The sequence below is a fragment of the Salarchaeum sp. III genome (assembly GCF_036418315.1).
In the GTDB taxonomy this organism is placed as follows: Archaea; Halobacteriota; Halobacteria; order Halobacteriales; family Halobacteriaceae; genus Salarchaeum.
This window is the reverse complement of record NZ_JAZHPG010000027.1, coordinates 55,612-110,495: the sequence shown is the minus strand read 5'-3', so window position 1 is coordinate 110,495 and position 54,884 is coordinate 55,612. Positions and strand designations below refer to the sequence as shown.

Here is a 54,884-nt window from a genome sequence, read left to right as displayed (position 1 = left end):
ACGTGACGCTCGCGCGGATGCAGCACGCCGGCGGGAAAGACCTCGTGCGGGAGCTCGTGCAGGAGTGGTCGCCGACAGTCGGGACGGCGCGCGTCTCGGAGGTCAGGCTGACGGAGAGCACGCTCACGCACGAGGGACCGGAGTACGAGACGGTCGCGGCGGTCTCGCTCTAGTCGCGGCGGTCTTCGAGCACGGATTCGAGCGCGCTCGCGGCCTCGTCGAACTGCGTGACAGTGAGGCCGTCCGTGGTGACGAAGACGCCGTCGCGTTCCGTGGCGACGCGGAGGAGGAAGCCGTTCTCGAACGACCGAACCGTGTACTGGTACTCTCCGAGTTCGGAGCCCTTGTACGTGTCCTGGGTGAGCTGGAACGCCTGCCACTCGTGGCCGATGAAGGAGGAGAGGTCGGCGTCCTGTTCGAGGTCGTCCCGGAGGTAGAGCTGCTCGTAGTCCGTACGGGTGAAGAACGTCAGGGAGCGCAGGCTATCGCCGAGAGCCGTGCGCGCGACGGTGACGAAGCGGTTCGCTGCGTCGTCCGACAGGGGAGCGGTCATACCCCTGTCTCCTCACCCGGGCGGTATAGAACTACTCCCGAGCGGGGCGTTCACGGCGACGCGTTTTCCTTCGCGGGCGGGCGCGTCGCCGGGGTTTCGCGCTCCCGTCCCGCGCGTCTCTCAACGCACGCCACCCGCTGGCTCCGCCATCCTACTTCAACCTACGCCGATAGCGCGGACGCGGACGCGGGGCGGTTAGCGGAAGCAGAGGCGGTTGGCGGGACGCGTTCGCGCGAACGAGCGGTTCGAAGAACCCGGAAGTGAGCGGGATTGACCGGTCGCCGAAGGCGACCGGCATTTTTCGTGCAGGGTTTTGCAGTGAGTGGGTCGCGAAGCGACCCCGAACTGGAAAACGGTGCGTCTAGCAGACCGGTTTGGGGTTGACGCCGAGGGATTCGAGTTGGGCGGTGTATTCGTCGTAGGCGGCTTGAACGATGTCGGTGGCGGTGTCGATGGCTTGCTGGTAGTCTTCGGCGGTGTCGCAGGCGGCGTCGAGGAGGTCGCGGGCGCGGACGTTCTGGTCGTCGAGGTCGCCCTTGAGGTCGCGGAATAACTGTGCTGTCTGGGGGTCTGCTTGGCCGACGAAGAACCCGACGTACTGTTCCTTGGAGGCGCGGGTGGCGAGGAGTCGGCCGATGTAGCCGCCGGCGCGTTCGATGGGGTCGTCGAGCGCGCGGAGGCGGTCGTGCATCGCGGACGCGTCCTCGCTCGGGGCGTGGTCGTCGAGTTTGGCGGTGACGCGGTCGTAGTGGCTGGCTTCCTCGTCCGCGGTCTCCTGATAGAGCGCGCTGGCGGGGGCGTCGCTCGTGTCCGCCCACGCCTGGAAGGTCTCGTAGGCGGCGTGTTCGGCGTCCGCGGCGGCGCGCAACACGTCCTCGGTCTCCATCTCGCCGCCGGTCGCGGCGTACAGCGACTTCGAGGAACCCAGTCGGGAGAGCGCGGTGTCGTTCTCCTCGCGAACCCGCTCGTACACGTCGTCGGGAGTCATACCTAGAGCGTGGACTGCGGGGGCCTTCTAGGCATCGTCCGCGGAAAGAATGAATTCGGGTTATTCGCCCTGTTCGATGGGGGCGTCGACGAGGTTCCCCCATTCGGTCCACGAGCCGTCGTAGTTGGTGACGTCGTCGTAGCCGAGGAGTTCGCTGAGCGCGAACCACGCGATGGACGAGCGTTCGCCGATGCGGCAGTACGCGACGACCTCCTGGTCGTTCGTCACGCCGGCGTCCTCGTAGAGGTCGGCGAGTTCGTCTTTCGTCTTGAAGGTGCCGTCCTCGTTGACGGTCGCGGCCCACGAGACGTTCTGCGCGCCGGGGATGTGGCCGCCGCGTTGCGCGGTCTCCTGGAGTCCCGGGGGTGCGAGAATCTCGCCACTGTACTCCTCGGGCGAGCGCACGTCGACGAGCGGGATGCCGCGGTCGATGGCGGTCTCCACGTCGTCCCGGTACGCGCGGATGCCGTCGAACGGCCCGCGCGCGTCGTAGTTCTGTTCAGGGAACTCGGGGACTTCGTCCGTGGTCGGGTAGTCGTTCGCGACCCAGTAGTCGCGGCCGCCGTCGAGGAGTTTCACGTTCTCGTGGCCGTAGTACTTGAACTGCCAGTAGGCGTAGGCGGCGAACCAGTTCGAGTTGTCGCCGTACAGCACGACGGTGCTGTCCTCGGTGATGCCGTGGGAGCCGAGGAGGTCCGCGAAGTCCTCCTTTTCGAGGATGTCGCGCTGCACCTGGTCCTGGAGTTGGGTCTCCCAGTTGAACCCGATCGCGCCGGGCGCGTGGGAGTCGTCGTAGGATTCGGTGTCCACGTCGACCTCGACGAGGCGGTAGTCGGGGTCGTCGGATTCGAACTCGGCGAGGTGCTCCTCGACCCAGTCCGCGCTCACGAGCACGTCGTTCGCGTAGTCGTCTTGTGCCATGCTATCCGAGTATTGTTCGGCCACCCACATAACCTCACTCACCGTCGGCAGGAACCCCCTCTCGAACGCAGTACAGGAAAGTATTACTATCTTCTTCGGGTTGAGTCGCAGAATACGTCGAGTACGCGCCAATTACCGGTAGTTGTTGCCGGTACGTCGGTGGCGTGTCGCGTCCCGCGAGGCTAAGGACGGGGCGTTCATAGTTCGGGTATGAGCGAGACGGACGCCCTCGTGGTGCCGACGTCGTGGGTCGCCGAACGCCTGGACGACCCGGACGTGCGCGTGGTGGACGTGCGGGACGCGTGGGAGTACGACGGCATCGGCCACGTTCCGGGCGCGGTGAACGTCCCCTTCGATTCGTTCCGCACGGCCGACGGCGAGTCCGGGATGATGCCGCCCCGCGAGCACTGGACCGACCTGCTCGCCGAGGCGGGCGTCACGCCGGAGACGCACCTCGTGGCGTACGACGACACGCACGGCGTGTTCGCGGCGCGCTTCCTCGTCACCGCGCTCTACCACGGCCATCCCATCGAGCGCCTCCACCTCCTGAACGGCGACTTCAGTTCGTGGACGCGCGACCACGCGTCCGCCACGGAGTCGGTGTCGGTCGAACCGACGATGTACGACCCCGAGCCGCCCGCGGAGACGCCGTTCGTCGGCGCGGACGCGGTGGCGGCGGCGAGCGAGGGCGACGCGGTGGTCGTCGACACCAGGCGGCCCGAGGAGTACGCGGAGGGACACATCCCGGGCGCGGTGAACCTGGACTGGAAGGACCTCGTGGACGAGGACACCCGGGGCATCAAGCACCCGGACGAACTGGAGGTCGTGCTCGGCGAGAAGTGCATCGTGCCGGGCGAGCGCGTCGTCCTCTACTGTAACACGGCCCGGCGCATCAGCCACACGTTCGTCGTGCTGCGGTGGCTGGGGTTCGCGGACGTGCAGTTCTACGAGGGCAGCCTGACGGAGTGGCGCGAACTCGGTCGGGAGGTCGTCAGCTAACGCGCTCCCGGTTCTGTTCTGCGGCGAGGAGGCGGACGCCCTCGGCGAGGAGCGCGGCGACGAGCGGGCCGGCGATGATTCCGACGGGGCCGAGCGTGAGCAGTCCGCCGGTGAACCCGACGAAGTAGAGGCTGCCGGGGAGGTTCGCGGTTTCGCGGGCGAGCCGCGGGCGAATGAGCACGTCGGGGAGCCACGCGACGAGCGTGCCGGCGACGACGAGGACGAGGACGGCGCTGGTCACGTCGCCGGTGGTGAGGTGGTAGCCGGCGAGCGCGAGCACGACGACGCTGGGGCCGACGACGGGGAGGAACTGGAGGACGCCGGCGGCGAGCGCGAGCGTCGGGAACGGCCCGTAGCCGAGCGCGAAGAAGACGGGGAGCGCGATGAGGAACGTCCCGAACCCGGTGGCGGCCTGGAGGACGTAGATGGCGTAGAGGGTGGCGCGGGCGCGGTCGGCGAGCGCGCTCGTCACGTCGTGGTAGGTGTGGGGGATTGCGGCGAGGACGGCGCGCTCCACGTCCTGATGGTGGATGAGGAGCGCGAAGACGAGGAAGGCGAACACGGTGAGTTTGAGGGCGAGCGTGGGGAGGGCGGCCGCGGCGTCGACGGCGAGCGCGCTCACGGCGTCGCGGGCGGCGGCGAGGAGCGTGCTGACGTCGACGACGATAGGCGTGTCGAGGACGACGAGTGTGAACGAGGAGGGGATTTCGCGAATGAGTCGCATGAGGTCGTCAGCGCGCCGGGCAAGTAGGAGCGTGATGGAGGCGAGTGCGAGCAGGAGGCCGGTGGTGACGACGACGGTGGTGGCGGCGGCGGCCGGCCACGGCGGGAGGCGGTCGTTGAGCCGCCGGTAGAGCGGCGCGAGGAGGTACGTGACGGTGAGCGCGAAGAAGACTGTTCCCAGCACGTCGAACAGTACGGTCGCGGCGAGACTCGCGAGCGCGGCGACGAGGACAGTGAGGGCGACGCGTCGGGACGGCACGCCCAAGGGTTCTCCGGCACCGGAGTTAACGCTTCGGTACGGAAGCGCCCGATTTATGTACCACCTAGTGAAACAACCGAGTAATGAAGCGGCGAACGTACCTCAAGACCGGCGGCGCGGCGGCCATCGCGGGCCTCGCCGGCTGCCTTAACGTTACCGAATCGGAGGACAGCACGACCACCGACGGCACCACGGGGGGCACGACCGAGGGGACGACAACCGGGACGACGAGCGAGCCGGACGAACCCCTGACTATCGCGACCTACGACTCCTTCTTCGGGGACGAAGGCACCGCCGGGAACTGGCTGAAGCAGGCGTGGGAAGCCGAACACGACACGAAAGTCGAGTTCACCGCGCCCTCGAACGGCATCAACGAGTTCATCAGCCGGAAGAAGCAGAGCGCGGGCATCGACGCCGACCTCTTCGTCGGCCTGAACACGGGCGAACTCGTCCGCGTGGACGAACAACTCCCCGACGCACGACTGTTCGACACGCCCGACGGCCTCCAGCACGCGAGCCGCATCAAGGACAGCCTCCAGATAGACCCGGAGCGGCGCGCGCTCCCGTACGACACGGGCTACATCAGCCTCGTCTACAACAGCACGGAAATCGAGGAACCGCAGACGTTCGACGACCTCACCAGTCCCGCCTACGAGGGCGCGCTCCTCGCGGAGAACGCGCAGACGAGCGACCCCGGCCGCGCGTTCCTCCTCTGGACCATCCACGAGATGGGCGAGGAGAACTATCTCGACTACTGGCAGGACCTCGTGGAGAACGACGTGCGCATCCTCGACGACTGGCAGCCCGCGTACAACGCGTTCATGAACCGCGAGCGCCCCGTCGTCGTCTCGTACTCCACGGACCAAGTGTACTACAACAGCGAGGAAGAACTCCCCCGCCACCAGATCGGGTTCCTGAACGACCAGGGGTACGCGAACCCCGAGGCGATGGCGCGCTTCGCGGACACGAACCAGCCCGAGACCGCCGCGGCGTTCATGGACTTCGTGCTGACTGACGAGGCGCAGGCGAACATCGCGGTGAACAACGTCCAGTTCCCGGCGACGACGACCGCCGACCTCCCCGACGAGTACGACCAGTACGCGCACGAGCCGCCGGAGCCGGTGACGTTTACGTACGATGAGCTCGCAGGAAACCTCGACGGATGGATAAACGAGTGGGCGCGCCAGATAGCGAGCAGCTAGCGCCGACACCGGCGCGAACGCTCCTGCTCGCGACCGGGCTGGCGACCCTGCTCGTCCTGCTCGTCGTCTTCTACTATCCCGTCTGGACGGTGTTCGAGAACGCCGTCCTCAGAGAGGGGTACGGCGTCTTCGACGCGCTCGCGAACCCGCTCGCGGCCGTGACCCCCGACGTGTTGCTGGGCGTCCTCTCGGACCCGTTCTTCCTCGGCGCGGCGCACACGCTGTTCGAGGCACCGCTGCGCGTGCCGGGCGACGTGGCCGCGTGGACGGTTGAACTCCTCACGACCGCACGGCCCGCACTCGCCTCGCGGCCGCCGTTCGTCGTCCTCGTACACGACGCGGGGAACGTCGACTTCGGCCTGTTCGGCTTCACCGCCTACCAGGCCGTCCTCTCCACCCTCCTGAGCGTCCTGCTCGGGCTGCCGGGCGCGTGGGTTCTCGCGCGCTTCGAGTTCCCGGGCCGACAGACCCTGAAGTCGCTCACCATCCTCCCGTTCGTCCTGCCGTCCATCATGGTGGTCGCGGGGTTCGCCGCGACGTTCGGGACGTTCGGCACCGTGAACAACGTCCTCGCCGCGCTCGGACTGGAACGCGTGCAGATGCTGTACACGCTCGAAATCGTCCTCGTCGCGCACGCGTTCTACAACGCGCCGCTGGTGACGCGGATGGTCGGGACGGCGTGGGAGAACGTGAACGCGAACGCCGTCGAGACCGCCCGCAGTTTGGGCGCTGGCCGCGTCCGGTCGTTCACGGACGTGGTGCTCCCCCAGCTCGTGCCCGCGCTCGCCGCGAGCGCGCTCCTGACGTTCGTCTTCACGTTCATGACGTTCCCCATCGTCCTCGGGCTGGGCGGCCTCCGCCTCGCCACGGTGGAGGTGTGGCTGTACGCGAGCGTGAACCAGCTCGACTACGAGACCGCGGCCGCGCTCGGCACCCTCGAAACCGCGTTCTCGCTGTTCTTCATGTACGTCTACCTCCGGTACGAGGCGCGGCGCGCGAGCAGCGGCACGGGGAAACCGCTCCCGCGCGAGCGGCTGTTCGACGCCGGGACGCTCCGCGACTGGCTGGTTCGCGCTGGCGTCGCCACCTACGGCTTCGTCGTTCTCGTTGTGTTCGTCCTGCCGCTCGCGAGCATGGTCCTCGCGAGTGTCGGCGGCGTCTCAGACCCGACGCTGGAGTGGTGGCGGCTGCTCGTCGAGCGGCAGGGCGGGAGTCGAACGCAGCCGTCGGTCGCGGTGTGGAACTCCCTGCTGTTCGGGCTGGGCGCGCTCGCGGTCGCGCTCCCAATGGGCGTCGTCGTCGCGGCGTTCAGCACGCGCGGCGGCCGCCTCCGCAAACTCGGCGACACCGTCCTGATGGCCCCCCTCGCCGTGTCGGGCGTCGTCGTCGGGTTCGGCCTGCTCCAGGGACTCGTGTTCGGCGTCGACCTCGGGCCGTACCGGGTGAGCGTCGTCGGCCCCGCGGTGGTCGTGATGGCGCACGCCGTCGCGGGCTACCCGTTCGTCGTGCGGAACGTCGCGCCGATGCTCGGAAGCATCGACAGCAGGGTCGTGGAGGCCGCGCGCAGCCTGGGCGCCGACCGCGCCCGCGCGCTCTGGGACGTCGAACTCCCCCTCGTCTGGCCGGGCGTCGTCGCGGGCGCGGCGTTCGCGTTCGCCATCAGCATCGGCGAGTTCGACTCCACCGTCATCCTCGCGGGCGAGAACGCGTACACGATGCCCGTCGCGCTGAAGCGTTTCCTCGTGGATAGGACGGCCGGCCCGAGTATCGGTCCCGCGGCCGCGATGGGGACCGTCCTGCTCGTCGTGACCGCGCTGAGTTTCGTCGTCATCGACTACGTCGGCGGGCGCTATCGGCCCTAACTCCACGCGAAACGGGAAGGTAGCGGACGAAGGAGCGAACGCGTCGCGGGCCGCGGAAGGGGGTGTGGGACGGGAGTGTATGGCACATCCCACCCAGCCACTCCCACACATACCTCTGTTTCGAGTGGAGCGGGTGGGCGGTCAGGGCGCGACGCCGACGGTGAGGAGCGTGCCGAGGTTCCGGTAGCGTTCGACCATCTCCTCGCGCGTGTCGAACTCCGCGCTCGGAAACGCCGATTCGTCCGGGATCTCGGTTTCGCGGTCCGCGACGTTGTCCTGCTCCGCCACGAACAGGCCCGCCTCGCGGAACGCCTGCCTGTATTCGTCGCGGCTCCACCGCGTCATCTCGACGCTGATGGAGTCCTGCCAGGCGTGCGAGTACGTGTTCTCCTCGTAGTAGTTCACCGCGCAGTAGAACGTTCCGCCCGGCCGCAGCACGCGCCGCACCTCCGAAAGCGTCTCCAAGGGGTCTGCGGAGTAGTAGAACGCCTCCATCGAGAACACGTGGTCGACGCTATCGGTCTCGAACGGCAGACTCCCGAAGTCACCGACCACGTACCCGACGCGGTCGTCGTCCGTGTAGTCGCGGGCGTTCCGCGCCATCTCCGGCGCGCCATCGAGCCCGTACGCCCGCCCGACATCCCGCTGGCGGAGCGCGCGGAGCGCGTACCCGCTCCCCGTCCCGAGGTCGAGCACCGTGTCGCCCGCCTCGACCGGCATCCGTGCGAGCACGTGCTTCGCGGTGTGCCAGTGTCGGTCCTCCATGCCTTTGTCGCGGCCAGACGCCGCCCACTCGTCGAACTCCTCGCGAACGCTCATACCCCACGAAGGAGGAGTGGGCAGGTATCGGTTGTGGTGTGGGCGAGTCCGAAGACACGAGGACTCGCCGAACGAGCGAGCGGGGAGGAACGACCCGCGAGCAGAACACGCGCGAACGACGTGAGAGTCCGCCGAATAAGCGAGCGGAAGAGCGGTCGTCGAAAGCGCCTTGGGGGTGGTGGTTCTGTTGCTGGTATGGTCGGGCGAGGGAGACGGTACGCGTTGGCGGACACCGCCCAGCAGGTGGTCGGGGGGTTCCTGTTGGCGGGACCGTTCGTGGTGACCGAGGAGGTGTGGGTGCTCGCGTCGGGGATGGGGTGGCAGCACGTCGTCGTGACGGTGCTCATCGTCTCGGGTATCGGGTACGGCGCGCTCTACAAGGCGGACGACGACCGCGACCCGGACCGGGAGGCGGAGGTCGGTGGGGTTCCGGTGCGCTTCCTGAGCCTCCTGCTCGTCGCGTTCGGGTCGGTGCTGGTGCTCGCGTTCGCGTTCGGCGCGCCGTCGACGTTCGCCAGCGCGGCCGACGTTCCGGCGGACCCGGTGCCGCTCGCCGCGCTCACGCTGAAGGCGACCTGCGTCGGCGCGATTTTCTCGGTCGTCGGCGCCGCCACCGCCGACTCCGTCTTTTAAACTCCCCTGATTTATCTAGTCGTCTCTACGGAAACTCGCTCACCCAGTATGTCCTGATATCGGCGGCCACAACCTTCAAGAGTGTAAAATCGGCGGGAAGGCATTTCCGTGTCTGTCGGATTCTAGGAGCAAATGGACCACGCAGACCGGGCAGTCGCGCTCACCCTCGTCGCGATGCTCGTCGTCGCCCCCGTCGCGACGAGTATCGCCGCGCAGAGCGCGACCGCCACGACCGGCGACACGGACCCGGTCGTGAAGGTCGCGTACGTCAGCGATGGCACGGGGAACCTCACGCTCGCGACAGCGTCCGGCGACACCATCGACATGGGCGTCAGCGCTGAAGTCGTCGGCCGCGCCGCGGATATGGACGACGACTACCGCGCCGAAGTCCCGTACGTGCAGAGCAACGGTGCGCTCTACGTGATTGACCGAACGGGCGAGAAGAAGAAGCTCGCGTCGAACGCGAAAACCGAACCGACTGGCTCGTCAGGATCGGTCGCGAAAATCGCAGTTGGCGACCGGAATGGCGACAGGACACGCGCCGTCTTCTTCGCGAGCGACAGCGGAAGTCTACAGAAAGTAACGTACAACGGAACCCCGGAGACGGTGGGCACCGGGTATAGCGCGCAGTCCGTTAGTGGCGTCGCGGACGTCACCGGCGACGGGACCGCTGAAGTCGTGTTCGTCCAGAACGAGGCGTTCCACTACTACAATACCTCTGGAGTCATCGAGAAGAGCTTCGGACCGAACCAGCCCGGCGAGATTGCCGCGCCACGCGACTTTAATCACAACGGCATCGCCCGCGTCCTGTACGTGAGCGGTAACAACGACCTCCAACTCGCGTACATGAACGGAACGAGGACCACGCTCACAGGCGGCGCTCAGAAGGCCCCCGTCGCGGCGGTGAACTGGACCGGAGACGAGACGCTCGAAGCGCTCTACTTCGGCAGTAGCTCGGAGAACACGGTCAAATACGCCACGCTCAGCGGGTCGACCGGTACGGTTCGAACTGACGTGGCGGAGAAACCGGGCATCGCATGGGTCCAGAACATCGACGAACCCCTGGGTTTCTCGAACTTCTCCGTCTCGAACGAGTCGGACTCACTCCGGGTGTCGTTCGACGCGACGGAGGACCTCGAATCGGTGTCGGTGAACGTCTTGGGTCCGGACGCCACCGACCTGACCCTCTCGGACTTCGACGAGGAGTCGAGCGGCGGCGATTACACGTACGTCGCGAACTACACGCCGACCGCGGACGGGACGTACGAGGGGACGCTCGACTCCGGCGAGGCCGTGGACGGCGACACGGCGAGTCCGGGCTACGAGGACAGCGCGACCATCGACCGGACGTTCGACGTGATGGACCTGAACGCGACCGCCGCGCCCGGCCAAGACCTGAACGTCTCGTTCGAGGCGACGGACGCCCTCGAATCGCTGACGCTCACCGTGGGTGGCGCGGAGAACGCGACGCTCGGCCTCGACGACTTCTCCACGAGCGATTCGAGCGCGCCCTACGTCTACAACGGCACGTACGACGGGAGTAGTGACGGGAGCTACACCGTGACGTTCGACTCCGCGTCCGCGCCCGAGGGGACGGACGACGAGAACCTCACCGAGAACGTGACCGTCGACCAAACAGGGGTGGCCGTGGAGAACGCGACGCTCGCGGACGCGACGAACGCGGACGGTCTCGTGAACGCCTCCGGGTCGGTGACCATCACCGCGAACGTCACGGGCGACGTGGGGAGCGTGACGGCTGACGCGTCCGCGTTCGGCGCCGGGACGGTCGCGCTCGACCACGCGGGCGGTGACACGTATCGCGCGACGGTCGCCGTGGACGCGGACGACACCAGCGGGAACGAGAGCGTTACCGTCACCGCGCGCGACGGGCAGGACGCCGTCGACACCGACACCTCCGACGACCTCCTGCTCGACGCCGCCGACCCCACCGTCGTCCTCGGCGAGAACCGCACCGTCGAGGTGGGTGAGTCCGTGACGTTCGCGCCCGAGACCGCGCGCGACGACGCGTCCGGCGTCGCCGACTACACGTGGAACCTCGGTCCCGCCGTCTCCGACAACCGCACGACGACGTACGCCTACGAGGACGCCGGAACGTACACGGCCCGCCTCGCGGTCACCGACGACGCCGGGAACACCGAGACTGCGACCCTCACCGTGAACGTCACCGCGGACACGGCGACGACCACGACGACCGAACCCGACTCGCCAGCGACGAACCCGACCGACCCGACCACGGACACGACCACCACCCCCGACGGGACGACTACATCCGACACGACCACCACATCGACACCGACGACGACAACCCTCACCACGACGACCACGAACACCACGACGACCAACAGTACGACCCCGACGACGACGGCGGCGTCCACGACCGAACCCGACCCGCCGGCGACGAGCACCGAATCGGCGGCAAGCGTGCCCGGGTTCGGCGTCGTCGTTTCCGTCATCGCGCTGCTCGCGGTCGCCCTCCTCGCGCGCCGCGACGAGTAACGGGCGTCAGCCTTCGGCCTTCCCGCGGGCGCGGTCCTTACGTTCCACCTTTTACGCGCTCGCTTCGCTCGCCCGTAAAACCTGGAGGGAAAAACTACGCTGCAGCGTTCCAACGAGCGCGGTCCTTACGTTTCTTCGTCCCCATGAACACGTAATGAGTGATTCCGAGGGTGCGTTACAGCCGGACCGGCCGGAGGCGGAGCAGCCGTTCCGCGTGGACGCGCCGTTCGACCCCGCGGGCGACCAGCCCGAAGCCATCGAAGCGCTCGCTGAGGGGTTCGAGAGCGGAGTGGACAAGCAGACTCTTCTGGGCGTGACGGGGTCGGGGAAGACGAACACCGTCTCGTGGACCATCGAGGAGATTCAGAAGCCGACGCTGGTCATCGCGCACAACAAGACGCTCGCCGCGCAGTTGTACGAGGAGTTCAAGAACCTCTTCCCGGACAACGCGGTCGAGTACTTCGTCTCCTACTACGACTACTACCAGCCGGAGGCGTACGTCGAACAGACCGATACCTACATCGACAAGGACGCGTCCGTGAACGAGGAAATCGACCGCTTGCGGCACTCCGCGACCCGGTCGCTCCTCACGCGCGACGACGTCATCGTGGTGGCGTCGGTGTCCGCCATCTACGGCCTCGGCGACCCGTCGAACTACGTCGACATGAGCCTCGAACTCTCCCGCGGCCAAGAGATAGACCGGGACGAACTCCTGGGTCGGCTCGTCGACCTGAACTACGAGCGCAACGACGTGGACTTCACGCAGGGCACGTTCCGCGTGCGTGGCGACACGGTCGAAATCTTCCCGATGTACGGCCGGTACGCCGTCCGCGTGGAGTTCTGGGGCGACGAAATCGACACGCTCCGCAAAATCGACCCGCTTGAGGGCGAGGTGAAGTCCGAGGAACCCGCGGTACTCGTGCACCCGGCGGAACACTACTCGATTCCCGAGCCGCGACTGGAGAACGCCATCGAACGCATCGAGAACGACATGGAGGAGCGCGTCGAGTACTTCGAGCGACAGGGCGACCTCCTCGCCGCCCAGCGCATCGAGGAGCGCACGACGTTCGACCTCGAAATGCTTCGGGAGGCCGGCTACTGCTCGGGTATCGAGAACTACACGCTCTACTTCTCCGACCGCGAGCAGGGCGACGCGCCCTACACCTTACTGGACTACTTCCCCGACGACTTCCTCACCGTCATCGACGAGTCCCACCGGACCGTCCCCCAAATCAAGGGACAGCTCGCCGGCGACAAATCCCGGAAGGAGAGCCTCGTCGAGAACGGCTTCCGCCTCCCGACCGCGTACGAGAACCGCCCGCTGAGTTTCGAGGAGTTCGAGGAGAAGACGGACCAGACGCTCTACGTCTCCGCGACGCCGAGCGACTACGAGCGCGACGTGTCGGGGAACGTCGTCGAGCAGATCGTTCGCCCGACCTACCTCGTGGACCCCCAGATCGAGGTGTCGCCGGCGGACGGCCAGATAGAGGACTTAATGGACCGCATTCAGGACCGGACGGAGCGCGACGAGCGCGTGCTCGTCACGACGCTCACGAAGCGCATGGCCGAAGACCTCACCGAGTACCTCGAAGAGGCGGGCGTGGCGGTCGAGTACATGCACGACGAGACCGACACGCTGGAGCGCCACGAACTCGTCCGCGGCCTCCGACTGGGCGAGTTCGACGTACTCGTGGGCATCAACCTCCTCCGCGAGGGGCTGGACATCCCGGAGGTGTCGCTGGTGGGGATTCTGGACGCCGACCAGCAGGGGTTCCTGCGGTCGCGCACCAGCCTGATTCAGACGATGGGGCGCGCCGCCCGGAACGTGAACGGCGAAGTCGTCCTGTACGCCGACGAGACCACCGACGCGATGGCGGACGCCATCGACGAGACGCAGCGCCGCCGCCGCATCCAGAAGGAGTTCAACGAGGAGCACGGCACGACGCCGAAGACGATAGAAAAGGCGGTGTCGGAGACGAACCTCCCCGGCGCGAAGACCGACACATCCGGCGTCTCCGGGGACGGCCCCGAAACCGAGGCGGAAGCCCGGGAACGCATCGAGGTGCTCGAAGAGCGGATGCGGGAGGCCGCGGACAACCTCGAGTTCGAACTCGCCGCGGACATCCGGGACCGCCTGCGCGACCTCCGCGAGGAGTGGGACTTCGAGACGAAGGACGCCGGCGTCGAGCCCGAGGCGGACTGGTAGTCCGGTGGATTGATAGGCCGACTCGCCAATCCCCGGATGTGTCAGCCCTCCAGACCACATCGTTGACGAAGCGATTCGGCGAGTTCGTCGCCGTCGACGACCTCGACCTCGAAGTCGAGGCGGGCGAAGTGTACGGCTTCCTCGGGCCGAACGGCGCCGGGAAGTCCACGACGATCGACATGCTCCTCGGGTTTCTGGACCCGAGCGAGGGGAGCGCAACCGTGCTCGGCCACGACGCCACCCGGGAGTCACAGGCGGTCCGCCAGCGCACGGGGCTCCTGCCGGACGGCCTCGAACTCTACGAGAACCTCACCGGCCGCGAGCACGTCGCGTCCGCCATCGAAACGAAGGGCGCGAACGACGACCCGGACGAGCTCATCGAACGCGTTGGCCTCGCACCGGAGGCGGCGCGCCGCCGCACCGGCGGGTACTCGAAGGGGATGAAACAGCGCCTCGGCCTCGCCATCGCGCTCGTCGGCGACCCCGACCTCCTCGTGCTCGACGAACCGTCGTCCGGCCTCGACCCGGAGGGAATCAAGCGCCTCCGCCGCATCGTCGAGGCGGAGGCCGACCGCGGCGCGACCGTCTTCTTCTCCAGTCACATCCTCGAACAGGTCGAGAAGGTCTGCGACCGGGTCGGAATCATGAGCGCCGGCGAACTCGTCGCCGTCGACACCATCGACAACCTCCGCGCCGAGCTGAGCGCCGAATCCGTCATCGAGGCGGACGTGGACGGCGCGCCGAACCTCGCGCCCGTCGAAGCCGTGGACGGCGTCACCGCGGTGCGGGAACGCGACAGTACCGTCAAAATCACGGCCGGCCGGCCCGCGGCGAAGATGCCCGCGCTCCGCGCGCTCGACGACACCGCCGCCGTCGTCGACGTGACCATCGACGACGCCTCCCTCGAAACCCTCTTCGAGCGGTACACGAACGGCGACGAGACGCCCGCGACCGCGAGCGAGGGAGCGGCCGCGACAGGCGAGGACGGGACCGCGGACGCGGGAGGTGAGTCCGCGTGAGCGTTCGCACGGTCGCGCGGGACGACCTGAAGAACGCCGCACGGTCGTACGTCGTGCTCGGCGTCATCGGCGTGTTCGCCGCGCTCGTCGCGCTCGTGTTCGTCTCGGAGCGCAACATCTACCCCGACCCCTATCGGACGCTGTTCGACGTTTCCTTCCTCACGTTCCTCATGTTCCCGCTGTTCGTCGCGCCGCTCTCCTACCTCGCCGTCGCGGGCGACCGAGAGTCCGGCGTCGTCAAGTACGTGCTCGGCCTCCCGAACTCGCGCGCCGGCTACGTCCTCGGGAAGTTCCTCTCACGGGTGAGCGTCACCATTGGGGCGGTTGTCGTCGCGCTCCTCGTCGGGTTCGTCGTCGCGTTCGCGACGTTCGAGAACGCGCCGAGCCTCGGCCGGTTCGCCACGTTCGCGGGCGTGTCCGCGCTCTACGGCGTGTCGCTCACCGGCCTGTTCGTCGGCGTGTCCGCCGCGACCAGGCGTCGCTCCCGGGCGATGCTCGGCGTGTTCGGCGCGTACTTCCTGCTCGTCCCGTTCTGGTTCGGCGGCCTCCCCATCGTCAACATCGGCACCGTCCTCGATGCCGTCGCGACCACGTTCGGCACCACCGTCACCGAGTCCACGCGGTCGTTCATCACCGCGCTCTCCCCCGCGACCGCCTACCTCGTCGCCACGGAACCCGTCTACCACGGCGTCGTCGACCAGTATCCGACCCTCGCGTCGAACTTCGGCGGTGAGTCGACGGAGATTCAGAACCAGCTCTGGTTCAACGTCCTCGTCATGCTCGCGTGGGGCGCGCTCGGACTGCTCGCCGGCTACGGCGCCTTCCGCCGGTCCGAACTCGGGTAGTCTCGTCAGGGTTCGCCCGTATATCAAGACTTTTCCACCGATACGAGTGTATACGCTGGCTATGTCGAGTACAACCGACCGCCGAGAGGCGTGGCTGGCGAACACCGGGCGAATCCGCGTTCCGTCCCCGAGCCGTCGAGAGGTGTTCACATAGATGTCGTCGTACGACCGCGCTGTGAAGACCTTCCTCAAGTACCAGCACGTGTTCGTGTTCGCGGCGCCGCTCCTCTTCATCGCGGGCGTCGTCGGGTTCGCGCCGACGGGCGACGCGGGCGGCACGGACTACTGGCTCGAATACTGGTGGCTGTTCCCGTTCTTCCTGCTCGGCGCGACGATCGTCAACACCGTCGGCATCAGCGGGTCCGCGCTGTTCGTGCCGTTCCTCATATTCGTCTTCCCGCTGCTCGCGCATCCCCTCGAACCGGAGACGCTCGTGAAGGTCGGTCTCATCAGCGAGGCGTTCGGGCTGTCGAGTTCGTCCATCGCGTTCATCCGGTACGGGCTCGTGGACCGACGGCTCGCGCTCGCGCTCGTCCTCGGCGGCATCCCGTTCGTCGTCGGCGGCGCGCTCCTCTCCTTCGTCATCCCGGAGTGGGTGTTCCACGGCCTGCTCGCGCTCGCGCTGTTCGCGGCGTCCTACCTCCTCTTCCGCATCAACCTCGGGCACGGCGAGGCCGCGGACGGCGAGGCCGCGACCGACGGCGGCCATCCCGCCGAAGCCCCGAGCGAGAACCTCCCCGACGACAGCGACAAACTCGGCCCCGCGGGCGTCCGCACGGACGACGAGGGCCGGGTGACGCGCGTGGACCGCGACGGCGAGGACTACCGGTACTCGCGCTCCGGCTACCTCGAACGGTTCGGCACGTACAGCATCGGCGGCGTCTTCCAGGGCCTCGCCGGGTTCGGTATCGGCGAACTCGGCATCATCTCGATGCTCCGCACGGAGGTGCCGGTGCGGGTCGCCATCGGCACGAACCACATCGTCGTCGCCACCACGGCCATCATCGCGTCCCTCGTCCACGTGTTCGGCGGCGGTCTCGTCGGCGGCCACTCGCTCAGTCTCGCGTCGACGCCGTGGAACATGGTCGTGTTCACCGTTCCGGCGACGGTAACGGGCGGCCAAATCGCGCCCTACGTCTCCGCAGCGCTCGACACGGACACCATCAAGACGGGCGTCGGCGGCCTGTTCGCGATAATCGCCGTCGCGCTCTTCGTGATGGCGTCCGGGGGTGTCCTCTGATGTACGACGACATCCTCCTCCCGACGGACAACAGCGCGGGCACGGCGGCCGCGGTGACACACGCGAGCGAACTCGCAACGACGTACGACGCGACCGTGCACGTGCTCGCCGTGATGGACACCCGGAACCGCTTCGAGAGCCCGAGCAGCGGCATCGCGTCGGACGCCTGGGACGACGCCGAACGCGAGCGCGCCGAAGACGCCGTGCGAGAGACGGTCGCGATGCTCCCCGAGCACGTCGAGACGGAGGACGTCGTGCGGAGCGGCGTCCCCCGCACAATCATTCTGGAGTACGCCGAGGAAGCGGACGTGGACATGATAGTGATGGGGACGCACGGGCGCACGGGCCTGGACCACTACCTCATCGGGAGCGTGACGGAGAAAGTCGTTCGGCGGTCGCCGGTGCCGGTCGTGAGCGTCCGACCGAGCGACGACTAGTCCTCGTAGACGGCTGCCTGCTGTTCGACGTACCGACTCGGCCACTCGCGGACGTGCGTCCGGAGGCGCTCGTAGGCGCGCCAGAGCGCGTCGAGCGGCGTCGGTCGGTCGTCCGCTTCGTCCGATACGTCCGGCGGGCGCGGGACGTCCGCGCCCACGGCGTCGGAGGAACTGTCGTCGAAGCTCATCACACCCACCTATTATTCATGATAGACAATAAATGTCGTGGGCGGGTGCGTGGTCGCTATCGGTGACGGCGAACGGGGACAGACGACAAAAGAGAGAACGGAGGTGCGGGGGGACGGCGAGGAGCGTCGCGGGCGGAGAACGCGAGAACCGACGGCGAGACGATGCGCGCCTTACTGCCGTTCGCCTTCGACGAAGTCGGCTTCGTAGTCGTCGATACCGACGAGTTCACGCGTCTCCTCGTCGAAGTCGAGGCTCTCCAGGCCGGTGCCGGATTCGACGCCGCCGGAGAGGTGTTTGCCGTACCGCCCGACGAGGCTCGTGAGTTCCTGCGGGATGACGAACGTCGTGGAGGGCGAGCGCCCGATAGCTTCCAGGGCTTCCATGCCGCGTTCGACGATGGCGCGTTCGCCCATCGATTCGGCAGACTTCGCGCGGAGCACGGTCGAGATTGCGTCGCCCTGCGCTTCGAGAATCTGGCTCTGTTTGGAGCCCTGTGCGCGGATGATGTCGGACTGCTTGTCCCCCTGCGCGGTCTCGATGGCGGACTGGCGTTCGCCCTGCGCTTCCAGAATCATCGCGCGGCGCTTGCGCTCCGCGGACGCCTGTTGTTCCATCGCGCTCACCACGCCCTGGCTCGGCATCACCGTCTGCACCTCCACGCCCTCGATGCGGACGCCCCAGGCGTCGGTGGGTTCCGCGAGTTCGTCGTCGATGCGCTGATTGATAGTGTCGCGGCGGGAGAGCGTATCGTCGAGCTCCATGTCGCCGATGACGGCGCGGAGCGTCGTCTGCGCGAGCGACGCGGTTGCGTTCCGGTAGTCCTCGATTTCGAGGAACGCGCGCTCCGCGTCCATCACGCGGACGTAGACGACGGCGTCGGCGTGAACGGGGGAGTTGTCGCGCGTGATGGCTTCCTGCTTGGGGACGTCGAGCGTCTGCGTCCGCATGTCGAAGGCGTAGGTGTGGGAGACGAACGGCGGGACCACGTGGAGACCGGGGTCAAGGAGGCCGCGGTACTCGCCGAACACCGTGAGCGCGGCTTTCTCGTAGGCCTGCACCACCCGGACGGAGGCGGTGACGGTGGCGGCGGCGAGCACGAGGAGGAGCGCGCCCGCGGCGTACAGCGGCGGCAGGACGGAGAAGAGGACGACTGCCGCGACGAGGACGGCGACGGCTCCGAGGACCCCGACGAGGCGGCGGGGAACGCCGCCCGCGGTGACCCGGCCGATCTGGTAGAACACGTCGTCGCGTCCACTCATACTCTAGTCGTTCACCACGAGCGTGATAAAGCCACGCCACACCCTATTCAACTGTACTTTATCTTGTGCAACTCTGTTGGAAAACCTTATGTCGGTCCCGGCGCACTACATCGAGTACGCCCGACGCGCCGAATCCGTCGGGAGAGACCGAACAGCCGGCGTTCTCGACCAGCCACAGCTCTCGGGAGCGACGGCACTCACCACCCATGAGCCAGCAACACCAGACCACGGACGTATCGCTCCGCGCGGTCCTCGACCGCGCCCGCGACGGCCACGAGAACGTGCTCGACGACGACGCCGCGAGCGACCTCGTCGCCGCCGCCGAACGCAACAGCTACGCCGACGCCAGCGCGCGCGAACAGTACGACGCCCTCACGGACACGCTCACGGCGCGCGTCGGCCGCGACCCAGCCTACGACACCATCGCGGCGCGCGTCCAGCGCGAACGCGACCGCCGCGAACGCCTCGACGACCCCACCAGCGACGCCGCCTACCGCGAATCCCTCCGCGAGGGCATCGAGCGCGGCGTCGCCGCCGACATCCTGGACGAGCGCATGCTCACCTACGACCTCGACGCGCTCGCCGACTACCTGGAACTCGACCGCGACGACCGACTCGACTACACCGCGATGGACACCCTCCACCAGCGGTACTTCCTCCGGGACGGCGACCAGCCGATCGAACTCCCGCAGACGTTCTGGATGCGGGTCGCGATGGGCGTCGCGCTCCGCGAGGACGAGGGCGACCGTCAGGCGTACGCAGAGGAGTTCTACGACATGCTCTCCACGCTGCGGTTCGTTCACTCCACGCCCACGCTCTTCCACGCCGGCACCACGCACGCCCAGCTCTCCTCGTGCTACCTCACCACCATCCCCGACGACCTCGACGGCATCTTCGAAGGGTACCACGAGCACGCGAAGCTCTCGAAGTGGTCGGGCGGCCTCGGGAACGACTGGACGCCCGTCCGCGCCACCGGCGCCACCATCTCCTCGACCGGCGTCGAGTCCACGGGCGTCGTGCCGTTCCTGAAAATCTCGAACGACGTGACCGGCGCGATCAACCGCTCCGGGAAGCGCCGGGGCGCTGCCGCCGCCTACCTCGCGTGCTGGCACCTCGACTTCCCGTCCTTCCTCGACCTCCGGCGGAATACCGGAGACGAGCGCCGCCGCACCCACGACCTCAACACCGCCGCGTGGGTGCCCGACCTCTTCATGGAACGCGTCCAGAACGACGGGAAATGGACGCTGTTCTCCCCCGACGAAGTCCCCGACCTCCACGAGACCTACGGCCAGGAGTTCGTCGAGACGTACGAGGAGTACGAACGCCTGGCCGAAGCCGGGGAGATCGAGAACTACGAGACGCGGGACGCGAGCGACCTCTGGCGGACGATGCTCACGCGCCTGTTCGAGACCGGCCACCCGTGGATCACGTTCAAGGACCCCTGCAACATCCGGTCGCCGCAGGACCACGCGGGCGTCGTGCGCTCCTCGAACCTCTGCACCGAAATCACGCTCAACACGTCCGAGGAGGAGACCGCCGTCTGCAACCTCGGGTCGGTGAACCTCTCCCGGCACGTCACCGAGTCCGGGCTCGCGCGCGAGAAACTCCAGGACACCGTCTCGACCGCGATGCGGATGCTGGACAACGTCGTGGACCTGAACTTCTACCCGAGCGAGAAGTCGGAGCGCTCGAACATGCGCCACCGGCCGGTGGGGTTGGGCGTGATGGGGTTCCACGACGCCCTGCTCGCCCAGCGCGTCCCGATGAACTCCGCCGAAGCGCTCGACTTCGCGGACCGCGCGCAGGAGTTCGTCGCCTACCACGCCATCGAGTCCTCGGCGGAGTTGGCGGCCGAGCGCGGCGCGTACGAGTCCTTCGAGGGGTCGAAGTGGAGCCGGGACATCCTCCCGCAGGACACGGTCGAGCTCCTGGAGGAAGAGCGCGGCCGCGAGACCCCAATCGAGGTCGAAGAACGCCTCAACTGGAGCGCGGTGCGGGAGAAAATCGACGCGCACGGGATGCGGAACTCGAACACGATGGCGGTCGCGCCCACCGCGACCATCTCGACCATCGCGGGCACGACGCCGTCTATCGAACCCGTCTACTCGAACCTCTACGTGAAGTCGAACATGAGCGGGGACTTCACGCGCGTCAACACCCACCTCGTCGAGGACCTCAAAGAACGGGGGCTGTGGACGGACGAACTCCGCGATAAACTCACCTATCACGACGGCTCCGTCCAGGAGATCGACGAGGTGCCGGACGACCTCAAAGAGCTGTACCGGACGGCGTTCGAAATCGACCCGCGCCACCAGCTCCGGCTGTCGGCGGAGCGCGCGACCTGGATAGATCAGAGTCAATCCCACAACGTCTTCTTCCCGTCGACGGACGGCAGCAAACTCGACGACGTGTACACGACGGCGTGGGAACTCGGGCTGAAGACGACGTACTACCTGCGGACGCTGGGCGCGAGCCAGATAGAGAAGTCCACGCTCGACATGACCGAGTACGACGACACCCAGTTCCGGGGCGACGACACGGACGACGATGACGGGGAGAACAGCCTGCCGAGCGTCGAGGACCCGACCTGCGAGGCCTGCCAGTAATGCCCGTCATCAACACCGACAGCCAGCACGACCCGAACAAGATACTGCCCATCGACTACGACTGGGCGCGCGAGTACTACCAGCAGGGCGTCGCGAACAACTGGACGCCCGAGGAGGTGCCGATGCAGGACGACGTGTCCCAGTGGCGCGGCGACGCCTTGAGCGACGCCGAACGCCAGCTCGTGGAGTGGAATCTCGGGTTCTTCTCCACGGCGGAGTCCCTCACGGCGAACAACCTCGTGCTCGCGGTGTACGAGCACGTCACCGCGCCCGAGTGCCGGCAGTACCTCCTCCGGCAGGCGTACGAGGAAGCCATCCACACGGACACCTTCATCTACTGCTGCGACAGCCTGGGCTTCGACCCGGACTACATGTACGGGATGTACGACCGCATCCCCGCCATCGAGGCGAAAGACGAGTTCGTCGTCGACCTGACGCGTGCGCTCGACCGCGACGACTTCACCATCGACAGCACGGCGGACCTCCGGGAGTTCGTGCGCGACCTCGTGGGGTTCTACGTCGTGATGGAGGGCGTGTTCTTCTACGCGGGGTTCGCGATGATGCTCGCGCTGAAGCGCCAGGGGAAGATGGTCGGTATCGGCGAGCAGTTCGAGTACATCATGCGCGACGAGTCACTCCACCTGAACTTCGGCGTCGACCTCATCAATCAGATTCGGGACGAGAACCCCGGCGTCTGGACCGAAGCGTTCGAGAACGAGGTCGAGGGGCTGATTCGGGAAGCCGTCGAGCTGGAGGGGCAGTACGCGCGGGAGGCGTGCCCGGACGACGTGCTCGGGATGTCGAGCGAGCAGTTCGTGGAGTACGTCGAGTACATCGCGGACCGACGGCTCCGCCAGCTCCGCATGGACCCCGTGTTCGGCACGGAGAACCCGTTCCCGTGGATGGCCGAACAAGCGGATTTGAACAAGGAGAAGAACTTCTTCGAGTCGACGGTGACGGAGTACCAGTCCGGCGGTCAGTTGGACTGGGACTGAACCGCTTCTCTCCGTGTTCGGCGTTCGCGGAGCGCGTCCGCCCGGAGTTCGGCTTCCTCGTCGGTCGGCGTCGCCACGTCCGGGACGCTCGCCGGGCGCTCGTCCTCGTCGAGCGCGACGAACGTGAAGAACGAGCTCGTCGTGTCCCGTTCCTCGCGCTCGCTCGGGCGTTCCGCGCTCACGTCCACTTTCACGTCGAGACTGGACTCGCCGGTGTCGAAGACGTAGCCGCGAACCGTGACGATGTCGCCGAGGTCGATTGGCGCGAGGAAGTCAACGTGGTCCATGGAGGCGGTGACGACCTGACGGCGGGCGAACCGCCGGCCCGTGATGGCGCCGCAGATGTCCATCCAGTGGAGGACCGCGCCGCCGAGCGCGCGCCCGAGGTTGTTCGTCTGGTTCGGCATGAGAATCTCGCTGCGTTCGGTGTAGGAGTCGAACAGGGGGACGGAGTCCATACGCGTTCGGGGACGCCCACCCCAGTAAAACAACTAGGTTTGAATTAGTGTAATCAGGTTTTATTATCGGTGGGCGCGTAGCGAACACTGGCGGCGACCTCCTCCCCGTTCGCCGCCATCGACGCGGCCGCTGCCTCCGCACCCCGGCCGCGTCCCTTTTCAAAGCCGGCGCGAGAGCGCCTATCGTCTCGCGTCCGACCCGTCCGCTCCGGCGACCGCCTCCCGGATGTCAATGAGGGTTGAGAGAATCCGGAGAAGCAGGAGCGCTACCAGTCCGAGGAGGAGTTCCCCGCTCGCCACTACGAGCGCGAGGAGCGCGACGGCGGCGACCAGTTCGAGAAGGGTTCTATCGTCCATACGCCCGTATAGTATCTAACTGATATATACGCTCCGTGAACGGGTGGGAAACCGCGAGGCAGAGCGAAGGATACACTCCGACTCAGACGGTAATCCGGCTCGTGTTCAGGTCGCCGCCGTCCGTGATAGTCACGACCAGTTCCTGGTGTTCGGGGACGGTTCTGACTATCGCCTCACCGCCACGGACGGCGACGCGAACGGTGTACTCGCCGTGCTCGCGGTCGATAGCTACCCGTTCGCCGGAGGCGAGCGAGACGGTTCGGTTCTCGGGGTCGGCGGACTCCGGGTCGAGTCGCACGTCCACCTGATGAGACGTGTTGGCTTCGGAGACGAGCGTGAGAACGGTCGACGCCCGCCAGAGGCTCGAATCCTCGGTCGTCGCGGTCGTGGTGTTCGGTTGTGCGCCGCCGCAGCCCGCGAGGGACGCGGTCAACAGCACGCAGAGGAGGGCGAATGTGCGGCGAGTTCCATCGGTCATCGCCCCGATATGCTCCCCATTCCTACATAAAGTCCCGTCCGGTCAGAGCCGTCGCGCGAGCGTCTCCGCCGTCGCCTCGCCGACGCCCTCGACGCCCCGGAGTTCCTCCTCGGACGCACCGCGCACGCCCTCGACGCTCCCGAACCGCCGGAGCAGGCGCTTGCGGAGTTCCGGGCCGACGCCGTCCACGTCGTCCAGCGCGGTCGAAACGTCGTCGCGGAGGCTCTGGTGGTACTGGACGGCGAACCGATGCGCCTCGTCGCGGACGCGCTGCAGGACGTGCAACTGGGGGGCGTCGTCCGGCCAGTCGTACGAGCGGTCGGGCGCGACCACGACCTCCTCCTGCTTCGCCAGCGACACCACAGGTACCTCCCAGCCGGTCTCGTCGAGCGCGTCGAGCGCGGCGTCGAGCTGGCCGCGGCCGCCGTCGATGAGGATGAGGTCTGGGTCGGGGCGGTCGTCCTCACCGGCGAGCGCGCGTTCGGCGCGCCAGCGCACGAGCCGCCGCATGTTCGCGTAGTCGTCGTTCTCCTCTTCGAGCTTCTTCCGCCGATAGTCGGACTTCTCGGGGCGTCCGTCGACGAACGTCACGTCGCTCCCGACGACGGACTTGCCCTGCGCGTGGCTCACGTCGAACCCCTCGATGCGGGTCGGGCGGGAGATGCCGAGCGCGTCCGCGAGCGCGCCGAGTTCGTCCCGGCCGCCGGAGCGCCGGTGCGCGTTCTTCAACGCGAGGTCTACCAGGGTGGCTTCGCGGCCCGCGCCGGGCACGCGCACGTCCACGCCCTCCGTGTCCAGCCACGCGTCGAGGTCAGCGTCGTCGGGGTCTTCCGGGAGCAAGAGCGCGTCCGGGAGGTCGCGTTCGGCGTAGTACTGGGGAATGAACGCCGCGAGCACCGCCGCGACGCGGTCCTCGCCCTCGGGGGCGTCCACGCGGTGCTGGTCGCGCTCCACGAGCTGGCCGTCCTCCGCGTGCAACCGCGCGACGGTCGCGCTGTCGCCCTCGATGGCGGCGCCGAGCACGTCGACGTGGCGCTCGTGGCCGTGCCCGGTGACCGCCTCCCCGCCGCCACCGTGGAACGCCCGCACCGCGTCCAGTCGGTCGCGGAGGTTCGCCGCGCGCTCGAACTCCTCGCGCTCCGCCGCCTCGGTCATCGCGCGCTCGATTGGGTCCGCGAGAACACCGGTTTCTCCCTCGAAGAACCGCTTCACCGCGTCCGCGTCCGAAACGTAGTCCTCGCGGCTGATTTCGCCCGTGCAGGGCGCGGTACACAGGCCGATGTCGTGGTCGAGGCAGGGGCGGTCGCGGTTCGAGAACTTGTGGTCCGAACACCCCCGCAAGCCGTACTGCTCGCGGACGGCTTTCACGACAGTCTCCACGCGAGACTTGTCCGTGTACGGGCCGTAGGCGGTCGCGCCCTCGTCGGGGTCGCGCGTGATTTCGATGCGGGGATAGTCGTGGTCGGTGAACTGCACCAGCGGATAGGACTTGTCGTCCTTCAGGCGGACGTTGTACCGGGGCTGGTGGCGCTTGATGAGGTTCGCTTCGAGGAGGAGGGCCTGCGTCTCCGTGTCCGTCACCGCGAAGTCGAGGCCGCTCGCGCGCTCGACCATCCGCGCGATGCGGTTGCTCCGCGGGTCCGCGTAGGAGCGCACGCGCGAGCGCAGGTCCACGGCCTTCCCGACGTAGAGGACGACGCCCTCCTCGGTGAGGAACTGGTAGACGCCGGGGTCGGTGGGGAGGTCGCGGGCGCGCTCGCGCACCTGACTCGCGTCCATCACCGGAGGTTGGCGCTCGCGGGGTTTCAGTCGAGCGCTTCCAGAACCCGGCCCGCGTCCGCCTCGTCGGCGTCCGGCGCGGGGACGCGGAGTTCCTCGCCGCCGTACGTCTCCACGACGAGCGCCCGCGAGCGCGACCGCAGGTAGCGCGCGAACCCGATGGCGGCGAGCAGGGCAGTGAGGCCGCCGAGGGCGACGAGCGCGTCGTCGAAGTACCGCGCGAACAGCGCGACCGTCGCGAGCACCTGCACGAGCGCGCCGACACCGACCTCGCGCGCGGCCCCGGTCGCGCCCGCCACGGAGTCCGCGATGCCGTCGAGCGAGAACAGCGTACCGGCTGCAAGCAGGAAGACGGCGAACGCGGTCTGCCGGAGGCCGAATCGGAGGTGGCGGGTGGTACCGGCGGTCTCCACCCGAACGGTCTCGACGTTCGGACGGTCGGCGTACCGCACGCGCTCGCCGTCCCCGGCCGGAGTGAGCGCGATGATGCGGTGCGTGGTGACGACGAGCGCGTTCGCGCCGCAGTCCACGCGCTCCACGACCGACTCGCCGTCGAACAGGACCTCCGAGAGCGCGACCGACATCACTCGCGGGTTCGACGCCGTCGCTGATAAGCGTGGCCGCCGCGGGCGGGAGACCAGCGTTAAGTCGCCGAGCGCGAAACCCCGATGTATGAGTGAGACGCGCGTGTGGCTCGTCTACCGCGAGTACACGGACAAGGGACTGCTGAGCCTGGTGTACGCGACGCCGGACGGCGAGCGCGTGCTGCACAAGGAACGGTCGCTGCACGCCGCCGAACCGACCGCCGCGACGGCCGTCGACGAGGACACGCTCGAACCCGTCGAAGAGGAAGAGCGCCGCGAACAGTACCGCAAGGAGGCGGCGCGGATGATGGAGCAACACGACCCCGAGGACGTGGTGTAGGTAGCTTTTAGGCGAGCGAGAGGGGACAGTCGCGTATGCCCTCCAGCACGCCCGGCTGGCTCGTCGTCGCGCGACAGGACGTGCGCGTCGCGCGCGCCGACGGCAGCCTCACGTGGTCAACAGCGGGCGCGGCGCTGTTCGCCGTGTTCGTCGCCGGCGGTATCGACGTCCTGACCGAGAGCGCGTGGAGCGCCCCCGATACGATGCGGTTGTTCGGTCCCGTGCTGTTGCTCGTCGTTCCTATCTCGGTGGCGTCGAACTGCTACGACGCCGTGAACGGCCCGCGGCAGTCGGGGCGCCTCCGCCTCCCGCTCTCCCTCCCTATCTCGCGGCGCGAGCTCGTCGCCGGCACCGCGCTCGGCCGGTTCGTCACGACCGCGATACCCGTGGTCGTCCTGCTCGTCGTGGGCGCGGCGTTCGCGGTGACGCGCTCCCAGCCCGTAGACGGCCTCGTCACCACCGCGGGCCTCCTGTTCGCGGGCCTCGCGCTCACCGCCGCGTTCGTCGGCGTCGCCGTCGGCTGGTCCGCCGCGACCCGCACGCCGACTCGCGCGCTCCTCGGCTGCATGGGCGTCGGCGGCCTCGTCCTCTACTGGTGGCTGCCCGTCGACGCCGCACGCTACGTCCTCAACGGGTTCGCGTGGCCCGCGACGCCCCGGCCGGAGTGGCTGGCGTGGTACCCGACCCTCAATCCGACGACGGCGTACATGGACGGGCTCCGCGCGGTCGGATTCCCCGTCGACGGCACCGGAAACGGTGCGCTCGCGTTCGCCGTCCTCCTCGCGTGGGCGGCCGTCCCACTCGCGCTCGGGAGCGCTCGGTTCGACACAGTAGACCTCTAGGCACTTTTTTCCGGTATCTTCTTCATGTGGCAGTGACACCTCCCGGACATGGCAGCGATAGAACTATCCGGAGTCCGAAAGGAGTTCGGCGACGTCACCGCCCTCCGCGGCGTCAACCTCGAAGTCGAAGACGGCGAGGTGTTCGGTTTCCTCGGTCCGAACGGCGCCGGGAAGTCCACGACAATCGACATCATTCTCGACTTCGTCCGCCCGACTGAGGGCGAAGCGCACGTCCTCGGTCAGGACTCCCACGACGACGCGCTCTCCATCCGCGACGACATCGGCGTGCTCCCCGAGGGGTTCTCGGTCTACGACCGCCTCACCGGCCGCCAGCACGTCGACTTCGCGGTCGAATCGAAGGGCGCGAGCGACGACCCCGACGCCCTCCTCGACCGCGTCGGCATCGACCCCGCCGACCGCGACCGGAAAGCCGGCGGGTACTCGAAGGGAATGCAGCAACGCCTCGCGCTCGCGATGGCGCTCGTGGGAGAACCGGACCTCATCATCCTCGACGAGCCCAGCACCGGTCTCGACCCGAACGGCGCGCGCGAGATGCGTCAACTCATCCTCGAAGAAGCCGACCGCGGCGCGACCGTCTTCTTCTCCAGCCACATCCTCGAACAGGTCGAAGCCGTCTGTGACCGCGTGGGTATCCTCCGGAAGGGTGAGATTGTCGCCGAGGACACCATCCGCGGCCTCCGGAACGCCGTCGGTACCGGCGCCGTCCTCACCGTCGTCGTGGACGAAGTCACCCCGGACGCGCTGGAAGCGGCGAAGAACGTCGACGGCGTGCAAGAGGTGAGCGCGGACCGCGACACCATCCGCGTACGCGGCGACAGCGACGCCAAAACGAGCGTTCTCGACGCTATCGAGAGTACGGGCGTGACGGTCAGCGACTTCGCGACCGAGGAAGCGAGCCTCGACGAAGTGTTCGCGGCGTACACGGAGGACGCAGAATGAGCTGGACCGTCGTCGCCAAGAAGGACTTCCGGGACGCCATGCGCTCCCGAATGCTCTGGGGGCTCACCGCCCTGTTCGTCCTGTTCATGGCCGGCATGGCCTACCTCTACCGGGTGTTCACGGAGAGCGGCGGAACCGGCGACCCCACCGTGGACACGCTCGGCCTCATCGCCTTCCTCACCAGTCCCGTCACCATCCTCGTCCCAATCATCGGTCTCTTCGTCGGCCACAAGGCCATCGTCGGCGAAGTCGAATCCGGGAGCGCGAAACTCCTCCTCTCCCTCCCGCACAGCCGACGCGACGCGGTCCTCGGAAAGGTCGTCGGGCGTACCGCCGTCCTCTCCGTCTCCATTCTCGTCGGCCTCGTCGTCAGCCTCGTCGTCATGCTCGCGCTCTACGACACGTACAGTCTCGCGTCCTTCGCCGTGTTCGGCGTCTTCTCACTCGTCCTCGGCGCGGTCTACACCGCCATCGGCGTCGGTATCTCCAGCCTCACGAACGACAGCGGCCGCGCCACCCTCGGCGCCATCGGGTTCTACTTCCTCGTCGAATTCCTCCTGCCGCTCATCCCCACCGGCCTCGTCGTCCTCCTCGACCTCCAGGTCTCCCCGGACGACATCTGGCCGTTCGTCTTCAACATCATCCCGCCGTCCGGCGCGTACACGTTCGCGCTCGCGAACTTCGTCCCCGAAGCCGGGTTCGGCACCAGCCTCGGCAGCCTGCCCGACAGCATCCTCTTCGCCGGCCCCACGATGATAGTCATCCTCGTCGCGTGGCTCGTCCTCGCCCCCCTCGTCGGCTACCTCCGGTTCAACAGCCGCGACCTCTAACACCCGCTGTTTTCTCCGCGAATGCGCGGCTCACGATTCGCGACCGCGATGAGTCCACCAAACCTTCAAATGGAAAGGGGCGGCCAGCGGTGCGCGTGACCTGAACGGTGTCGTGGGCGTCGACGCGAAACTCGGCGACCGGGCGTCCACGCGAGCGGCGAGGTCGGCGTGCACGCCAGCGGAAGTTAAGTTCCGGGCGCTCCTCGCTCGGGCTATGGACTACGAACTCGCGATCGACGGCGGGCCGGCGTCGATTCCCGGTGGGACTGCCGTGCTCCTCCTCCATCCGAGTACGGCCGAAACGGACCGCATCGACACCGACTTCCTCAAAACCGACACCGACCGGTTCCTCGTCATCTCCACGCGAACGACCGCGCGGGAGGTCGAGCAGAAACTCGACTACTACGGCGTCGCCGAGCCACGCTCGGCGGCAAACCAGAACGCACGGCGTTCTGGTGACGGGGACGAGTCGCGAGCGTACGTGCTGGACGCGCTGAGCGTCGACCGCGGATACTCGCGGCGCGGCTCCGAGCACATCCGGTACGTGTCCTCGCCGGACGACGTGGAAGGCATCATCGCAGTCGCGGAGGACTTCCTCGAGGGGACGACGGGGAAGCGCCGCGTGAGTTTCGACTCCGTCACGGAACTCGCGTACTACGCGGACGAGGAGCGCGCGCTCGACGCGCTCGACCGGCTCGGCGACCTCCTCACAGAGCACGACGCGGTCGGCCTGTTCCACGTCTCCACTGAAGTCCACGACCCCGACGTAATCGAGCGGTTCCGCGAGCACTGCGGGCTCGTCGTGGAACTCGACGGGAACGGCTCGGTCACGGTCTCGGACCCCTGAGACAGCGGGCGTCCGGAGTGGCGAAGCGCTTAACAGAACGCCGCGAGCACTCTCGAATATGGTGAAAGTCAGCATCGTCGGCGCGGCGGGTACGGTCGGCGCGGCGGCAGGCTACAGTCTCGCACTCCGCGACATCGTGGACGAACTGGTGTTCGTCGACATTCCGGAGAAGGAGGACGAGGCGGTCGGACAGGCCGCGGACGCGAACCACGGTATCGCGTACGACTCGAACACCGAAGTCGTGCAGGGCGACTACGCCGCGACCGAAGGGTCCGACGTGGTCGTCATCACGGCGGGGATTCCGCGCAAGCCCGGACAGACCCGCATCGACCTCGCGAGCGACAACGCGCCCATCATGGAGGACATCGGTTCGAGCCTCGCGGAGTACAACGACGACTTCGTCTCCATCACGACCTCGAACCCCGTCGACCTCCTGAACCGCCATCTCTACGAGACGGGTGAGCGAGCGCGCGAGAAAGTCATCGGGTTCGGCGGTCGGTTGGACAGCGCGCGGTTCCGGTACGTGCTCTCCCAGCGCTTCGACGTGCCGGTGCAGAACGTCGAAGCGACAATCCTCGGCGAGCACGGGGACGCGCAGGTGCCCGTGTTCTCGAAGGTTCGCGTGGACGGCCACGACCCGTCGTTCGGCGAGAACGAGCGCGAGGAGATCCTCGCCGACCTCCAGGAGTCCGCGATGAACGTCATCGAGCGGAAGGGCGCGACCCAGTGGGGGCCCGCGAGAGGCGTCGCGCACATGGTCGAGGCCGTGCTCCGCGACACGGGCGAGGTGCTCCCAGCGAGCATTCCGCTCGAGGGCGAGTTCGGGCACGAGAACACGGCGTTCGGCGTTCCCGTAAAACTCGGCTCGGAGGGCGTCGAAGAAGTCGTGGAGTGGGACCTCACCGAGTACGAGCGCGACCAGCTCGGCGAGGCTGCGGAGAAGCTCTCCGAGCAGTACGCCGAACTCAGCTAGGCGGAACTTCGCGCTGGACGTCCGCCATCTCGTCGTCCTCGTCGTCCGCTTCCTCGGTCCAGACCGGTACCTCCTCCCAGGGATGACACATGGTAGACACCCACACGTTTGTCGCCGAAGTATAAAAGTATTGTCTGGGAGGGAGGTTTTTTGCGGGTCGCAGTCGGGCTATGGGTATGGACGCCGCTGTCTACCACGGTCCCGGTGACGTTCGCATCGAGAGCGTGTCCGACCCCGAACTCGAGGAACCGACGGACGCTATCGTCCGCGTCACGCACACCGCCATCTGTGGCTCCGACCTCTGGCCGTACCGCGGGCAGAGCGACCGCGAGGAGGGAAGCCGCATCGGCCACGAACCGATGGGGATCGTCGAGGAGGTCGGTGAGGACGTGCGGCACGTCCGGCCGGGCGACCGCGTGCTCGCCCCGTTCTCCATCTCCTGTGGAGAGTGCGAGTTCTGCCGGAAGGGCCTCCACACGTCGTGCGTGAACGGCGACGGCTGGAGCGGCGCGAACGGCGGCGCACAGGGCGAGCGCGTCCGCGCACCCACCGCGGACGGCACGCTCGTCCGCGTACCCGAGCGGTACGCCGACGACGAGGACACGCTCGAAGCCCTCCTCCCGCTGACCGACGTGATGTGCACGGGCCACCACGCCGCCGTCAGCGCCGGTGTCGAAGCGGGCGACACCGCCGTCGTCGTCGGGGACGGTGCTGTCGGGTTGTGCGGCGTGCTCGCCGCTTCCCGGCTCGGCGCGGAGCGCATCATCGCGGTCGGCCACCACGAGGATAGACTGGAAATCGCGGAGGAGTTCGGCGCGACGGAGACGGTAGCGAGTCGCGGCGAGGAAGCCGTGGAGGAGCTGCAAGAACTCACGTACGGCGGCGCGAACCACGTGCTCGAATGCGTGGGCGCCGAATCCTCGATGAGCACCGCGTTCGACGTGGCGCGCCCCGGCGGTACCGTCGGATACGTCGGCGTCCCCGCCGGTGTCGAGGAAGCCGAGTTCCTCGGGACAGCGTTCTCGAAAAACGTCACGCTCAGTGGGGGTGTTGCGCCCGTCCGCGCCTACGTTGACGACCTCATGGCCGACGTGCTCCAGGGCACGCTCGACCCCTCGCCGATATTCACGAAGACCGTCGACCTCGACGGCGTCCCCGAGGGCTACGAGGCGATGGACGAACGCGAGGCCGTGAAAGTCCTCGTGAAACCCTAGACGACCTGCTCGCCGTCGTCGTCGTAGACGCGGATGGCGTCCACGGGACACGACCGCGCCGCGAACTCCGCGTCGAATTCGTCGCTCTCGGGGATTTCGCGGCTGAACACGCCGTCCTCGGTTTCGTCGCCGTCGACGAGCACGGCCTTCCCGGCGTCCGCGTCCTTCTCGAAGCCGTCCCACTCCGCGACGCACTGGTACATCCCGATGCAGGTGTCTCGGTCGAACTCCACTCGCATATCCGGGTTTGGGACTGGACGGGGGTAAAGCAGTCGGGGTTAGAAGGAGAGGTGACTCGTCGAACTCGGCCCCTCGTCGGTGTCGTCGATACCGCCCGCGTGTCGGAACACGTAGTCCTCGTCGTCGAGGTAGACCGTTCCGTCCTCCACTACGAGGTTCACGTCCACGAGCGTGGTTCCAGCGGCCTCGCCGTTGTCACAGTCGCCCGAACACGTATCGAACATCGAGCCGTGCTTCGGGCAGATGACCTGCCCGTCCCGCATGGCCGCGCCCATCCCGCGGTCGAACCGCTGGAACTCGTGGGGGCACGTGTTCACCCAGGCCTCCACGGAGTCCTCGCAGGGCACCAGAATCACCTCTTCTTCGTTTCCGTAGTCGTCCACGACCGTGAACAGCCAGGAGCGCTCGTCGTGGACGGTGTCGACGGTCGTGAGTTCCGCACGCGCCATACCCACGAGAGGGGAGGACGATACTTTAAACCGCGTGAGTCGCCTACACTTGTCCAATGAGACCATCGGACCTCGACAACCTCCCCGCGGGTGTTGCGGACCACCTGGAGGGGGAGGGAATCGAGGCGTTCTACCCCCCGCAAGAGGCTGCGGTCGAGGCGGGCGTCACCGAGGGCGAGAGCCTCGTCGCGAGCGTCCCCACGGCGAGCGGGAAGACGCTCATCGCCCAACTGGGGATGCTGTCGGCCGTGGAGCGCGGCGGGAAAGCCCTCTACATCGTGCCGCTGCGCGCGCTCGCCGGCGAGAAGGCGCGGGAGTTCGAGGCGTTCGAGGAGTACGGCATCTCCGTCGGCGTCTCCACGGGGAACTATCAGAGCGACGGCGACTGGCTCGGCTCCAAGGACATCATCGTCGCGACCTCGGAGAAGGTGGATTCGCTGATTCGGAACGGCGCGAACTGGGTGGACGACCTCGCCTGCGTCGTCGCGGACGAGGTCCACCTCGTGGACGACGCCCACCGGGGGCCGACGCTCGAAGTGACGCTCGCGAAACTCCGCCAGCGCGTCCCGTCGCTCCAGGTGGTCGCGTTGAGTGCGACCGTGGGGAACGCGGACGAACTCGCGGACTGGCTGGACGCGGAACTCGTGGACTCGGACTGGCGACCCATCGACCTCCGGACGGGCGTCCACTACGGCCAGTCGCTCCACTTGGACGACGGCAGCCAGCGCGAACTCTCGGTGGGTGGAAACCGGAATCAGACGAGCGCGCTCGTGGAGGACACGCTGGCCGACGGCGGGTCCACGCTGGTGTTCGTGAACTCGCGGCGGAACGCGGAGTCCGCGGCGGGACGGCTCGGGGACGTGAGCGCGCACTACCTCGACGGCGAGGAGGAAGAACGGCTGGACGAGATTGCCGCGGAGATTCGGGGCGTGAGCGACACCGAGACGAGTGACGACCTCGCGGACGCCGTGGAGCGCGGCGCGGCGTTCCACCACGCCGGCCTCGCCAGGGAACACCGTGAGCTCGTGGAGGAGGCGTTCCGGGACAGACTGGTGAAGGTCGTGTCCGCGACGCCGACGCTCGCCGCGGGCGTGAACACGCCGAGCCGGCGCGTCATCGTCCGAGACTGGCAGCGCTACGACGGCGACGCCGGCGGTATGCAGCCGCTCTCCGTGCTCGAAGTCCACCAGATGTTCGGTCGGGCGGGCCGTCCCGGCCTCGACCCGTACGGTGAGGCCGTGCTACTCGCGAACACGCACGAGGAACTGGAGGAGCTGTTCGACCGCTACATCTACGCCGACCCGGACCCCGTCCGGTCGAAGCTCGCGGCCGAACCCGCGCTCCGCACGCACGTGCTCGCCGCGGTCGCAACCGGAGTCGCGCGGAGCCGCGACGCCCTCCTCGAATTCCTCTCGGGGACGCTGTACGCGACGCAGACGGACGACCCCGAGCGCCTCGAATCCGTGACGGACGACGTGCTCGACTACCTCGTCGCGAACGACTTCGTCGAACGCGAGGACGGCGGACTCTCGGCCACGTCGAGCGGCCACCTCGTGAGCCGACTGTACGTCGACCCGATGAGCGCCGCGGAACTCATTCACGGACTAGAGGACGCAGAGGACCCGACGCCGTTCGGCCTCTACCACCTCGTCGCCCGCACGCCCGACCTCTACGGCCTCTACCTCCGCTCCGGCGACCGCGAGGAGTACACGGAACTCGCGTACGAGCGGGAGACGGAGTTCCTCGGGCGGATGCCGAGCGAGTTCGAGGAGAACGAGTGGGAGGACTGGCTCGCCGCGACGAAAACGGCGAAACTCCTGGAGGACTGGGCGAACGAACTGGACGAGGACGCCATCGCGGAGCGCTACGGCGTCGGACCGGGCGACATCCGCGGGAAAGTCGAGACCGCGGAGTGGCTGTTGAACGCCGCGGAACGCCTCGCCGGCGACCTCGGATACGGGAACACGAAAGCCGTTCGGGACGCCCGGAAGCGCGTCGAGTACGGGGTCGGCGAGGAACTCCTCGACCTCGCGGGCGTGCGGAACGTCGGCCGGAAACGCGCGCGCCGCCTCTACGAGGCGGGTATCGAGACGCGTGCTGATCTCCGGAACGCCGCGAAACCCGTCGTGTTGGGCGCGTTACGGGGACGGCGCCGAACGGCCGAGACGGTGCTGGAGAACGTCGGCCACGAGGACCCGTCGATGACTGACGTGCGCGCCGACGCGGACGCCGAGGCCGCCGCGCGGTCCGCGGACATGGACGGCGAGGACGGACAGGCGAGCCTGGGTGACTTCGAGTGAGAACGCTCGAGGGCCACGCCACCGTCGATGACGTGGACGCGTTCGTCGAGGAGCTGAGCGATATCGGCGACGACCACGGGGCCGCGGTGCAGGCGTTCGACGCCGCGTACGTCGCCGGCCATCCCCACCTCGCGGCCGCCGTCCGGCACGCGAACCGGGCGTTCGACCGCGGGGAGAACGTCGCGCGCGACCGTTCGGTCGAAATCCTCCTCTACGCCGCGGGCCGCCGCCAAATCCGCCGCGCACTCGAAATGGGGGTGTCGAGCGGGGGGACGGACGCCGTCATCGTCGTCGACGGCGGCGACGAACCCGCCGCCATCGACGCGCTCCGCCCGCTCGTCGACGAGACGGAAACGCTCGACGCCCTCGACGAGGCCGCCCTAACCGACTTCTTCGAGATATCGGACGCGGAGCGCGCCGCGACCGACGCATCGCTCACCGACCTCGTCCGGGAGCGCGTCGCCCTGCTCGACGTGGAAAAGTAGCCACCACGGTTTTTGGCCCGCGTCCGGAAGTACTCGCCATGAGTCGCGACGATGTCACCGACAGCGCGCGCGAACGCCAGCACGAACGCACCGAGCGCGTCGAGGAGACGCTCGAAGCCGTGGACGCCACCCTCGACGGCCTGAGCTACCCCACGAACCCGAGCGAGATGAAGGCCGTCTACGGCGAGACCGCCGAAGAACTGCCGAACGAAACCGAATCCCTCGGCGACGTGTTCGACCGCCTCGAAGACGAGGAGTACGAGACCCACGAGGACGCCCGGGAGGCCGTGCTCGGCGAACTCACCGGCACCGCCGGCCGCGAACACGGCGACGAGAACGAATACAACCCCGAACGCGAGCTTGACGCGCTCGAGGAACAGGAGTCCGAGAAGTACGGCGAGAAGTAAGTTCCAGTTGAAACGGCGCCCGCGGAGAGCGGACGATCGTCTGACGGACGAAAGACGGGAGAAGTAGTCCCGGGAAGATTCGAACTTCCGTCTCAGCCCCCAGAAGGCCGAAGGATTGGCCAGCTACCCCACGGGACTACAATCTGACAGAGGAGACTCGTATTTATTAGCCTTGCGAAGGCGGTTCGCCGAATCCACGCTCAGGGCCGGATGGCGTGGACGCGTCCGTCCCGTGTCGCCACGATGAGCGTCTCGCCGTGGGCTACGGGCGGGGCGAGCGCGTCGGCGTCGTCGAAGGTCACCGCGAGCGTCGCGTCCCCGGTTGCCGTGTCACGGACGACGAGCGTCGGCGGGACGGCTGGGTCGTCGGAGGCGGCGACGTACGCGAGAAAGCCGTCGCCGAACGTGAGCGGCGAGTCGTGAGTGGCGTTGGTTCCCCAGCGGAGTTTACCGGAGTCCGGGTCGCGGGCGTGAATGCCGGATTCGAGGCGCGCGAACAGGCGGCCGTCGATGGGGGGTTCGGCGACGAAGCCGTGTCCGCGGATACTCCAGCGTTCCGCGCCGGTGTCGGCGTCGTACGCGCCGAGCTGTTCGCCGCCCGCGTAGACCGTTCCGTCGCGTGTCGCGTGCGAGGTGACGGTCCAGTCGGGGCCGCGCCACGTTGTGTCCCCCGAGACGGGGTCGAGGCCGCGGAGTCGCGCGCCCCGGTCGCGTTCGAGGGACGTGACGACCGTCTGCGCGGTCACGTCGACGCCGTCCACAGTTCTGCGGGAGGTCGTCCACCGGGTGTCGCCGTCGGTGAGGGCGACTGCGCGGAGGGCGGCGAAAGACGAGACGTAGACGCCGCCGGCGCCGATACCCCAGCCGGACGGGTTCCCGACGGTGCCCGTCCACTCGACGCGGCCTGACGTGGCGTCGAGCGCCACGAGCGTCTCGTCCATGTTGCCGACGACGTCGTCACTCGTCGCAGCGAGGACGCGGCCGTCGTGAACGCCCAGAAGGCTGAGAAACGACGTTTCGTCGACGCTGTGAGACCACCGTTCATCTCCCGTCGCTACGTCGAGCGCGACGACTTCGAAGCCGCGTCCGGCGACACCCTGCGTGGCCCCGGGAACGACGTACACCAGTCCGTCCGCGGTTGTCGGGGACGCGTCGTCGAACCCGGCGAAGCCGATGCCCGCCGTGGTCGTCCACTTCTCCGTTCCGGTCGTCGGGTCGAGCGCGGCGAGGTGGCCGTCCCGGCGCCCGATGTAGAGCGTGCCGTCCGCGATGGCCGGTTCGAGGCCGATCTCACCGCCCAGGTCGTCGGACCACACCGCGTGGCGCTGGAGCGTCGGGGTGTCGTGCGTCGTCGTCGGGTCGGCCGTGCTCGGGACGCGAGACGTGGTATCGGTCGGCGTCTCGGACGTATCGTCGCCCGCACAGCCCGCGAAACCGGCGACGACCGCGAGCGCGCCGGCGCGGAGCGCGTTCCGTCGTGTCGTGGGGTCCATACGCGAGTGGGGGAGCGGGACGGGTAAGTTCGTTCTCCAGACTGAAACCGGCGTTTGAGCGAGGGCGAGACGAGTGAATCCAACAGGATGCATATTCCGACACCTATTTTTGGCGTATGTGTTCATGTTCTCGTATGTACGTTGGGCGGTTCGTCGTCGTCGGGCCCGGTGTCGGAGCGTATCGAGTGTCGTCGCGGTCGTTCCCGAATCGGACGATTGTGGAGCGCGACGGCCTGTTGACGGTCGTTCCGACCGAGGACGCCGAAGAGACGGATAATCCGTACGTGTCGTACAACTGCGTGCGGGACGTCGACGGGCGGGCGGTGGTGGGGAACGGCTCGCACGTCGACCCGATTACGGAGAAGGTCGAGCTGGGGTATCCGGCGCGGGACGCGCTCGTGTCTGGGTTGTTCGCGATGGACTACGAGAAGGACGACTACGACACGCCCCGCATCGCGGGAGTCGTCGGCGCGGATACGGCCCACATCGGCATCGTGCGTCGCGACGCGCTTCTCGTGCGGGAGGTCGCGGAGCCGACGCTGGTCGCGACCTACGAGAAGGACAGCCCGGAGCCGTACGCGCTCGATGCCAACAGCGCGGACGAGGCGGCGCGCGAGGTGTTAGACGCGGAGTTCGAGCACGCGGTGTGCGCGGCGGGCGTCACCGTCGCGGAGGACGGCGTGTCGATCGCGTTCGCCGACAACGAGTAAGGGACGGATGCCGAAGGACGAGATATGCGAGTCGGCGTGATTTCGGACGTTCACGCGAACAGGGTGGCGCTCGACGCGGTGTTCGAGGATATGCCGGACGTGGACGCACTCGTCTGTGCGGGCGACGTTATCGGATACAATCCCTGGCCCGCGGAGTGCGTGGCGGCGCTCCGGGAGCGCGACGTGCCGACGGTGATGGGGAACCACGACCGGAAGTTCGCCACGGACTCGAACTTCCGCGGGAACGGCATGGCGAGCGCGGGTATCACGCACGCGAAGCGCGAGCTCTCGGACGCACAGGGGGCGTGGGTGCGGGCGCTACCGCGGGAGCGCATGCTGTTCGACGGTCGGCTGAAGGTCGTGCACGACCACCCCACTCGTCAGGACCACTACACGTACCCCGAACAGTTCTCAGCGGACCTGCTCGGCGGCGAGGACGTGCTCGTGCTCGGACACACGCACGTGCAGGCCCACGAGGCGTTCTCGGACGGCGTCGTCCTGAACCCGGGGAGTGTCGGCCAGCCCCGGGACGGCGACCCGCGCGCCGCGTACGCCCTCGTTGAGTTGGCGGAGTCGGGTGTTTCGGTGGAGGAGCGCCGCGTCGAGTACGACATCGACGCGGTCGCGGACGCCGTTCGCGAGGCGGACCTCCCGAAATCGACGGCGAGCCGGCTGCGGGAGGGACGCTGAATCAGTAGGTTCAGGCGGCGCGCGCGAGTGGTGTCGGTATGAGCGAGTTCGACTCCGTCGGCCTCGGCACCTACCAGCTCACCGGCAGTCAGTGCGCGGACAGCGTCGCCGCCGCGCTCGACACGGGCTACCGGCACGTCGACACCGCGCAGAGCTACGGGAACGAGGCGCTCGTCCGCCGCGGCATCGAACGCAGCGACGTGGACCCAAGCGAGGTGTTCGTCGCGACGAAGCTCTCCACGGACAACCTCGACTACGAGGACGCCGTGGACAGCGCGCACGAGTCCGCCGCCCGGCTCGGCGTGGACACCATCGACCTCCTGTACGTCCACTGGCCGCTCGACACCTACAGCGAGGAGGGGACCATCGACGCCCTGAACGACCTGCACGCGGCGGGCGTCGTGGACCGCGTCGGCCTCTCGAACTTCCGGGTCGACCAGCTCGACGCCGCGCGCGACCGCCTCGACCCCGACCTGTTCGCGCACCAGGTCGAGTGCCATCCGCTCCTCCAGCAGGACGAATTGCGGTCGTACGCCCGCGAGCACGATCACTGGCTCGTCGCGTACTGCCCCATCGCCCGCAATCAGGTCGCCGACGTGGACGTGATTCAGGATATCGCGACCGCGCACGACGCGACGCCCGCCCAGGTCTCGCTGGCGTGGCTCGACGGCCTCGAACACGTCGCCGCCGTCCCGAAGGCTACCTCGCTCGACCACATCACGGAGAACCTCGCCAGCCGGGATATCACGCTCACCGACGACGAGATGGAGCGCATCGCCGGCATCGGCGACGAACACCGCATCGTGGACTTCGACGCCGCACCCTGGAACGAGAACTAGAGGCTACGACCAGACGGGCAGGAGGAGCCGGCTACGGGCGCACGACGGCCGTGTCCGCGACCCGGTCACCGAGCCGCTTCTTCCGGTCCGACAGCAGAACCGAGACGATTCCCACGAGGTAGAACGCGGGCAGTACGTCCACGAGTCGCAGGACGTTCCGCACCGTCGCCGCCCGCATCGACGGGTTCGTTCCGTCGTCCGCGACCACCCGAATCGCCACGAGGTACTTCCCGACAGTCTGTCCGTACCGGTGCTCCAGCAGTACGTGGTACTCGATGGAGAGCGCCAGCCACAGCAGGAACGCCACCTGCGCCGGCAATCCGGAGAGGTCGGCGTCCGCGGACGCCCCGCGCACCCGCACATCCCCGGTCACGAACGCGACCGCGTACACCGCCGCGAACAACAACGCGAACCACACCCCGGAATCCACCGCCAGCGCCACGCCGCGAATCCCGACGCCGCACTCCTCGGTCTCGGACTCCGCCATGACACGCACGACGACCAACGAACGGAAAGGCGTTTCCACGCGAAACCGAGGCCGCTCGCGTATTCGGAGACGACTTCGCCGCCCGCTCGCGGGTCGTCCCTCCCCGCTCGCGTAGTAGTGAACCCTCACCTCGCTCGGGTTCACTTATTCCGCGAACAGTTCTTGAATGATGTCGAGGACGGCGTCGCGGTCGTCCCAGTCGACGAAGAGCGCGACCGAGGTCGCGGACGTGATGACGTCGTGGAGGTTGATTCGGGCGTCCGCGATGGGGTCGACGATTCGCTGGATGACGCCGGGCTGGTTCGGGAGTTCGCCGCCGAGCACGCGGATGACGGCCACGTCGTCGGAGACGGTGACGCTGGAGAGCGTGTCGTCCTCGATGACTTCGCGGTGGAGGACGTTCTCGGCCTCCTCGGCGAGTTCGGCGTTCACGTAGAACGTCATCGAATCCATGCCGGACGCGACCGCGTCGACGTTGATTTCGGCGTCCCCGAGCGCAGTCGACAGCCGTGACATGATGCCGGGTTTGTTCCGCATCGCGCGGCCCGCGACCGTGAGGCACGCGAGCGGCTGTTCGCGCATATCGATGATGTTCTCGAAGCGCCCCTCGATGCGGGTGCCGCCGGAGAGCAGGTCGCCGTGCTGGTAGTGGACGACGCGGACTTCGAGGTCCTCGTCCTTGTAGGAGAGCGCGCTCGGCGCGACGACCTCCGCGCCGCGGAAGGAGAGGTTTCGGAGTTCGTCCACGGTGATTTCGCCGACGTTCCGCGCGCCCTCGACGACGCGCGGGTCGCCCGTCATGATACCCTCGACGTCCGTGACGATAACGACCTCGTCCGCGTCCATGTAGCGGCCGAGCATCACGGCGGTGGTGTCGCTGCCGCCGCGGCCGAGCGTCGTGACGTTCCCCTCCAGGTCCTCCGCGAGGAAGCCCGTGATGACGGGGACGGCGCCGTCGAGTTCAGCGGCGAGCGCGTTCGCGCGCTTCTGCGTCTCCTCGATGTTGACCTCGCCACGGCTGTTCGTGACGACGGGCCAGTCCGGGTGGCCGGGTTCGAGGAAGACGGCGTTCACGCCGCGGGAGGCGAGCGCGGCCTTCAGCATTCGAACCGACGTGCGTTCGCCCATCGAGACGATTTCCGCGCGGTCGGCGGAGTCCGCCTCGAACGTGATGTCGTCGAGGAGTTCGTCAGTCGTATCACCCATCGCGGACGCGACGACCGCGACCTCGTGGCCCGCGTCGACGGCAGCCGCAACGGATGCGGCGGCGCGTTCGATCCGCTCACCGCTCCCAAGACTCGTTCCGCCGAACTTCGCTACGACGCGCATCGCGATGCCTCCACGTGACTCAGAGCGTTCATGGCCCGTGGTTGCGCAGGCACGAAGATAACGGCTTCGTCGCACGGAACTTTTGCCCGTGTACACGAACGGTCACGTATGCACGTCAGAGAGGCGGTTGAAACGGACATCAACGCGATTTCCGGCCTGCTCGGCGAACCCGCGGGTGTCGCGGCTCGTCTGCTCCGGGAGCGCACCGTCTCGGTGGCGGTTCGAGACGAAACGGTCGTGGGCGTCGTCGCGTTCGAGGTTGCCGGCGACGTGGTGCACGTCACGCGGCTCGCTGGGGAGCGCGATGCGATGGAGGAGTTGCTTGACGAGCCACTAGGGTTCGCTGAAAACGAGGGGCTTCCGGTGGAACTCCTCGCCGAAGAATCGAATGATGGTGTCGCGTTCGCAGTGGAAACGAAGGGGTTCGAGAACGTGGGACGAGGACCGCGCTTCGACGGGGAGGCGACGACTCGGTATCGGTACGATTAGTCCTCCTCGCGCCACGACTCGGGGACTTCGATGACGTACCGTCCGTTCTCCTGCAGCGCGATGATGTACTCCTCGCGGTCGTACAGCTCCATCAGATTGAGCTCGTACTGGCCGGGCGCGACGACCTTGATGGACTCGAACTGACTGTTCAACTCCTGACGGAGTTCGTCCATGTCCGGCCGTTCCTCTGACTCCGGTTCCTGCACGACACGACCCTCGCGCTCGGGTTTCGGCGGCAAGTCGTCTGAGGTAACCATCTCGGAGCGCGCATCCGCCTGCGCGGTGTCCTCGCGGTCCGCCTCCTCGACAGCCGCCTCGATATCGTCCGTGTCCGCGCCGTCGTCCGTGTCCGAGTCGGCGCCGTCGCGCTCGCCCGGCCAGTCGTCGGGTTCCTCGCCGCTCGACGAGGAGAGCGTGTCGCGGACGCTCGCCGCCGCCCGCCCGACCGCCGACGTCACCGACCCGCCCTCCGGTTCCGGTGGCTCCGGCGGTTCCGCGGACGCCTCAGGCTCGTCCGGGGTGGCGTCGGGATGGAACTGGAACTTGTTCCCGCCGCACTCCGGGCAGCCCGACAGCATCTCCTTCGACCCGTCGGCGAACGTATGCCCGCAGTTCGTGCACTGGTGTGGCATCCTAGTCGCGGGAGACGAGCGCGCTGATGAGGGTGTCGTCCTTGTGCAGCGACTTGATCTGGTTCGCCGGTCCGATGACCGTGAGCTTCGAGGACTCCTTTTTCCCCATCAGGCGGTTGAGGAACCCGCCGTCGCTCGTCTCCGAGCGCGGGAACGACTCGATTTCGATGCCGGAGAAGCCGTCGGGGTTGATTTCACTCATCGTCACCTCGATGAGTTTCGACTCCTCGTCCGGGCTGAGGCCGCGTTCGAGCACCACGATGTTGCCGTCGTGGACACCGTCGAGGATGAGTCGAATCTTCTCCATCGAGGTCTTCCCGTCCATCTTTTCGCCGCTGATGAAGTCGATCTGCACGCCGTCTTCGTGTTCTATTTCTGGCATCCTGTATCACCCGAATTTCGTCGCAATCTCGTCGTACACTTCGTCCATGTTGTCCCCTTCCAGCGCGGAGAGCGGGATGGTGTCGTGCTGGGGGAACGCGTTCTTGATTTGCTGGATGTTCGCGTCCTCCAGGTCGGTCTTGTTCGCGAGGATGAGGACGGGGAGGTCCCGGCTCTCGATGATGCCGATGAGCATCGTGTTCACCTGCGTGAACGGGTCGGTGCTCGCGTCGAGCACGTAGATGACGCCGTCCACGTCCTCGCGCAGCCAGTGCATGGCCTCCGCGACGCCCTCGGTCGCCTCGCGGGACCGTCGGACGGCCTCGTCCTTCTCCATGCCGTGCTCGACGAACTCCTCGTAGTCAACCTTCGTCGCGACGCCGGGCGTGTCGACGATGTCGATGCTGACGGTGCGGCCGTTGCGCTCGATTTCGACGTTCTCCTTCCGGCGCGCGCGCCGTGTTTCGTGTGGAACGTGGCTCTCGGGGCCGATGGCGTCACCGGTCCAGTCGCGCGCGATTCGGTTCGCGAGCGTCGTCTTCCCCGCGTTCGGCGGTCCGTAGATTCCGATGCGCTTGGGTTCATCACCCTCGCCGGCGAAGAGCTTCGCCGTCACACCGGAGATGCTGTCTTTGAGGTCTGCGAACAGTCCCATCCTTGGCTCTCCTACGCACCCCCATACGTGTAAGGCTAACGCAGAATGCGCGCGACACGGCCGATATCGCGTCAGACGGGTGGCAGCCGGCGGGTTCGTAGACGGGAAACGGAGGGGTTGAAGAATCGGTCGGTTGACGAGCGTGCGTGACAGACCGACTCAGGGGTCGGAGTCGGCGGGAGAACGCGACCAGCCTAGCCCCCCACCCCTTCGTTTCGAGTGGAACCCGTGGGAGGAGTGGGGGGGAGTGCTGCAACGAGTAGCGGAAACTCCACTAGAAACCGACACCACACCCACCCAAACAACGCTTGCTATTGCAGTACGGGTTTGGTTGTGACGCATCCCTCTTAGTTCTTTCTCGTATCTAGCGGACCGCTCGCGAACCCCCACTCCCACTGTTCTCGTTCTCCACCCGAAACGAAGGGGTGGGGGGGTCCGCCCCGTCCCACCTCTCGACCCACCCGTTTCGAGTGGAACATTCTTCTCGACCCCGTCGACGATTCCCGCTCCCGGTCGTTCGCGGCGATCGACGCGGCCGTCGCTAGCGCCGGCGCAGTCAGTTCGCGCAGGCGCTCGACGTGCCCCTGATTAGGCGGCCCGGCACGCGCGGCCCGACACGCTCCGCGTTTCCTCACGATACGCTCGAACCGCTCTTCTCTACTCGAACCCGCTCGGTCTCCCGATTATCCCTGTCATTGTTCAACACGGGATGCCGGACCGAAACTTATTAACTACTGTACTTTCCATTGTTTCATCTGCATCAACTGCATACGCCTCACGGGCGGCCACCGTGATTCCGGCGGTACGGTCTCACTTACGCCGGTTCTCGCTGCTCCGCGGGCATTTCCACCTGAAACAGAGGGGTGAACGATTCAGTTATGGACGACAACACACCGGCGGACGACCGACGCACGGCACGCGACTTCGACGTGGAAATCGACGACGTCCTCGACGAGGACGGTGAGGACGAGGACGAAGGCCTCTTCGACGACCTCCTCCGCGGCGAACCCATCTTCGAGAACAAGGAAGTCCTCCGCCCCTCCTACACGCCCCACGAACTCCCGCACCGGAACGAACAGATCAACAACATGGCGACTATTCTCGTCGCCGCGCTCCGCGGGGAGACGCCGTCTAACATCCTCATCTACGGCAAGACGGGCACGGGGAAGACCGCGTCCGCGAAGTTCGTCAGCCAGGAACTCGAGAAGACCTCGCGGAAGTACGAGGTCCCCTGCGAGGTCGAGTACATCAACTGCGAGGTCACCGACACCCAGTACCGCGTGCTCGCGCAGCTCGCGAACACCTTCATCCAGCAGAACCGCGAGTTCGTCGACGAGCGCGTGGACGAACTCGAAGACCTCGCGGAACGCGCGCGCGACGACCCGCACGCGCTCACGGACACCGACTTCGACGACGTGGATGCAGTCGTCGAACGCGTCGACTCCCTGCTCGACGACCGCGAGGAGATGGAGGACGTGCCGATGACGGGGTGGCCGACCGACCGCGTCTACACGGAGTTCTTCGACGCCGTCGACTACGTCGAACGCGTCGCCGTCATCATGCTCGACGAGATCGACAAGCTCGTCGAGAAATCCGGGGACGACACCCTCTACAACCTCTCCCGGATGAACTCCGAACTCGACAACTCCCGCGTCTCCATCATCGGCATCAGTAACGACCTGAAGTTCACGGACTTCCTCGACCCCCGCGTCAAGTCGAGTCTGGGCGAGGAGGAGATCGTCTTCCCGCCCTACGACGCGAACCAGCTCCGCGACATCCTCGAACACCGCTCGGAGACGGCCTTCAAGGCGGACGCGCTCTCCGAGGACGTGCTTCCGCTGTGTGCGGCGTTCGCCGCACAGGAACACGGGGACGCGCGGCGCGCGCTCGACCTCCTCCGTACTGCGGGCGAACTCGCCGAGCGCGACCAGGCCGACATCGTCACCGAGGCGCACGTGCGGCGCGCACAGGACAAGATAGAACTCGACCGCGTCGTCGAAGTCGTCCGCACCCTTCCCACCCAGTCCAAGCTCGTCCTGTACGCCATTCTCGTCCTCGAAAAACACGGCGTGCACAACATCAACACGGGCGAGGTGTACAATATCTACAAGCGCCTCTGTGACGAAATCGATGCCGACGTACTCACGCAGCGTCGGGTGACCGACCTCATCAGCGAACTCGACATGCTCGGCATCGTGAACGCCGTCGTCGTCTCGAAGGGCCGCTACGGCCGCACCAAGGAAATCAGCCTCTCCGTCCCCGTTGAGGAGACCGAGGCCGTCCTCGAAGCGGACTCCCGGCTCGGAGACGTGGAGAACGTCACGCCGTTCGTGCAGGCGCGCTTCGACAACGAGTGAGTTCTACGAGACGAGTTCGGTGACGGCCTCACCGACCGTGGCTTCGCCGGAGAAGACGAGTCGAACGTAGCCGAGCCACGGCACCCGGAACTGCGAGCGGCCCTGCACCCACTCTGGCTTGACTGGGCTGCTGATGCCGTTCACCTGGTCGTAGTACTGATTGTGGTCTCCCTTCGTGACGAACCCCGCGTGGGGCGCGGGGCAGTTCGAAATCGCCGCACAGCTGCTGCCGTCGACGTACGCCGGGTTCGCTCGCTCGTACCAGTTCTCGCCGTCCGCGACCCAGAACCGGGCGCGGTGGATGATCGGCGTGGTATCGCCGCTTCCGTCCCGCTGGTAGACGATGACGTCGCCGTACCCGCCGAAGCGCTGGTAGTCCACGTCCTCGGCCATTTCGTGCGTGATGACGCCCGTGTCGGCGTACCCCATGTCGCCCGCGAACCGGTGTTCTTCAGTGACGAACACGAGATCGCCGCGTTGCATGTGTGGCTGCATACTCCCGGATTCGACGGCGACGAGCGGCGGCCACAGCCCGCTCACGCCGAACAACAACATACCGACCAGGAGGACGGTGAGCGCGCTCGACACCATCTCGCGGACGAACACGACGAACTCGTTGTCGGTTCGGAACACCCACCGGACGGCGTCCGTGGGGCTTCTTCGGGGGTCCGGCGCGTCGTCGGCCATACAGGACGGACGATGCGCCCGGGGTCAAAAGCCCCACCGGTCCACTTTCACAGGCGGTACGAGGCGGATGCCACGGGGCTTGACCCCGAGGCGGTTGACCGCAGGGCTTTTGCTCGCGTCCCGCCTCCCGAGTGAGTGTGCCGAACTCGACGCCGGTCGTGGTCGTCCGGGAACTCACGAGCCACGGCTACAACGCCGACCGGGACGCCGTGACCCTGCTCGCGGACGAGCCCGACCCCGCGCGCGCCGTCGAGCACGTCGTCGAGCACGCCCCCGCGGACGTGCTCACCATCTCCGCCGCGCAAGTCCGTGATGCGCTCGACGCCCGCGACGACGACGCGGAGCGCGACGACCGCCCGGGTCCCTCTACGGACGCCGCCACGCAGCCGTCCGAGGACGCATCAGCTGCGGATATCGAACCCGACGACACAGCGTCCAACGATGCGGTGTCCACCGACACCGTGCCCGCCGACACCGCTTCTGAGTCCGCCCCGCCGAAACCCCAATCCTCCGTTTCAACTGAACGCAAAAAACAAAATAAAACTCCCGAGTCTGGTGGTTCTCCACCTGAAGAAAAGGGGGTTGATTCAGGGGGGCGGGAGGTGGACGCGTCCGGTGTCGAGGACGCGATGGACGCGGACTCCATCGGCGAGTTCGAGCGCGCGATCGATGACACGCTCCACGAACTCAGTATCTCGAACGACATCACCGGCGAATCCACGGGAACCGGCGAGTACACGGACTTCGTTTCGGTGTTCCGCGACCGCTACGACAGGCTCTCCTCGAAACTCCGCGGACGCGTGAACCACCGGCCGACGAACGCGCTCGAATCGATGGGTGGCGGGAGCGAGGCCGCCATCGTCGGGATGGTGAACGACATCCGGTCGACCGCGAGCGGCCACTGGCTCATCGAACTGGAGGACACGAACGGCGTCTTCCCCGCGCTCGTGATGAAGGACCGCGACATCGCGGCACACGTGGACGAACTCCTGCTGGACGAGGTCATCGCCGTCGAGGGGTCGCTCGCGCAGGACGGCGGCATCCTCTTCGTGGACTCCATGCACTTCCCGGACGTGCCGCGGACGTACAAGCCGAACACGGCCGACCGGCACGTGCAGGCCGCGCTCATCAGCGACGTGCACGTCGGCAGCCAGGAGTTCGCGGACTACGCCTGGGAGTCGTTCGCGCGCTGGCTCCACACCGAGGAGGCCGAGCACGTCGAGTACCTCCTCATCGCGGGCGACATGGTGGAGGGCGTCGGCGTCTACCCCGACCAGGACGACGAACTCGACATCGTGGACATCTACGAGCAGTACGAGGCGTTCGCGGAGAAACTCAAACAGGTCCCGGGCGATATGGAGATCGTGATGATTCCGGGGAACCACGACGCGGTTCGGCTCGCGGAACCCCAGCCGGCGTTCGACGAGGAACTCCGCGACATCATGAGCGCGCACGACGCCCGCATCACCGGGAATCCGAGCGTCGTCACCGTGGAGGGCGTGAACGTCCTGATGTACCACGGCGTCAGCATCGACGAGGTCATCGCCGAACACCCGAGTGAGAGCGTCTCCTACGAAGACCCGCATCGGGCGATGGAGCAACTGCTGAAGAAGCGTCACGTCGCCCCCCAGTTCGGCGGCCGACTCCGCGTCGCCCCCGAGAAGGAGGACTACCTCGTTATCGACGACGTGCCGGACGTGTTCCACACCGGCCACGTCCACAAGCTCGGGGTCGGGACGTACAACAACGTCCGCCTCGTGAACTCGGGGTGCTGGCAGGAGCAGACCGCGTTCCAGAAGTCCGTCAACATCGACCCGGACGTGGCGACCGCGCCCATCCTCGACCTCGACACGCTCGACGTCACCGTCCGGAAGTTCGAAAACTAAACGCGTTTGCCGGCTGCCGAAGGCCCTTTTGTGCGCGTCGAGAACTCCCGCCGTGTTACGCGCCGCGTTCCGCCGCCTCACCGCCATCATCTACGCCTTCCCCGCCTTCCTCGCGCGAATCGGATTCCTCGACCGCGAGAAGGGCGAGGAGGCGTTCGACCTCGCCGTCCCCGCGATGGTTACGGGCGGCCTGCGCACGCTCCTGCGGACCGCGGATTTCTTCATGGTGAGCGTCGCCGTCGGCGGCGCCGGGAGCGCGGTCGCCGCGCTCGAGTTCGGGTTCCAGTACTACTTCATCCCGTTCGGCCTCGCGCTCGCGCTCACCTCGGGCACCATCAGCGTCGTCTCCCGACTGAAGGGCGCCGACCGCCACCGCGAGGCCGACTTCGCAATCAAGCAGTCGCTCTGGCTCTCCCTCCTCCTCTCCGTCCCCATCACCCTCGCGACGTGGGTGTACGCGGAGCCACTTATCGACCTCCTGACGAACGACCCCGTCGCCATCAGGGAAGGCGCGGTATACCTCAAGATCGTGATGCTCTCAGTCGCCTTCCGGTTCTGGGGGATGATTGCGTCCCGCGCGCTCGCCGGCGCGGGCGACACCCGCACCCCGATGTACGTCCGGCTGCTCACCCTCCCGACGAACGTCGTCGTCAACGCCGTCCTCATCTTCGGCCTCCTCGGGTTTCCCGCGCTCGGCGTCGCCGGCGCCGCCATCGGAACCGCCGTCGCGAACGCGCTCGCCGCCGCCATCTTCTTCGCCCTCCTCGTTTCTGGGAAGTACAGCGTTCAACTCCACCTCGGCGGGAAGCAATGGGACTGGAGCATCGCGACCGAAATCGTCCGCGTCGCCGTCCCGCTCGCCGGCACCCGGCTCTCCCGCACGTTCGGACGCTTCCCGTTCCTGTTCGTGCTCGCCGTGCTCGGCAGCGAGGTCGTCGCCGCGTACGCCATCGGCCGCCGAATCATGCTGCTCGCACTGATGCCCGCGTGGGGGTACTCCACGGCATCGTCGACGCTCGTCGGCCAGGCTATCGGCGCGGGTGACGGCGACGAAGCCGCCGAGTACGGCTGGCAGACCCTCCGTATCGCGCTCGCCACCCAGCTCGTCATCGCCGCCGGCATCTTCGTCGCCGCGCGCCCCCTCGCCGCCGCGTTCGACGCCGCCGACCTCGAACTCACCGTCACCTTCATCCGCGTGTTCGGCCTCGGCGTCGCCGCGTTCAGCGTCTCCCGCACCCTCCGCGGCGGCCTCCGCGGCGCGGGCGACACCTCGTGGCCGTTCTACGGCGGCCTGCTCAGCACGTACGTGGTCCGCCTCCCCATCGCGTTCGCCGCGCTCCCCGCGACGTTCGCCGTCACCGTCCCCCTGTTCGGCGTCACGCTCACCCCCGGCCTCGGCTGGGCGCTTCCCGCCATCTACGCCGCCATCGTCGCGGACATGTACACGCGCGCCGCCGTCAACTTCGTCCGGTTCCGCTCCGGGAAGTGGCGCGAAATCGGCGCGCGAGCCACGAACCAAACGACCTGATTTAAGTGGGACGCGGCCCCCTGAACGGGTATGAGCAAAGCGACGAAGTTCGTCCTCGGCACCGTCGGCGCGTCGGCCGCGCTCTCACTCGTCATCGCCGCCCAGATCGCGCTCGCGTAGCGTGTTCGAGGCGCGCGACCTCCCCGCCGACGTAGCGAGCATCCGCGACGACCACGCCCCCGGAGCCGTCGTCCTCGACGCCACCAGTGACTTCGAGACCCTGCCCGGGCACGCGCTCGACGACCTCGCCACCCGCGCGGACGCGCTCACCCCGACCGCGTACGACTCCGACTGGCTCCCCGACGACAGCCCCCAGCTGCTCCGCAGACTCACGTCGGGCGACCTCGTCATCGGGATGCCCGGCGACGGGAGCGTCGCGTGGACCCGCCAGACCGACCCGGCGTTCGTCATCGTGAAACCCCGCGTCGAGGGCGCACCCGACGACTTCGTGGACTTCCTCGTCGCGGAGGCGCTCGTCGAACTCGGCCGCGACCTCCCCGAACATTTCCTCGGATTCTTCGAGGACGCCTACCCGGACTTCGCCAGCGCCGTGGACGCCGACCCGACCACCACGTACCAGGTCGCGCTCGCCGCCTACGACGCCTACCGCGGCCTCCACACCCGCGATGTCTTCGAGTCCTGGGCGGACGACCGGGAGTACCTCCACGACGCGTGGCGGGACGCCGGCGACCGCCTCCAACCCCGCCTGGACGACCTCCCCAGCGAGGTCGCGCGCGGCACCACCGACTTCGCCGACGCGGCCGAACTCGCGTGCGGCGCCGTCAAGCACGACCTCGACGTGCCGACGCCGTTCGGCGCGCTCGACACGCTCGCGTACCGCGACCACGGCCCCGACTACGCCGTGAAGTGGGCGGAGAAGCTCTTCTAACCACAGCGAAGAAGTCCCCAGACCTCCTCTACTCTCTCATGAGCGACGAGTTCGACCGCGAGGAAGAGAAACGACAACTCCGCGAGAAGTACGCGCGGGACCAGCAGGACCGCGAGGTCACCGGACGGATGAGCGACCTCCTCCTGCAGGGCGCGACGATGACGAACAAACACTGCGACCGCTGCGGCAGCCCGATATTCCGACAGAACGACGAGGAGTTCTGCCCGACCTGCCGAGCCGAAGACAACCAGTCCGAACCCGCCGACGGAACCGGCGACGAACCCGCGACGGCGGACGCCACAGCATCCACGCCCGACTCCGAGACCGCCGAGGACACGGCGACCACCACCCAGTCTGTGCGCGCACCCGCCCCGGCAACGAAGAGCGACACCGCAGAACAGACCGCCTCGGCCGACGAACCCACACCCGCGTCCTCCTCGACCGACACCGCCACCCTCGATGACGCTCGCGCCGCCCTCACCGACTCCGTCGAAACGCTCGCCCGCCGCGCCAGCGAGACCGACGACCCCCGCCGCGCCAAGGACTTCCTCGAAGCCGCACACGAGGCCGCCGACACACTCGACGCACTCGACCGATAATCCGTCCGCCGAACCCAACGCCCACGGCGTTCAGCGTCTTCCCGCGCGGCTCTGCCGCGCGGGTATCTCGCGGCGTTGCCGCTCGATTCTCTCCGACGGCGAAGCCGTCGGAACGGACTTCACGCCCACGGCGTTCAGCGTCTTCCCGCGCGGCTCTGCCGCGCGGGTAGGCCACCAACACTTAACCTTCTTCTCCGCTCACGTTCCGCCATGAAGATACTCGTCCCCGTGGACGGCAGCGACATCAGCTTCCGAGCGCTCTCCTTCGGCGCGGAGATGGCGCGGCGCTACGAGGGCACGGTGCACGTCGTCCACATCACGGACCGGAAGAACGACGCGACGGACGAAATCATCGAACGCGCGAAGGACATCCTCGACGCCGAGGGAATCGAGGACGACCCCGAGGTCAGCCTCGACCTCGACCTCGACTTCCGGCCGTCGAAGCGCGTCGGCGAGGACATCCTCACACTCGTCGACGAGCGCGGCTACGACCACGTCGTCATGGGCCACCACGGCTCCGGTGCCGTGGAGCGCGCCATCCTCGGGAGCGCCGCCGAGACCGTCATCAAGTCCGACACGGTCGCGGTGACGGTCGTCCCTTAGGGCTCGTACTCGGCGCCGACGACCTCCCGCACGCGCTCGGCGGTGACTTCGCCGACGCCCGACACCTCCAGGAGGTCCTCCTCGCGCGCGGTCATCACTTCCTCCACCGTCCCGAAGTGCTCCAGGAGCGAGCGCGCCGTCACGGGTCCGATGTCCGCGATGGACTCCACGACGTACTCCTGCTGTTCGTCCAGCGTCTTCGCGGATTTCTCGCCGTGCGCGCTCACTTCCCGGTCGCGCTCCAGCTGCTCCCGGTTCGCGATGGTTTCGAGCAAATCCGCGGTGTCGCCCTCGTCCTCCGTGCGCAGAACGCTGATGCCGTAGTCCACCGCGAGACTCGCGAGCGCGCCCCGAATCGCGTTCGGGTGGACGTTCCGCGCGCCGTAGAGGTCGTCGCCCTCGATGACGTACACCGGCCGGTCGTAGTGCCGAACGAGGTCGGTCGCCTGCTCGAACACCGAGCGGTCGCCCCCCAGCAGGGTGTCGAGGAAGTCCTCGATGCTCTTGCGCTCGACCGCCACCCGGTCCGAGAGCACGTAATCCCCGACTGCGAGCGTTTCCAGCCGCGTCTCCACCTGTTCGCGCTTTGAGAGGTCGCGGGCGATGTGGGAGTCGAGTTCACGCTGGTCAATCACCACCTCGACCGCCTCCGCGTCGTCGTGGTGTGGGTCGTCCGGCGTCTCCTTCCGCTCGACTTCCTGCTCGTCGGGGTCCGGCGGTTCGAACCCGGCCAACGCCGCCTGCCCCTCACTGTCCTCGCTTTCACCCTCCGTCTCGTCGCTCGCGTCGTCCGCGCCGGCAGTCTCGTCCCCGCTGTCGAAGTCCGTGAGCGCCTGCTGGCTGTCGTCGAGTTCGTCCTCGACCTCGTCCGCGACGCCCTTCAGGTCGCGGAGCTCCTGCTCCATCTCCTTCTCGCGACGCCGGCTTATCCAGAAGTACGCCTCGTCCCGGGTGTCCTCCGCCATCAGCACGACGACCCGGCCCTCGTCCTGGCGGCCCGTCCGGCCCTTCCGCTGAACGGACCGAATCGCCGTCGGCACGGGTTCGAAGAACAACACGAGGTCGACCTCCGGCACGTCCAACCCCTCCTCGGCGACGCTCGTCGACACGAGCACCTCGAACTCGCCCGCGCTGAACGCGTCCAACCGGTCCTTCTGCTCGGTCTGCGTCATCCCGTCCGAGCCGTCCTTGTCGCCCTGGCCGACGAACCGCTCCGTCTCGAAGTGATTCCCGAGGAACTCCGTGAGCGCCTCCGCCGTGTCCCGCGATTCCGTGAACACGATGACGCGGTCGCCGCCCTCGATACCCAGCGTCTCCGCGAGCAACATCCGCACCCGGCGGAACTTCGGGTGGAGGTCGTCGTACTCGTCGACGCGCCGCATCGCCTCCTTCACCCGCGGCTCGCTCACCAGTCGCTGACTCGCCTTCGACGCGCCCGACGACCGCGCCGCGTTCCGCTGACGCTCGAAGTATCTTCGTACCGATTCGACGCTCTGCGTCTCCACCAGTTCGACCGCGCGCCGGAGCTTCATCACCTCCGCGTGCGCGCTCATCCCCTCGTAGCCCTCCGACTGGTCGTTGTCGATGAGCTTCTGGAGCTGTGCGCGCATCCGATTCAAGTCCTTCTGCGAGACGTCCGGCTGCGTCGTGTTCGTCACGCCCAATTCCTTCAAGGCCTCCAGGCGCTCCTGAATAACCTCGTTCAGCTTGTCCCGAATCTCGATAATCTCGTCCGGGAGGTCGATGCGCTCCCACTCGACATCCGTGTCGTGCGTGAACGCCGCAACGTCGTCGTCGTCCTCCGTCTTCACCTCTACCGACGTGATACCGAGGTTCTCACACACCTGCCGGATGTCCTCCTCGTTCCCGCCCGGGCTCGCGCTCATCCCCGTCACGAGCGGGTCCGCGGCGTCCGCGAGGTAGCGCTCCGCGATGTACGTATACGCGTAGTCACCCGTCGCGCGGTGGCACTCGTCGAACGTGCAGTGCACCACGTCCCGCAAGCTCACGCGGCCGCCGACGAGGTCGTTCTCCACCACCTGCGGCGTCGCGATGACCACCCGGGCCGACTCCCAGAGTTCCGCGCGGTCGTCCGGGCGAACCTCGCCCGTGAACACCACGATTTCGTCGTCCGGAACCTGAAGCGCCTCCCGGTAGAACGTCGCGTGCTGCTCCACCAGCGGCTTCGTCGGCGCGAGCAGGAGGGCTTTTCCACCACTATCCGCCGCCAGTCGCTCCGCCGTTACGAGCAGGCTCACCGCAGTCTTCCCCAGTCCCGTCGGGAGGCAGACGAGCGTGTTCCCGGAGAGCGCTCGCTCCGCGAGGTCCACCTGGTAGTCGCGGCGCTCGATGACGCCCGCCGAGAGGAGCGGGCGGCTCACGTAGTCGGCGTCGGTGGCGGCCATTCACCACGGTGTTGGCCGTTCACGCGTTTAAGCGTTCGTGTGGTGGGGTGAAAGTGAACTAGTCCACGAGTTCCGCGAGTTCGAGGAGGCTGTCGAGGCCGAGTACCGCTACGACGAGCGCGATGACGAGGAGCGCCACTATCGCGATGACTGCCCACTCGACTGGTGTCATACTCGCGGGTTCGGACGCCCCGGAAAAACCGTTTGTGGCCTACAGGAGGTGGATGGTCGCCCACATCGCGCTCGCGGACGCGACCGGAATGGAGAAGTTGTCGTCCACGACGTACGTGAACACGACGGGTTTCACGCCGTCCGCCACCGCTGCGGCCGCCGCGCCCGCGACGGCAGCGGGCACCGGAACGCGGAGCAGGCTGGCGATGGCGAGGCAGAACCCGAACGTCGCGAGCATC

At 67.5% G+C, this 54,884-nt stretch carries 57 protein-coding genes and 1 tRNA gene (2 of these 58 only partly in view); 34 read left to right on the top strand and 24 right to left on the bottom strand.

Annotated elements, in window-relative coordinates:
• Positions 1–173, top strand: partial view of an RNA 2',3'-cyclic phosphodiesterase gene (gene thpR / locus U3A55_RS11200; protein WP_330991592.1) — the 3' end only. Its footprint begins 382 nt before the window's first position; only the last 173 of its 555 coding nucleotides appear in the window; the start codon falls outside the window, past its left edge; the stop codon is at positions 171–173.
• Here the strand turns inward: thpR and U3A55_RS11195 are convergent.
• From U3A55_RS11195 to U3A55_RS11185, 3 genes are all read right to left on the bottom strand, one after another.
• Positions 170–553: a DUF7522 family protein gene (locus U3A55_RS11195; RefSeq protein WP_330991591.1), complete on the bottom strand. Its 384-nt coding sequence runs from the start codon at positions 551–553 to the stop codon at positions 170–172. The two genes, thpR and U3A55_RS11195, sit on opposite strands and share 4 nt — an antisense overlap.
• Before the next feature lie 361 nt (positions 554–914).
• Entirely contained in the window at positions 915–1,541 is a 627-nt protein-coding gene (locus tag U3A55_RS11190) for a rubrerythrin family protein (protein WP_330991590.1), read from the bottom strand.
• 60 nt (positions 1,542–1,601) lie between these two features.
• Entirely contained in the window at positions 1,602–2,462 is an 861-nt protein-coding gene (locus U3A55_RS11185; RefSeq protein ID WP_330991589.1) for a sulfurtransferase, read from the bottom strand.
• A gap of 210 nt (positions 2,463–2,672) precedes the next feature.
• On the opposite strand from U3A55_RS11185, the gene U3A55_RS11180 reads away from it, so the two are divergent.
• Positions 2,673–3,461 carry a sulfurtransferase gene (locus U3A55_RS11180; protein ID WP_330991588.1) on the top strand — a complete coding sequence of 263 codons (789 nt, stop codon included), beginning with the start codon at positions 2,673–2,675 and terminating at the stop codon, positions 3,459–3,461.
• Here the strand turns inward: U3A55_RS11180 and U3A55_RS11175 are convergent.
• Entirely contained in the window at positions 3,454–4,443 is a 990-nt protein-coding gene (locus U3A55_RS11175) for an AI-2E family transporter (RefSeq protein WP_330991587.1), read from the bottom strand. The two genes, U3A55_RS11180 and U3A55_RS11175, sit on opposite strands and share 8 nt — an antisense overlap.
• 83 nt (positions 4,444–4,526) lie before the next feature.
• Between U3A55_RS11175 and U3A55_RS11170 the strand changes: the two genes are divergently transcribed.
• Entirely contained in the window at positions 4,527–5,645 is a 1,119-nt protein-coding gene (locus U3A55_RS11170; RefSeq protein ID WP_330991586.1) for a thiamine ABC transporter substrate-binding protein, read from the top strand.
• Entirely contained in the window at positions 5,606–7,507 is a 1,902-nt protein-coding gene (locus U3A55_RS11165; RefSeq protein WP_330991585.1) for an ABC transporter permease, read from the top strand. Before U3A55_RS11170 ends, U3A55_RS11165 begins: the two co-directional genes overlap by 40 nt.
• Positions 7,508–7,648: 141 nt before the next feature.
• Here U3A55_RS11165 and U3A55_RS11160 read toward each other — a convergent pair whose 3' ends face one another.
• Positions 7,649–8,326 carry a class I SAM-dependent methyltransferase gene (locus U3A55_RS11160; protein WP_330991584.1) on the bottom strand — a complete coding sequence of 226 codons (678 nt, stop codon included), beginning with the start codon at positions 8,324–8,326 and terminating at the stop codon, positions 7,649–7,651.
• A 195-nt stretch (positions 8,327–8,521) separates the two neighbouring features.
• Between U3A55_RS11160 and U3A55_RS11155 the strand changes: the two genes are divergently transcribed.
• From U3A55_RS11155 to U3A55_RS11125, 7 genes are all read left to right on the top strand, one after another.
• A complete protein-coding gene (locus U3A55_RS11155) occupies positions 8,522–8,959 on the top strand; it encodes a DUF2391 domain-containing protein (protein WP_330991583.1) in 438 nt (145 codons plus the stop codon).
• A gap of 132 nt (positions 8,960–9,091) precedes the next feature.
• On the top strand, positions 9,092–11,476 hold the full coding sequence (locus tag U3A55_RS11150) for a PKD domain-containing protein (RefSeq protein WP_330991582.1): 2,385 nt from the start codon (positions 9,092–9,094) through the stop codon (positions 11,474–11,476).
• A 154-nt stretch (positions 11,477–11,630) separates the two neighbouring features.
• The gene (gene uvrB / locus U3A55_RS11145; protein WP_330991581.1) at positions 11,631–13,682 is read left to right on the top strand and encodes an excinuclease ABC subunit UvrB; all 2,052 of its coding nucleotides are present in this window, start codon (positions 11,631–11,633) and stop codon (positions 13,680–13,682) included.
• Between the two features lie 38 nt (positions 13,683–13,720).
• Positions 13,721–14,701: an ABC transporter ATP-binding protein gene (locus tag U3A55_RS11140; RefSeq protein ID WP_330991580.1), complete on the top strand. Its 981-nt coding sequence runs from the start codon at positions 13,721–13,723 to the stop codon at positions 14,699–14,701.
• Positions 14,698–15,546, top strand: a complete 849-nt coding sequence (locus tag U3A55_RS11135) for an ABC transporter permease (RefSeq protein ID WP_330991579.1) — start codon at positions 14,698–14,700, stop codon at positions 15,544–15,546. The genes U3A55_RS11140 and U3A55_RS11135 overlap by 4 nt, the downstream gene beginning before the upstream one ends.
• 154 nt (positions 15,547–15,700) lie before the next feature.
• Entirely contained in the window at positions 15,701–16,786 is a 1,086-nt protein-coding gene (locus U3A55_RS11130; protein ID WP_330991578.1) for a sulfite exporter TauE/SafE family protein, read from the top strand.
• On the top strand, positions 16,786–17,223 hold the full coding sequence (locus U3A55_RS11125) for a universal stress protein (RefSeq protein WP_330991577.1): 438 nt from the start codon (positions 16,786–16,788) through the stop codon (positions 17,221–17,223). Before U3A55_RS11130 ends, U3A55_RS11125 begins: the two co-directional genes overlap by 1 nt.
• On the opposite strand, the gene U3A55_RS11120 is transcribed toward U3A55_RS11125, so the two are convergent.
• Together U3A55_RS11120 and U3A55_RS11115 are read right to left on the bottom strand one after the other, a co-directional pair.
• The gene (locus tag U3A55_RS11120) at positions 17,220–17,411 is read right to left on the bottom strand and encodes a hypothetical protein (protein WP_330991576.1); all 192 of its coding nucleotides are present in this window, start codon (positions 17,409–17,411) and stop codon (positions 17,220–17,222) included. The two genes, U3A55_RS11125 and U3A55_RS11120, sit on opposite strands and share 4 nt — an antisense overlap.
• A gap of 171 nt (positions 17,412–17,582) precedes the next feature.
• Positions 17,583–18,671: an SPFH domain-containing protein gene (locus U3A55_RS11115; RefSeq protein WP_330991575.1), complete on the bottom strand. Its 1,089-nt coding sequence runs from the start codon at positions 18,669–18,671 to the stop codon at positions 17,583–17,585.
• A 206-nt stretch (positions 18,672–18,877) separates the two neighbouring features.
• On the opposite strand from U3A55_RS11115, the gene U3A55_RS11110 reads away from it, so the two are divergent.
• Entirely contained in the window at positions 18,878–21,277 is a 2,400-nt protein-coding gene (locus tag U3A55_RS11110) for a ribonucleoside-diphosphate reductase subunit alpha (protein WP_330991574.1), read from the top strand.
• Complete coding sequence (locus U3A55_RS11105) at positions 21,277–22,272, top strand: ribonucleotide-diphosphate reductase subunit beta (protein ID WP_330991573.1); 996 nt, start codon at positions 21,277–21,279, stop codon at positions 22,270–22,272. Before U3A55_RS11110 ends, U3A55_RS11105 begins: the two co-directional genes overlap by 1 nt.
• Here U3A55_RS11105 and U3A55_RS11100 read toward each other — a convergent pair.
• The 5 genes from U3A55_RS11100 to U3A55_RS11080 all read right to left on the bottom strand — a co-directional run bounded on the left by U3A55_RS11100 (position 22,254) and on the right by U3A55_RS11080 (position 25,928).
• Positions 22,254–22,730 carry an acyl-CoA thioesterase gene (locus U3A55_RS11100; RefSeq protein WP_330991572.1) on the bottom strand — a complete coding sequence of 159 codons (477 nt, stop codon included), beginning with the start codon at positions 22,728–22,730 and terminating at the stop codon, positions 22,254–22,256. The genes U3A55_RS11105 and U3A55_RS11100 overlap by 19 nt on opposite strands.
• A gap of 180 nt (positions 22,731–22,910) precedes the next feature.
• The gene (locus U3A55_RS11095) at positions 22,911–23,087 is read right to left on the bottom strand and encodes a hypothetical protein (RefSeq protein WP_330991571.1); all 177 of its coding nucleotides are present in this window, start codon (positions 23,085–23,087) and stop codon (positions 22,911–22,913) included.
• An 82-nt stretch (positions 23,088–23,169) separates the two neighbouring features.
• Positions 23,170–23,565 (bottom strand): hypothetical protein, encoded by a 396-nt coding sequence (locus U3A55_RS11090; RefSeq protein WP_330991570.1) that lies wholly within the window; start codon positions 23,563–23,565, stop codon positions 23,170–23,172.
• Between the two features lie 42 nt (positions 23,566–23,607).
• A complete protein-coding gene (locus tag U3A55_RS11085; RefSeq protein ID WP_330991569.1) occupies positions 23,608–25,344 on the bottom strand; it encodes an excinuclease ABC subunit C in 1,737 nt (578 codons plus the stop codon).
• Between the two features lie 26 nt (positions 25,345–25,370).
• Entirely contained in the window at positions 25,371–25,928 is a 558-nt protein-coding gene (locus tag U3A55_RS11080; RefSeq protein WP_330991568.1) for a hypothetical protein, read from the bottom strand.
• A gap of 88 nt (positions 25,929–26,016) precedes the next feature.
• Here U3A55_RS11080 and U3A55_RS11075 point away from each other — a divergent pair, with 88 nt between their 5' ends.
• From U3A55_RS11075 to U3A55_RS11045, 7 genes are all read left to right on the top strand, one after another.
• On the top strand, positions 26,017–26,268 hold the full coding sequence (locus tag U3A55_RS11075; protein WP_330991567.1) for a hypothetical protein: 252 nt from the start codon (positions 26,017–26,019) through the stop codon (positions 26,266–26,268).
• Between the two features lie 35 nt (positions 26,269–26,303).
• Positions 26,304–27,110 carry an ABC transporter permease subunit gene (locus U3A55_RS11070; RefSeq protein ID WP_330991566.1) on the top strand — a complete coding sequence of 269 codons (807 nt, stop codon included), beginning with the start codon at positions 26,304–26,306 and terminating at the stop codon, positions 27,108–27,110.
• Between the two features lie 48 nt (positions 27,111–27,158).
• Complete coding sequence (locus tag U3A55_RS11065; RefSeq protein WP_330991565.1) at positions 27,159–28,070, top strand: ABC transporter ATP-binding protein; 912 nt, start codon at positions 27,159–27,161, stop codon at positions 28,068–28,070.
• Entirely contained in the window at positions 28,067–28,900 is an 834-nt protein-coding gene (locus tag U3A55_RS11060) for an ABC transporter permease (RefSeq protein ID WP_330991564.1), read from the top strand. The genes U3A55_RS11065 and U3A55_RS11060 overlap by 4 nt, the downstream gene beginning before the upstream one ends.
• A gap of 214 nt (positions 28,901–29,114) precedes the next feature.
• The gene (locus U3A55_RS11055; protein ID WP_330991563.1) at positions 29,115–29,747 is read left to right on the top strand and encodes a DUF7090 family protein; all 633 of its coding nucleotides are present in this window, start codon (positions 29,115–29,117) and stop codon (positions 29,745–29,747) included.
• A 58-nt stretch (positions 29,748–29,805) separates the two neighbouring features.
• Positions 29,806–30,720 (top strand): malate dehydrogenase, encoded by a 915-nt coding sequence (gene mdh, locus U3A55_RS11050; RefSeq protein ID WP_330991562.1) that lies wholly within the window; start codon positions 29,806–29,808, stop codon positions 30,718–30,720.
• 176 nt (positions 30,721–30,896) lie between these two features.
• Positions 30,897–31,934 carry a zinc-dependent alcohol dehydrogenase family protein gene (locus U3A55_RS11045; RefSeq protein ID WP_330991561.1) on the top strand — a complete coding sequence of 346 codons (1,038 nt, stop codon included), beginning with the start codon at positions 30,897–30,899 and terminating at the stop codon, positions 31,932–31,934.
• Here U3A55_RS11045 and U3A55_RS11040 read toward each other — a convergent pair.
• Both U3A55_RS11040 and U3A55_RS11035 read right to left on the bottom strand, forming a co-directional pair.
• A complete protein-coding gene (locus tag U3A55_RS11040; protein ID WP_330991560.1) occupies positions 31,931–32,173 on the bottom strand; it encodes a ferredoxin in 243 nt (80 codons plus the stop codon). The two genes, U3A55_RS11045 and U3A55_RS11040, sit on opposite strands and share 4 nt — an antisense overlap.
• Positions 32,174–32,212: 39 nt before the next feature.
• Positions 32,213–32,623: a Rieske (2Fe-2S) protein gene (locus tag U3A55_RS11035; RefSeq protein WP_330991559.1), complete on the bottom strand. Its 411-nt coding sequence runs from the start codon at positions 32,621–32,623 to the stop codon at positions 32,213–32,215.
• A 56-nt stretch (positions 32,624–32,679) separates the two neighbouring features.
• Here U3A55_RS11035 and U3A55_RS11030 point away from each other — a divergent pair, with 56 nt between their 5' ends.
• The 3 genes from U3A55_RS11030 to U3A55_RS11020 are packed head-to-tail and all read left to right on the top strand — an operon-like array spanning position 32,680 to position 35,815.
• Complete coding sequence (locus U3A55_RS11030) at positions 32,680–34,923, top strand: ATP-dependent DNA helicase (protein ID WP_330991558.1); 2,244 nt, start codon at positions 32,680–32,682, stop codon at positions 34,921–34,923.
• The gene (cgi121, locus tag U3A55_RS11025) at positions 34,920–35,408 is read left to right on the top strand and encodes a KEOPS complex subunit Cgi121 (protein WP_330991557.1); all 489 of its coding nucleotides are present in this window, start codon (positions 34,920–34,922) and stop codon (positions 35,406–35,408) included. Before U3A55_RS11030 ends, cgi121 begins: the two co-directional genes overlap by 4 nt.
• A 38-nt stretch (positions 35,409–35,446) precedes the next feature.
• A complete protein-coding gene (locus tag U3A55_RS11020; RefSeq protein WP_330991556.1) occupies positions 35,447–35,815 on the top strand; it encodes a DUF5789 family protein in 369 nt (122 codons plus the stop codon).
• 64 nt (positions 35,816–35,879) lie between these two features.
• On the opposite strand, the gene U3A55_RS11015 is transcribed toward U3A55_RS11020, so the two are convergent.
• Both U3A55_RS11015 and U3A55_RS11010 read right to left on the bottom strand, forming a co-directional pair.
• Positions 35,880–35,953, bottom strand: a tRNA-Gln gene (locus U3A55_RS11015).
• 62 nt (positions 35,954–36,015) lie between these two features.
• Complete coding sequence (locus U3A55_RS11010) at positions 36,016–37,308, bottom strand: outer membrane protein assembly factor BamB family protein (protein WP_330991555.1); 1,293 nt, start codon at positions 37,306–37,308, stop codon at positions 36,016–36,018.
• A 134-nt stretch (positions 37,309–37,442) separates the two neighbouring features.
• On the opposite strand from U3A55_RS11010, the gene U3A55_RS11005 reads away from it, so the two are divergent.
• The 3 genes from U3A55_RS11005 to U3A55_RS10995 are packed head-to-tail and all read left to right on the top strand — an operon-like array spanning position 37,443 to position 39,547.
• On the top strand, positions 37,443–38,018 hold the full coding sequence (locus tag U3A55_RS11005) for an IMP cyclohydrolase (protein WP_330991554.1): 576 nt from the start codon (positions 37,443–37,445) through the stop codon (positions 38,016–38,018).
• A 24-nt stretch (positions 38,019–38,042) separates the two neighbouring features.
• Positions 38,043–38,708: a metallophosphoesterase family protein gene (locus U3A55_RS11000; RefSeq protein ID WP_330991553.1), complete on the top strand. Its 666-nt coding sequence runs from the start codon at positions 38,043–38,045 to the stop codon at positions 38,706–38,708.
• A 38-nt stretch (positions 38,709–38,746) separates the two neighbouring features.
• The gene (locus U3A55_RS10995) at positions 38,747–39,547 is read left to right on the top strand and encodes an aldo/keto reductase (protein ID WP_330991552.1); all 801 of its coding nucleotides are present in this window, start codon (positions 38,747–38,749) and stop codon (positions 39,545–39,547) included.
• 31 nt (positions 39,548–39,578) lie between these two features.
• Here the strand turns inward: U3A55_RS10995 and U3A55_RS10990 are convergent, their stop codons facing one another.
• Entirely contained in the window at positions 39,579–40,034 is a 456-nt protein-coding gene (locus tag U3A55_RS10990) for an RDD family protein (protein WP_330991551.1), read from the bottom strand.
• Positions 40,035–40,178: 144 nt separating this feature from the next.
• Positions 40,179–41,363 carry an aspartate kinase gene (locus U3A55_RS10985; RefSeq protein WP_330991550.1) on the bottom strand — a complete coding sequence of 395 codons (1,185 nt, stop codon included), beginning with the start codon at positions 41,361–41,363 and terminating at the stop codon, positions 40,179–40,181.
• Positions 41,364–41,471: 108 nt separating this feature from the next.
• Here U3A55_RS10985 and U3A55_RS10980 point away from each other — a divergent pair, with 108 nt between their 5' ends.
• Positions 41,472–41,852: a hypothetical protein gene (locus U3A55_RS10980; protein ID WP_330991549.1), complete on the top strand. Its 381-nt coding sequence runs from the start codon at positions 41,472–41,474 to the stop codon at positions 41,850–41,852.
• Here U3A55_RS10980 and U3A55_RS10975 read toward each other — a convergent pair.
• The 3 genes from U3A55_RS10975 to U3A55_RS10965 are packed head-to-tail and all read right to left on the bottom strand — an operon-like array spanning position 41,849 to position 43,520.
• Positions 41,849–42,484 (bottom strand): OapC/ArvC family zinc-ribbon domain-containing protein, encoded by a 636-nt coding sequence (locus U3A55_RS10975; protein WP_330991548.1) that lies wholly within the window; start codon positions 42,482–42,484, stop codon positions 41,849–41,851. The two genes, U3A55_RS10980 and U3A55_RS10975, sit on opposite strands and share 4 nt — an antisense overlap.
• A 1-nt stretch (position 42,485) precedes the next feature.
• Positions 42,486–42,866 (bottom strand): DUF2073 domain-containing protein, encoded by a 381-nt coding sequence (locus U3A55_RS10970; protein ID WP_330991547.1) that lies wholly within the window; start codon positions 42,864–42,866, stop codon positions 42,486–42,488.
• 6 nt (positions 42,867–42,872) lie between these two features.
• The gene (locus tag U3A55_RS10965) at positions 42,873–43,520 is read right to left on the bottom strand and encodes an Era-like GTP-binding protein (protein WP_330991546.1); all 648 of its coding nucleotides are present in this window, start codon (positions 43,518–43,520) and stop codon (positions 42,873–42,875) included.
• A gap of 878 nt (positions 43,521–44,398) precedes the next feature.
• Between U3A55_RS10965 and U3A55_RS10960 the strand changes: the two genes are divergently transcribed.
• On the top strand, positions 44,399–45,877 hold the full coding sequence (locus U3A55_RS10960) for a Cdc6/Cdc18 family protein (protein WP_330991545.1): 1,479 nt from the start codon (positions 44,399–44,401) through the stop codon (positions 45,875–45,877).
• Positions 45,878–45,880: 3 nt separating this feature from the next.
• Here U3A55_RS10960 and U3A55_RS10955 read toward each other — a convergent pair whose 3' ends face one another.
• Positions 45,881–46,564, bottom strand: a complete 684-nt coding sequence (locus tag U3A55_RS10955; protein ID WP_330991544.1) for a S26 family signal peptidase — start codon at positions 46,562–46,564, stop codon at positions 45,881–45,883.
• Positions 46,565–46,701: 137 nt separating this feature from the next.
• Here U3A55_RS10955 and U3A55_RS10950 point away from each other — a divergent pair, with 137 nt between their 5' ends.
• From U3A55_RS10950 to U3A55_RS10930, 6 genes are all read left to right on the top strand, one after another.
• Positions 46,702–48,450: a DNA-directed DNA polymerase II small subunit gene (locus U3A55_RS10950; RefSeq protein WP_330991543.1), complete on the top strand. Its 1,749-nt coding sequence runs from the start codon at positions 46,702–46,704 to the stop codon at positions 48,448–48,450.
• 52 nt (positions 48,451–48,502) lie between these two features.
• The gene (locus U3A55_RS10945; RefSeq protein WP_330991542.1) at positions 48,503–49,978 is read left to right on the top strand and encodes an MATE family efflux transporter; all 1,476 of its coding nucleotides are present in this window, start codon (positions 48,503–48,505) and stop codon (positions 49,976–49,978) included.
• 30 nt (positions 49,979–50,008) lie between these two features.
• Positions 50,009–50,098 carry a hypothetical protein gene (locus U3A55_RS15280; protein ID WP_424524774.1) on the top strand — a complete coding sequence of 30 codons (90 nt, stop codon included), beginning with the start codon at positions 50,009–50,011 and terminating at the stop codon, positions 50,096–50,098.
• Between the two features lies 1 nt (position 50,099).
• The gene (locus U3A55_RS10940) at positions 50,100–50,867 is read left to right on the top strand and encodes a DUF7089 family protein (RefSeq protein WP_330991541.1); all 768 of its coding nucleotides are present in this window, start codon (positions 50,100–50,102) and stop codon (positions 50,865–50,867) included.
• Between the two features lie 38 nt (positions 50,868–50,905).
• Positions 50,906–51,466: an Sjogren's syndrome/scleroderma autoantigen 1 family protein gene (locus tag U3A55_RS10935; protein ID WP_330991540.1), complete on the top strand. Its 561-nt coding sequence runs from the start codon at positions 50,906–50,908 to the stop codon at positions 51,464–51,466.
• A gap of 210 nt (positions 51,467–51,676) precedes the next feature.
• On the top strand, positions 51,677–52,069 hold the full coding sequence (locus U3A55_RS10930; RefSeq protein WP_330991539.1) for a universal stress protein: 393 nt from the start codon (positions 51,677–51,679) through the stop codon (positions 52,067–52,069).
• Here U3A55_RS10930 and U3A55_RS10925 read toward each other — a convergent pair.
• Entirely contained in the window at positions 52,066–54,474 is a 2,409-nt protein-coding gene (locus U3A55_RS10925) for a DEAD/DEAH box helicase (protein ID WP_330991538.1), read from the bottom strand. The genes U3A55_RS10930 and U3A55_RS10925 overlap by 4 nt on opposite strands.
• A gap of 211 nt (positions 54,475–54,685) precedes the next feature.
• Positions 54,686–54,884, bottom strand: partial view of a dolichol kinase gene (locus U3A55_RS10920; protein ID WP_330991537.1) — the final stretch only. It continues 362 nt past the right edge of the window; the window shows 199 of its 561 coding nt (coding positions 363–561); its start codon lies off the right edge, out of view; the stop codon is at positions 54,686–54,688.

Excerpts from the sequence above, each read along its gene's own strand:
- U3A55_RS11115 (WP_330991575.1), bottom strand. The coding sequence starts at position 18,671 with ATGAGTGGACGCGACGACGTGTTCTACCAGATCGGCCGGGTCACCGCG.
- U3A55_RS11090 (WP_330991570.1), bottom strand. The coding sequence starts at position 23,565 with ATGACCGATGGAACTCGCCGCACATTCGCCCTCCTCTGCGTGCTGTTG.
- U3A55_RS11105 (WP_330991573.1), top strand. The coding sequence starts at position 21,277 with ATGCCCGTCATCAACACCGACAGCCAGCACGACCCGAACAAGATACTG.
- U3A55_RS11110 (WP_330991574.1), top strand. The coding sequence starts at position 18,878 with ATGAGCCAGCAACACCAGACCACGGACGTATCGCTCCGCGCGGTCCTC.
- U3A55_RS10965 (WP_330991546.1), bottom strand. The coding sequence starts at position 43,520 with ATGGGACTGTTCGCAGACCTCAAAGACAGCATCTCCGGTGTGACGGCG.
- U3A55_RS11040 (WP_330991560.1), bottom strand. The coding sequence starts at position 32,173 with ATGCGAGTGGAGTTCGACCGAGACACCTGCATCGGGATGTACCAGTGC.
- U3A55_RS10925 (WP_330991538.1), bottom strand. The coding sequence starts at position 54,474 with ATGGCCGCCACCGACGCCGACTACGTGAGCCGCCCGCTCCTCTCGGCG.
- uvrB (WP_330991581.1), top strand. The coding sequence starts at position 11,631 with ATGAGTGATTCCGAGGGTGCGTTACAGCCGGACCGGCCGGAGGCGGAG.
- U3A55_RS11035 (WP_330991559.1), bottom strand. The coding sequence starts at position 32,623 with ATGGCGCGTGCGGAACTCACGACCGTCGACACCGTCCACGACGAGCGC.
- U3A55_RS11160 (WP_330991584.1), bottom strand. The coding sequence starts at position 8,326 with ATGAGCGTTCGCGAGGAGTTCGACGAGTGGGCGGCGTCTGGCCGCGAC.
- U3A55_RS11125 (WP_330991577.1), top strand. The coding sequence starts at position 16,786 with ATGTACGACGACATCCTCCTCCCGACGGACAACAGCGCGGGCACGGCG.
- U3A55_RS10980 (WP_330991549.1), top strand. The coding sequence starts at position 41,472 with ATGCACGTCAGAGAGGCGGTTGAAACGGACATCAACGCGATTTCCGGC.
- U3A55_RS11045 (WP_330991561.1), top strand. The coding sequence starts at position 30,897 with ATGGACGCCGCTGTCTACCACGGTCCCGGTGACGTTCGCATCGAGAGC.
- U3A55_RS11190 (WP_330991590.1), bottom strand. The coding sequence starts at position 1,541 with ATGACTCCCGACGACGTGTACGAGCGGGTTCGCGAGGAGAACGACACC.
- U3A55_RS11065 (WP_330991565.1), top strand. The coding sequence starts at position 27,159 with ATGGCAGCGATAGAACTATCCGGAGTCCGAAAGGAGTTCGGCGACGTC.
- U3A55_RS11030 (WP_330991558.1), top strand. The coding sequence starts at position 32,680 with ATGAGACCATCGGACCTCGACAACCTCCCCGCGGGTGTTGCGGACCAC.
- U3A55_RS11195 (WP_330991591.1), bottom strand. The coding sequence starts at position 553 with ATGACCGCTCCCCTGTCGGACGACGCAGCGAACCGCTTCGTCACCGTC.
- U3A55_RS10975 (WP_330991548.1), bottom strand. The coding sequence starts at position 42,484 with ATGCCACACCAGTGCACGAACTGCGGGCATACGTTCGCCGACGGGTCG.
- U3A55_RS11010 (WP_330991555.1), bottom strand. The coding sequence starts at position 37,308 with ATGGACCCCACGACACGACGGAACGCGCTCCGCGCCGGCGCGCTCGCG.
- U3A55_RS10930 (WP_330991539.1), top strand. The coding sequence starts at position 51,677 with ATGAAGATACTCGTCCCCGTGGACGGCAGCGACATCAGCTTCCGAGCG.
- U3A55_RS11005 (WP_330991554.1), top strand. The coding sequence starts at position 37,443 with ATGTACGTTGGGCGGTTCGTCGTCGTCGGGCCCGGTGTCGGAGCGTAT.
- U3A55_RS10970 (WP_330991547.1), bottom strand. The coding sequence starts at position 42,866 with ATGCCAGAAATAGAACACGAAGACGGCGTGCAGATCGACTTCATCAGC.
- U3A55_RS10935 (WP_330991540.1), top strand. The coding sequence starts at position 50,906 with ATGAGCGACGAGTTCGACCGCGAGGAAGAGAAACGACAACTCCGCGAG.
- U3A55_RS15280 (WP_424524774.1), top strand. The coding sequence starts at position 50,009 with ATGAGCAAAGCGACGAAGTTCGTCCTCGGCACCGTCGGCGCGTCGGCC.
- mdh (WP_330991562.1), top strand. The coding sequence starts at position 29,806 with ATGGTGAAAGTCAGCATCGTCGGCGCGGCGGGTACGGTCGGCGCGGCG.
- U3A55_RS11060 (WP_330991564.1), top strand. The coding sequence starts at position 28,067 with ATGAGCTGGACCGTCGTCGCCAAGAAGGACTTCCGGGACGCCATGCGC.
- U3A55_RS10990 (WP_330991551.1), bottom strand. The coding sequence starts at position 40,034 with ATGGCGGAGTCCGAGACCGAGGAGTGCGGCGTCGGGATTCGCGGCGTG.
- U3A55_RS11095 (WP_330991571.1), bottom strand. The coding sequence starts at position 23,087 with ATGGACGATAGAACCCTTCTCGAACTGGTCGCCGCCGTCGCGCTCCTC.
- U3A55_RS11070 (WP_330991566.1), top strand. The coding sequence starts at position 26,304 with ATGCCCTCCAGCACGCCCGGCTGGCTCGTCGTCGCGCGACAGGACGTG.
- U3A55_RS11150 (WP_330991582.1), top strand. The coding sequence starts at position 9,092 with ATGGACCACGCAGACCGGGCAGTCGCGCTCACCCTCGTCGCGATGCTC.
- U3A55_RS11080 (WP_330991568.1), bottom strand. The coding sequence starts at position 25,928 with ATGTCGGTCGCGCTCTCGGAGGTCCTGTTCGACGGCGAGTCGGTCGTG.
- U3A55_RS11165 (WP_330991585.1), top strand. The coding sequence starts at position 5,606 with ATGGATAAACGAGTGGGCGCGCCAGATAGCGAGCAGCTAGCGCCGACA.
- U3A55_RS11085 (WP_330991569.1), bottom strand. The coding sequence starts at position 25,344 with ATGGACGCGAGTCAGGTGCGCGAGCGCGCCCGCGACCTCCCCACCGAC.
- U3A55_RS11170 (WP_330991586.1), top strand. The coding sequence starts at position 4,527 with ATGAAGCGGCGAACGTACCTCAAGACCGGCGGCGCGGCGGCCATCGCG.
- U3A55_RS11100 (WP_330991572.1), bottom strand. The coding sequence starts at position 22,730 with ATGGACTCCGTCCCCCTGTTCGACTCCTACACCGAACGCAGCGAGATT.
- U3A55_RS11130 (WP_330991578.1), top strand. The coding sequence starts at position 15,701 with ATGTCGTCGTACGACCGCGCTGTGAAGACCTTCCTCAAGTACCAGCAC.
- U3A55_RS11020 (WP_330991556.1), top strand. The coding sequence starts at position 35,447 with ATGAGTCGCGACGATGTCACCGACAGCGCGCGCGAACGCCAGCACGAA.
- U3A55_RS10960 (WP_330991545.1), top strand. The coding sequence starts at position 44,399 with ATGGACGACAACACACCGGCGGACGACCGACGCACGGCACGCGACTTC.
- U3A55_RS11000 (WP_330991553.1), top strand. The coding sequence starts at position 38,043 with ATGCGAGTCGGCGTGATTTCGGACGTTCACGCGAACAGGGTGGCGCTC.
- U3A55_RS11185 (WP_330991589.1), bottom strand. The coding sequence starts at position 2,462 with ATGGCACAAGACGACTACGCGAACGACGTGCTCGTGAGCGCGGACTGG.
- U3A55_RS10985 (WP_330991550.1), bottom strand. The coding sequence starts at position 41,363 with ATGCGCGTCGTAGCGAAGTTCGGCGGAACGAGTCTTGGGAGCGGTGAG.
- U3A55_RS11120 (WP_330991576.1), bottom strand. The coding sequence starts at position 17,411 with ATGAGCTTCGACGACAGTTCCTCCGACGCCGTGGGCGCGGACGTCCCG.
- U3A55_RS11180 (WP_330991588.1), top strand. The coding sequence starts at position 2,673 with ATGAGCGAGACGGACGCCCTCGTGGTGCCGACGTCGTGGGTCGCCGAA.
- U3A55_RS11055 (WP_330991563.1), top strand. The coding sequence starts at position 29,115 with ATGGACTACGAACTCGCGATCGACGGCGGGCCGGCGTCGATTCCCGGT.
- U3A55_RS11075 (WP_330991567.1), top strand. The coding sequence starts at position 26,017 with ATGAGTGAGACGCGCGTGTGGCTCGTCTACCGCGAGTACACGGACAAG.
- U3A55_RS10995 (WP_330991552.1), top strand. The coding sequence starts at position 38,747 with ATGAGCGAGTTCGACTCCGTCGGCCTCGGCACCTACCAGCTCACCGGC.
- U3A55_RS11155 (WP_330991583.1), top strand. The coding sequence starts at position 8,522 with ATGGTCGGGCGAGGGAGACGGTACGCGTTGGCGGACACCGCCCAGCAG.
- U3A55_RS10955 (WP_330991544.1), bottom strand. The coding sequence starts at position 46,564 with ATGGCCGACGACGCGCCGGACCCCCGAAGAAGCCCCACGGACGCCGTC.